This is a genomic window from Micromonospora sp. DT4, assembly GCF_049841675.1.
Classification (GTDB): domain Bacteria; phylum Actinomycetota; class Actinomycetes; order Mycobacteriales; family Micromonosporaceae; genus Micromonospora.
The window spans coordinates 1-57,671 of record NZ_JBNCKT010000003.1; the positions used below are offsets into that span (position 1 = coordinate 1).

53 protein-coding genes and 2 tRNA genes (1 of these 55 running past the window's edge) are annotated in these 57,671 nt (G+C 70.4%); 30 read left to right on the top strand and 25 right to left on the bottom strand.

Annotated elements, in window-relative coordinates:
• Positions 1-611, top strand: a 611-nt coding sequence (locus ACLQ24_RS01890) for an IS630 family transposase (protein ID WP_425888665.1), incomplete at its 5' end; no start/stop codon positions are given.
• Positions 612-762: 151 nt separating this feature from the next.
• Here the strand turns inward: ACLQ24_RS01890 and ACLQ24_RS01895 are convergent.
• Positions 763-2,223, bottom strand: coding sequence for a CCA tRNA nucleotidyltransferase (locus ACLQ24_RS01895; RefSeq protein WP_425888666.1), 1,461 nt, complete (start codon positions 2,221-2,223; stop codon positions 763-765).
• A 127-nt stretch (positions 2,224-2,350) separates the two neighbouring features.
• Here ACLQ24_RS01895 and murJ point away from each other — a divergent pair, with 127 nt between their 5' ends.
• The 7 genes from murJ (at position 2,351) to ACLQ24_RS01930 (ending at position 10,669) form a co-directional block, all read left to right on the top strand.
• Positions 2,351-4,108, top strand: coding sequence for a murein biosynthesis integral membrane protein MurJ (gene murJ / locus ACLQ24_RS01900; RefSeq protein ID WP_425888782.1), 1,758 nt, complete (start codon positions 2,351-2,353; stop codon positions 4,106-4,108).
• A 445-nt stretch (positions 4,109-4,553) separates the two neighbouring features.
• Positions 4,554-6,161 (top strand): protein kinase family protein, encoded by a 1,608-nt coding sequence (locus ACLQ24_RS01905; protein ID WP_425888667.1) that lies wholly within the window; start codon positions 4,554-4,556, stop codon positions 6,159-6,161.
• A 43-nt stretch (positions 6,162-6,204) separates the two neighbouring features.
• Positions 6,205-6,909: an RNA polymerase sigma factor SigM gene (sigM, locus tag ACLQ24_RS01910; RefSeq protein WP_425888668.1), complete on the top strand. Its 705-nt coding sequence runs from the start codon at positions 6,205-6,207 to the stop codon at positions 6,907-6,909.
• Positions 6,906-7,877, top strand: a complete 972-nt coding sequence (locus tag ACLQ24_RS01915; protein WP_425888669.1) for a hypothetical protein — start codon at positions 6,906-6,908, stop codon at positions 7,875-7,877. The genes sigM and ACLQ24_RS01915 overlap by 4 nt, the downstream gene beginning before the upstream one ends.
• A 173-nt stretch (positions 7,878-8,050) precedes the next feature.
• Entirely contained in the window at positions 8,051-9,001 is a 951-nt protein-coding gene (gene trxB / locus ACLQ24_RS01920) for a thioredoxin-disulfide reductase (RefSeq protein ID WP_425888670.1), read from the top strand.
• A 31-nt stretch (positions 9,002-9,032) separates the two neighbouring features.
• Positions 9,033-9,356 (top strand): thioredoxin, encoded by a 324-nt coding sequence (gene trxA, locus ACLQ24_RS01925; RefSeq protein WP_425888671.1) that lies wholly within the window; start codon positions 9,033-9,035, stop codon positions 9,354-9,356.
• Between the two features lie 149 nt (positions 9,357-9,505).
• Complete coding sequence (locus tag ACLQ24_RS01930) at positions 9,506-10,669, top strand: N-acetylmuramoyl-L-alanine amidase (RefSeq protein ID WP_425888672.1); 1,164 nt, start codon at positions 9,506-9,508, stop codon at positions 10,667-10,669.
• 6 nt (positions 10,670-10,675) lie between these two features.
• Here the strand turns inward: ACLQ24_RS01930 and ACLQ24_RS01935 are convergent, their stop codons facing one another.
• Positions 10,676-11,341, bottom strand: a complete 666-nt coding sequence (locus ACLQ24_RS01935) for a GNAT family N-acetyltransferase (RefSeq protein WP_074315552.1) — start codon at positions 11,339-11,341, stop codon at positions 10,676-10,678.
• A gap of 284 nt (positions 11,342-11,625) precedes the next feature.
• Between ACLQ24_RS01935 and ACLQ24_RS01940 the strand changes: the two genes are divergently transcribed.
• Both ACLQ24_RS01940 and ACLQ24_RS01945 read left to right on the top strand, forming a co-directional pair.
• Positions 11,626-12,939, top strand: a complete 1,314-nt coding sequence (locus tag ACLQ24_RS01940) for a PLP-dependent aminotransferase family protein (RefSeq protein ID WP_425888673.1) — start codon at positions 11,626-11,628, stop codon at positions 12,937-12,939.
• A gap of 7 nt (positions 12,940-12,946) precedes the next feature.
• Positions 12,947-13,948: a D-alanine--D-alanine ligase family protein gene (locus ACLQ24_RS01945; RefSeq protein ID WP_425888674.1), complete on the top strand. Its 1,002-nt coding sequence runs from the start codon at positions 12,947-12,949 to the stop codon at positions 13,946-13,948.
• 132 nt (positions 13,949-14,080) lie between these two features.
• On the opposite strand, the gene ACLQ24_RS01950 is transcribed toward ACLQ24_RS01945, so the two are convergent.
• From ACLQ24_RS01950 to rpmH, 9 genes are all read right to left on the bottom strand, one after another.
• Positions 14,081-15,115, bottom strand: a complete 1,035-nt coding sequence (locus tag ACLQ24_RS01950) for a hypothetical protein (RefSeq protein ID WP_425888675.1) — start codon at positions 15,113-15,115, stop codon at positions 14,081-14,083.
• A gap of 790 nt (positions 15,116-15,905) precedes the next feature.
• On the bottom strand, positions 15,906-16,928 hold the full coding sequence (locus ACLQ24_RS01955) for a ParB/RepB/Spo0J family partition protein (RefSeq protein ID WP_425888676.1): 1,023 nt from the start codon (positions 16,926-16,928) through the stop codon (positions 15,906-15,908).
• Positions 16,929-16,955: 27 nt separating this feature from the next.
• The gene (locus ACLQ24_RS01960; RefSeq protein ID WP_425888677.1) at positions 16,956-18,263 is read right to left on the bottom strand and encodes an AAA family ATPase; all 1,308 of its coding nucleotides are present in this window, start codon (positions 18,261-18,263) and stop codon (positions 16,956-16,958) included.
• 256 nt (positions 18,264-18,519) lie between these two features.
• Positions 18,520-19,275 (bottom strand): 16S rRNA (guanine(527)-N(7))-methyltransferase RsmG, encoded by a 756-nt coding sequence (rsmG, locus tag ACLQ24_RS01965; RefSeq protein ID WP_425888678.1) that lies wholly within the window; start codon positions 19,273-19,275, stop codon positions 18,520-18,522.
• 128 nt (positions 19,276-19,403) lie between these two features.
• On the bottom strand, positions 19,404-19,961 hold the full coding sequence (locus ACLQ24_RS01970; RefSeq protein ID WP_425888783.1) for a protein jag: 558 nt from the start codon (positions 19,959-19,961) through the stop codon (positions 19,404-19,406).
• Between the two features lie 278 nt (positions 19,962-20,239).
• On the bottom strand, positions 20,240-21,232 hold the full coding sequence (yidC, locus tag ACLQ24_RS01975) for a membrane protein insertase YidC (protein WP_425888784.1): 993 nt from the start codon (positions 21,230-21,232) through the stop codon (positions 20,240-20,242).
• Between the two features lie 2 nt (positions 21,233-21,234).
• Positions 21,235-21,528: a membrane protein insertion efficiency factor YidD gene (gene yidD / locus ACLQ24_RS01980; RefSeq protein ID WP_425888679.1), complete on the bottom strand. Its 294-nt coding sequence runs from the start codon at positions 21,526-21,528 to the stop codon at positions 21,235-21,237.
• Positions 21,525-21,941: a ribonuclease P protein component gene (gene rnpA / locus ACLQ24_RS01985; RefSeq protein ID WP_425888680.1), complete on the bottom strand. Its 417-nt coding sequence runs from the start codon at positions 21,939-21,941 to the stop codon at positions 21,525-21,527. The genes yidD and rnpA overlap by 4 nt, the downstream gene beginning before the upstream one ends.
• Positions 21,942-21,975: 34 nt before the next feature.
• Positions 21,976-22,113, bottom strand: a complete 138-nt coding sequence (gene rpmH, locus ACLQ24_RS01990; protein ID WP_425888681.1) for a 50S ribosomal protein L34 — start codon at positions 22,111-22,113, stop codon at positions 21,976-21,978.
• A 537-nt stretch (positions 22,114-22,650) separates the two neighbouring features.
• On the opposite strand from rpmH, the gene dnaA reads away from it, so the two are divergent.
• From dnaA to ACLQ24_RS02015, 5 genes are all read left to right on the top strand, one after another.
• Entirely contained in the window at positions 22,651-24,567 is a 1,917-nt protein-coding gene (gene dnaA / locus ACLQ24_RS01995) for a chromosomal replication initiator protein DnaA (protein WP_425888682.1), read from the top strand.
• 840 nt (positions 24,568-25,407) lie between these two features.
• Complete coding sequence (gene dnaN / locus ACLQ24_RS02000) at positions 25,408-26,541, top strand: DNA polymerase III subunit beta (RefSeq protein WP_425888683.1); 1,134 nt, start codon at positions 25,408-25,410, stop codon at positions 26,539-26,541.
• Between the two features lie 38 nt (positions 26,542-26,579).
• Entirely contained in the window at positions 26,580-27,452 is an 873-nt protein-coding gene (gene gnd / locus ACLQ24_RS02005; RefSeq protein WP_425888684.1) for a phosphogluconate dehydrogenase (NAD(+)-dependent, decarboxylating), read from the top strand.
• Between the two features lie 16 nt (positions 27,453-27,468).
• Positions 27,469-28,602, top strand: coding sequence for a DNA replication/repair protein RecF (recF, locus tag ACLQ24_RS02010; RefSeq protein WP_425888685.1), 1,134 nt, complete (start codon positions 27,469-27,471; stop codon positions 28,600-28,602).
• Positions 28,592-29,230 (top strand): DUF721 domain-containing protein, encoded by a 639-nt coding sequence (locus tag ACLQ24_RS02015; RefSeq protein WP_425888686.1) that lies wholly within the window; start codon positions 28,592-28,594, stop codon positions 29,228-29,230. The genes recF and ACLQ24_RS02015 overlap by 11 nt, the downstream gene beginning before the upstream one ends.
• A 9-nt stretch (positions 29,231-29,239) precedes the next feature.
• Here ACLQ24_RS02015 and ACLQ24_RS02020 read toward each other — a convergent pair whose 3' ends face one another.
• Both ACLQ24_RS02020 and ACLQ24_RS02025 read right to left on the bottom strand, forming a co-directional pair.
• Positions 29,240-29,362 (bottom strand): hypothetical protein, encoded by a 123-nt coding sequence (locus tag ACLQ24_RS02020; protein WP_425888687.1) that lies wholly within the window; start codon positions 29,360-29,362, stop codon positions 29,240-29,242.
• Positions 29,363-29,428: 66 nt separating this feature from the next.
• Positions 29,429-29,983, bottom strand: a complete 555-nt coding sequence (locus ACLQ24_RS02025; protein WP_425888688.1) for a hypothetical protein — start codon at positions 29,981-29,983, stop codon at positions 29,429-29,431.
• Positions 29,984-30,512: 529 nt separating this feature from the next.
• On the opposite strand from ACLQ24_RS02025, the gene gyrB reads away from it, so the two are divergent.
• From gyrB to ACLQ24_RS02055, 6 genes are all read left to right on the top strand, one after another.
• Positions 30,513-32,459 (top strand): DNA topoisomerase (ATP-hydrolyzing) subunit B, encoded by a 1,947-nt coding sequence (gene gyrB, locus ACLQ24_RS02030; protein WP_425888689.1) that lies wholly within the window; start codon positions 30,513-30,515, stop codon positions 32,457-32,459.
• Positions 32,460-32,589: 130 nt separating this feature from the next.
• Positions 32,590-36,372 (top strand): intein-containing DNA gyrase subunit A, encoded by a 3,783-nt coding sequence (gyrA, locus tag ACLQ24_RS02035; RefSeq protein WP_425888690.1) that lies wholly within the window; start codon positions 32,590-32,592, stop codon positions 36,370-36,372.
• Positions 36,373-36,376: 4 nt separating this feature from the next.
• Entirely contained in the window at positions 36,377-37,282 is a 906-nt protein-coding gene (locus ACLQ24_RS02040; RefSeq protein WP_425888691.1) for a DUF3566 domain-containing protein, read from the top strand.
• A 152-nt stretch (positions 37,283-37,434) separates the two neighbouring features.
• Positions 37,435-37,508: transfer RNA gene (locus ACLQ24_RS02045), tRNA-Ile, on the top strand.
• Positions 37,509-37,550: 42 nt separating this feature from the next.
• Positions 37,551-37,679 (top strand): DLW-39 family protein, encoded by a 129-nt coding sequence (locus tag ACLQ24_RS02050; protein WP_007453934.1) that lies wholly within the window; start codon positions 37,551-37,553, stop codon positions 37,677-37,679.
• A 39-nt stretch (positions 37,680-37,718) separates the two neighbouring features.
• A tRNA-Ala gene (locus ACLQ24_RS02055) sits at positions 37,719-37,791 on the top strand.
• 17 nt (positions 37,792-37,808) lie between these two features.
• On the opposite strand, the gene ACLQ24_RS02060 is transcribed toward ACLQ24_RS02055, so the two are convergent.
• The 5 genes from ACLQ24_RS02060 to ACLQ24_RS02080 form a co-directional block, all read right to left on the bottom strand.
• On the bottom strand, positions 37,809-39,092 hold the full coding sequence (locus tag ACLQ24_RS02060) for a tyrosine-type recombinase/integrase (protein WP_425888692.1): 1,284 nt from the start codon (positions 39,090-39,092) through the stop codon (positions 37,809-37,811).
• A 693-nt stretch (positions 39,093-39,785) separates the two neighbouring features.
• Complete coding sequence (locus ACLQ24_RS02065; RefSeq protein WP_425888693.1) at positions 39,786-40,124, bottom strand: helix-turn-helix domain-containing protein; 339 nt, start codon at positions 40,122-40,124, stop codon at positions 39,786-39,788.
• Between the two features lie 882 nt (positions 40,125-41,006).
• Positions 41,007-42,290, bottom strand: a complete 1,284-nt coding sequence (locus ACLQ24_RS02070) for an AAA family ATPase (protein WP_425888694.1) — start codon at positions 42,288-42,290, stop codon at positions 41,007-41,009.
• A gap of 311 nt (positions 42,291-42,601) precedes the next feature.
• Positions 42,602-42,961, bottom strand: coding sequence for an HNH endonuclease (locus ACLQ24_RS02075; RefSeq protein ID WP_425888695.1), 360 nt, complete (start codon positions 42,959-42,961; stop codon positions 42,602-42,604).
• Complete coding sequence (locus ACLQ24_RS02080) at positions 42,961-43,287, bottom strand: hypothetical protein (protein WP_425888696.1); 327 nt, start codon at positions 43,285-43,287, stop codon at positions 42,961-42,963. The genes ACLQ24_RS02075 and ACLQ24_RS02080 overlap by 1 nt, the downstream gene beginning before the upstream one ends.
• Positions 43,288-43,440: 153 nt before the next feature.
• On the opposite strand from ACLQ24_RS02080, the gene ACLQ24_RS02085 reads away from it, so the two are divergent.
• Positions 43,441-43,638 carry a hypothetical protein gene (locus ACLQ24_RS02085; RefSeq protein WP_425888697.1) on the top strand — a complete coding sequence of 66 codons (198 nt, stop codon included), beginning with the start codon at positions 43,441-43,443 and terminating at the stop codon, positions 43,636-43,638.
• A 148-nt stretch (positions 43,639-43,786) separates the two neighbouring features.
• Positions 43,787-45,148, top strand: a complete 1,362-nt coding sequence (locus tag ACLQ24_RS02090; RefSeq protein ID WP_425888698.1) for a hypothetical protein — start codon at positions 43,787-43,789, stop codon at positions 45,146-45,148.
• A gap of 271 nt (positions 45,149-45,419) precedes the next feature.
• On the opposite strand, the gene ACLQ24_RS02095 is transcribed toward ACLQ24_RS02090, so the two are convergent.
• From ACLQ24_RS02095 to ACLQ24_RS02105, 3 genes are all read right to left on the bottom strand, one after another.
• On the bottom strand, positions 45,420-45,776 hold the full coding sequence (locus ACLQ24_RS02095) for an SRPBCC family protein (RefSeq protein WP_425888699.1): 357 nt from the start codon (positions 45,774-45,776) through the stop codon (positions 45,420-45,422).
• Positions 45,777-45,969: 193 nt separating this feature from the next.
• Positions 45,970-46,080, bottom strand: coding sequence for an LPXTG cell wall anchor domain-containing protein (locus ACLQ24_RS02100; RefSeq protein WP_425888700.1), 111 nt, complete (start codon positions 46,078-46,080; stop codon positions 45,970-45,972).
• Between the two features lie 16 nt (positions 46,081-46,096).
• A complete protein-coding gene (locus ACLQ24_RS02105) occupies positions 46,097-46,333 on the bottom strand; it encodes a hypothetical protein (protein ID WP_425888701.1) in 237 nt (78 codons plus the stop codon).
• A 299-nt stretch (positions 46,334-46,632) separates the two neighbouring features.
• On the opposite strand from ACLQ24_RS02105, the gene ACLQ24_RS02110 reads away from it, so the two are divergent.
• On the top strand, positions 46,633-46,773 hold the full coding sequence (locus ACLQ24_RS02110; RefSeq protein ID WP_425888702.1) for a zinc finger domain-containing protein: 141 nt from the start codon (positions 46,633-46,635) through the stop codon (positions 46,771-46,773).
• Between the two features lie 223 nt (positions 46,774-46,996).
• Here the strand turns inward: ACLQ24_RS02110 and ACLQ24_RS02115 are convergent, their stop codons facing one another.
• The gene (locus ACLQ24_RS02115; RefSeq protein WP_425888785.1) at positions 46,997-51,448 is read right to left on the bottom strand and encodes an HAD-IC family P-type ATPase; all 4,452 of its coding nucleotides are present in this window, start codon (positions 51,446-51,448) and stop codon (positions 46,997-46,999) included.
• A 219-nt stretch (positions 51,449-51,667) separates the two neighbouring features.
• Between ACLQ24_RS02115 and ACLQ24_RS02120 the strand changes: the two genes are divergently transcribed.
• The 5 genes from ACLQ24_RS02120 to ACLQ24_RS02140 all read left to right on the top strand — a co-directional run bounded on the left by ACLQ24_RS02120 (position 51,668) and on the right by ACLQ24_RS02140 (position 53,788).
• Entirely contained in the window at positions 51,668-51,928 is a 261-nt protein-coding gene (locus ACLQ24_RS02120) for a hypothetical protein (protein WP_425888703.1), read from the top strand.
• A gap of 59 nt (positions 51,929-51,987) precedes the next feature.
• A complete protein-coding gene (locus tag ACLQ24_RS02125) occupies positions 51,988-52,227 on the top strand; it encodes a hypothetical protein (protein ID WP_425888704.1) in 240 nt (79 codons plus the stop codon).
• Positions 52,224-52,877, top strand: coding sequence for a GAP family protein (locus ACLQ24_RS02130; protein ID WP_425888705.1), 654 nt, complete (start codon positions 52,224-52,226; stop codon positions 52,875-52,877). Before ACLQ24_RS02125 ends, ACLQ24_RS02130 begins: the two co-directional genes overlap by 4 nt.
• An 84-nt stretch (positions 52,878-52,961) precedes the next feature.
• The gene (locus tag ACLQ24_RS02135; protein WP_425888706.1) at positions 52,962-53,156 is read left to right on the top strand and encodes a hypothetical protein; all 195 of its coding nucleotides are present in this window, start codon (positions 52,962-52,964) and stop codon (positions 53,154-53,156) included.
• A gap of 83 nt (positions 53,157-53,239) precedes the next feature.
• Complete coding sequence (locus ACLQ24_RS02140) at positions 53,240-53,788, top strand: YbaK/EbsC family protein (RefSeq protein WP_425888786.1); 549 nt, start codon at positions 53,240-53,242, stop codon at positions 53,786-53,788.
• Between the two features lie 199 nt (positions 53,789-53,987).
• On the opposite strand, the gene ACLQ24_RS02145 is transcribed toward ACLQ24_RS02140, so the two are convergent.
• Genes ACLQ24_RS02145 through ACLQ24_RS02155 form a run of 3 tightly spaced genes read right to left on the bottom strand, consistent with a single transcriptional unit; the run spans position 53,988 to position 56,721 of the window.
• Positions 53,988-54,416, bottom strand: coding sequence for a SufE family protein (locus ACLQ24_RS02145; RefSeq protein WP_425888707.1), 429 nt, complete (start codon positions 54,414-54,416; stop codon positions 53,988-53,990).
• Between the two features lie 53 nt (positions 54,417-54,469).
• On the bottom strand, positions 54,470-54,895 hold the full coding sequence (locus tag ACLQ24_RS02150; RefSeq protein ID WP_425888708.1) for a CBS domain-containing protein: 426 nt from the start codon (positions 54,893-54,895) through the stop codon (positions 54,470-54,472).
• 56 nt (positions 54,896-54,951) lie between these two features.
• A complete protein-coding gene (locus tag ACLQ24_RS02155; protein ID WP_425888709.1) occupies positions 54,952-56,721 on the bottom strand; it encodes a proline--tRNA ligase in 1,770 nt (589 codons plus the stop codon).
• A gap of 421 nt (positions 56,722-57,142) precedes the next feature.
• Between ACLQ24_RS02155 and ACLQ24_RS02160 the strand changes: the two genes are divergently transcribed.
• On the top strand, positions 57,143-57,671 hold the 5' portion of the coding sequence (locus ACLQ24_RS02160; RefSeq protein WP_425888787.1) for an SGNH/GDSL hydrolase family protein. Its footprint extends 239 nt past the window's final position; 529 of the gene's 768 nt are visible here — the first part of the coding sequence; its start codon is at positions 57,143-57,145; its stop codon lies off the right edge, out of view.

The following is a 57,671-nucleotide window of genomic DNA, read 5'->3' on the forward strand; positions in this document are numbered from 1 at the left end:
CCCGCCGCCCCGACCCCGCCTTCTTCACCAAGGCCGCCCAGGTCTGCGACCTGTACCTCAACCAGCCCGCCGATTCCGTGGTGGTCTGCATCGACGAGAAGACAGCCATCGCCGCCCGTAGCCGCAAGCATCCCGACCAGCCGGCCCGGCCCGGCCGCGCGGCTCGACGCGAGTTCGAGTACGTCCGCCACGGCACCGTCTCCATCGTCGCGGCCCTGCACGTGCACACCGGCGAAATCCTTACTGAACAGATCACCCGAAACGACTCGGCCACCTTCATCGCCTTCCTGACCATGCTCGATGCCCACATCGACCCGAAGCTGACTGTTCACCTCGTGCTCGACAACGGCTCGTCGCACACCTCGAAGGCGACCAAGAAGTGGCTACGCGAACACCCCCGCTTCCAGCCGCACTACACCCCCGCCCACGCGTCCTGGCTTGACCAGGCCGAACTGTTCTTCTCGATCCTGACCAGACGACTGCTACGCCGTGGCGAGTTCACCTCACGGCAGGACCTCGCCGACAAGATCGAAAACTTCGTCATCGTCTACAACCGAACCGCCAAGCCCTTCCGATGGACATACGACGGACGACCCCTCAAAGCGGCATGAACCACTCAAGGATTAACGCGGTGCTGCACTAGTCAGTTACCCGCCCCGCCCCGTCGATCTTGCACTTACTGTCGCGACAAAAGAGGGCAGACCCCTCATATCGACGACCCAAAGGCAAGATCGGCGGGGTATGGGGTGGGAACGAACAGAGTTAGGAGATCAGGCCTTCGGATCGGGCCCAGCGGAGCAGCTCGGCCTCGGCGGCGTCGCGGTCCAGGGGCCCGTGCTCCAGGCGCTGTTCCTTGAGGTGCTTCCAGGCCCGCCCCACGACCGGCCCCGGCGGTACGCCCAGCAACTCCATGATCGCGTTGCCGTCCAGGTCGGGGCGTACCCGGGCCAGGTCCTCCTCGGCGGCTAGCCGAGCGATTCGCTCCTCCAGCGCATCGTAGTCGGCGGCGAGCTGGGCCGCTTTACGACGGTTGCGGGTGGTGCAGTCCGAGCGGGTCAGCTTGTGCAGGCGGGGCAGCAGGTCACCGGCGTCGGCGACGTAGCGACGCACCGCCGAGTCGGTCCACTCGCCCCGGCCGTACCCGTAGAAGCGCAGGTGGAGCGCGACCAGCGCGGTCACCTTCGCGGTGAGCTCCTTCGGGTACCGCATCGCCTTCATCCGGGCCTTGGTCAGCCGGGCGCCGACCACCTCGTGGTGGTGGAAGCTGACCCGACCGTCGGACCCGACAGCCTTCGTCGCCGGCTTGCCCGCGTCGTGCATGAGGGCGGCCATCCGCAGGACGAAGTCGCAGCCCTCATCCTCGTACGAGACCGCGTTCTCGACCACCGTCAGCGTGTGCTCGTAGACGTCCTTGTGCTGGGCGTGCTCGTCGATCTCCAGCTTCAGCCCGGTCAGCTCGGGAAGGAACCGCTCGGCCAGGCCGGTGTCGACCAGCAGACGCAGCCCGGTGATGGGGTCTGCGCCGCAGAGCAGCTTGGTGAACTCGTCCCTGATCCGTTCGGCGGTGATCCGGTCCAGGTCGGCGGCCATCTCGGTCATCGCGACGTGCACATCCGGGTGGACGGCGAAGCGCAGTTGGGCGGCGAACCGGGCGGCCCGCAGCATGCGCAGCGGGTCGTCACCGAAGGACTCACGCGGGGTACTGGGCGTACGGATGACCTGCGCGGAGAGGTCGGCCAGCCCACCGTGCGGGTCGGTGAAGCGGTGGTCCGGCAGGCTGACGGCCATCGCGTTGATGGTGAAGTCGCGCCGCTTCAGGTCCTCGTCGAGGCTGGTGCCGTACACCACCACCGGGTTACGGCTGACCTGGTCGTACGACTCGGCACGGAAGGTGGTGATCTCCAGCCGGAGACCGTCGCGCTGCGCGCCGATGGTGCCGAACTCGCGGCCGGTCTCCCAGATCGACTCGGCCCAGCCCTTGATGATCCGCAACGTCTCGTCGGGGTGGGCGTCGGTGCAGAAGTCCAGGTCGTCGCCGAGCCGGCCGAGCAGCGCGTCCCGCACCGAACCGCCCACCAGGTGCAGCTCGTGACCGGCACGGACGAAACGGCGGCCCAACTCGTCGGCGACCGGGGAAACCCGGAGCAGTTCGGCGACGGCGTTGCGCTGCGCGGCGGTGAGGTCGCGGCGGTCGGCGGCGTGGGGAGCGGAGGCTTCGGACATGGGATCGCCAGCCTATCGGGCCCGATCGGCATCGCGTCCGCCGGGCGCGGGTAACGGGTGTGGGGTGGCTAAGGTTTGTGACGTGCGGGTCGGTGCCCGGCTCGACGTACCCCCTGGGAGGCTGGAGATGAGCGGCGGGCTCTACCGCAGCGCGAACGCCACGCGGGACGGCGGTGCGGGAGCCGACGTCCGCCCCTCCGACGGTGCCACCTTCATCTCCGCCGAGCCGCTGAACCAGCCGGCCATGGAGTCGACCGCCCCGCCGCAGGAACAGGTCGGCGAGGCGAGCGCGGCGGCCAACAGCGCGGTGATGGCGATCGGCAGCCTGGTCAGCCGGGGTACGGGCTTCCTGCGCAACCTGGTCATCGCGGCGGCGCTCGGCGGCGCGCTGGTCGGTGACGCGTACACCACCGCGCAGATCCTGCCCGGAATGGTCTACGAGTTCCTGCTCGGCGGCGTGCTCACCAGCGTGCTGATCCCCGTGCTGGTCCGCCGCCGCAAGACCGACACCGACGGCGGCCAGGCGTACGCCCAGCGGCTACTCACCCTGGCGGTGCTGGCGCTGGGCGCTGCCGCCCTCGTCGCGGTCCTGTTCGCCTCGACGCTGACCTGGCTGTACGGCAGCGGTGATGCGGCCGGTGACTATTCACAACTCGTCACGGGGCTGGCCCGGCTGATGCTGCCGATGATCTTCTTCTCCGGGCTCAGCGCACTGATCAGCGCGGTGCTCAACACCCGGGGGCACTTCGCCGCCCCGATGTGGGCGCCGATCCTGAACAACCTGGTCGTGATCGGCACCGCCGGCCTCTACATCGCCGTGTTCGGCGCGAAGATCGTCAAGCCGGGTGAGATGACCACCGGGCGGATCCTGCTCATCGGCGGCGGCACCCTGCTCGGCGTCGCGATCCAGGCGGCAGGGCTGCTGCCGGCGCTGCGCAAGGTCGGCTTCCGCTGGAAGCTGCGCTTCGACTTCCGCGCGCTCGGCCTGCGCGAGCTGGGCCGGCTCGGGGCGTGGATGATCTGCTACGTCGCCGTGAGCCAGGTCGGCCTCATCGTGCTGTTCAACCTGCTGAACCGGGCCGGCAAGAAGAACGCCGCCGGCCCGCTGATCTACAACAACGTCTTCCTCCTGCTGATGACCGCACACGGGATCATCGCGGTCTCGATCATCACCGCGCTGATGCCCCGGATGAGCGCCGCCGCCGCCGACGGCCGGCTCGCCGACGTCGCCGCCGACCTGTCGCGCGGAACCCGTACGGTCACGGCTGTCCTCGCCCCGATCGCGGTCTGCTACGCCGTCCTCGCCACTCCGATCGCGTTCACGCTGTTCCGGTTCGGCGCGTTCAACGAGGACAACGCGACCGCCACCTCCGTCGTGCTCCTGGCCGCCGCGCTGGCGCTGGTCCCGTTCGCGGTGAGCCAGCTCTTCACCTTCGCCTTCTACGCCCTGCCGGACACCCGCACCCCCGCGCTGATCAACATCCCCGTGGTGGCGCTGCGGATCGGCGTGCAGGTGGTGCTCTTCGTGGCCTTCTCCGCCAGCTTCGCCGGCGCCGGAATGATGATCGGTAACGCGGTCTCCTACCTGGCCGCAGCGATCGGCTCCGCCTGGCTGCTCCGCCCCCGGGTCGGCCGCATCGGCCTCGGGGAGATCATGCGTACCGGCGGTCGGGTCCTGGTCGCGGCACTCGGTGCGGCACTGGTCGGCCTGCTGGTGGTCAAGCTGCTGCCCGGCGACGACACGCCGACACGCCTGGAGGCCATCATCCAGCTCGTGATCGGCGGTGCCGTGATCGGTGGGACGTACCTCGGGTTGGCCATGGTGCTGCGAATCGGGGAGATCACCGAAGTCGTCGGCATGGTTCGCCGGCGCCTCGGTCGCTGACGGCGAGATTTCAAGAACCAATCGCCACCGCCACACGGAACGTGACCATGGATCACCAGGCTGGGGATGCACCTGTGGATAACTCCGCGATTCACCGGTCAGCCACCGGATCGGCCTGTGGATAACCAACCGTACGGCTGAGCGTGGCCCCCCGATCGGCGGGAACTGGCTGTGGAACGAGGGCACCACGCCCGACCCGGCCCCGACGTCGGTCACTTGCGGTGAAGCCGTAGATTAGCTAGTACATGTGCCAGCAACGTGGCTGACAACGGTCGTAACCGGACGACTTCTCCGATCCCCGGCACCCCGCCGGGTACGGCCAGAAGATGACATGTCGGGGAGACGGGCAACCCGGGTAAGGTCGCTCTCGACGGGTACGGCGGGCGCCGACGCTGGGCGTCGACACCGGCTGGCCGGTTCCTTCGACGGCAGAGCGGGAAGCCACATGCCCAGCAGTTCGGGTCCATCGATCGACACGATCACCGAGGGAGGACGGGTGACCCAGGTCGGCGAGGGTCAGGAGGCGGACGAGAGCGCTCCGCCTGTCATGACCTTCGGTGCTCCCACGGCCGGTGAGATCCTCGCCGAGCGTTACGAGCTGGTCGAGCACATCAACAACGACAGCGCGGGTCGGCTGGTGTGGCGCGGGGTCGACGTCATCCTGCGCCGCCCTGTCGCGGTGGTGCTGCGCTACCCGGGTGGCGACTCCGCCACCGAGATGCTTCAGGCAGCCGTCGCGGCCAGCCGGGTCATCCACCCCAACCTGGTCGGCGTCTACGACGCCATCGACGAGGCCGAGCGGGCGTACGTGGTCCGTGAGTGGGTGGACGGGCAGTCGCTGCGCGACCTTGCCGCCGAGGGTCCGCTGGACCCGGCCCGGGCCACCGCGATCGGCAACGCCGTCGCCAGCGCTCTGGCCGCGGTGCACGCCACCGGTATGGTGCACGGCAACGTCCACCCCGGCACAGTCATGATCAGCGACGATGGTCGCGTCGTCCTGGCCGACGCCCGTACCGACGGCGACGACAGCCAGGAGAGCGACATCCGGGCGGTCGGCGGCGTCCTCTACTTCGCGCTGACCGGTCATTGGCCGCACACCGAGGCGCCGCTGCGCGGAGCCACCGCGGGCCACGGGCGGGCCGCCATCCCGGACGCGGTCCGGGACGCCAGCGGCGTCCTCGCGGCGCCCCGCCAGATCCGGGCCGGTGTGCCCGCGTACCTGGACGACCTGACCATGGACCTGCTCGACGCCGACATCGCGCCGCCGTCGTCCGACGTGCTGGCGGCCGAGTTGGCCCGGTTGGACGTGCCCGCCGAGGAGGAGCACTACCTCGACCACGGCGGGCCGCTGCGGTTCGCCGCCGACACCGAGGAAGAGCCGTCGCCGCTGGCCGCCGCCGGCGGTCGTAAGGTTGCCATCGGCATCGCCGGTCTGCTGGCGGTCGCCCTGGTCGGTCTGCTCATCGGGATCAGCGCCCTCGGCGGCGACGACAAGAACCCGCAGGACACCGCCGGGGCCACGCCCAGCGCCAGCGCTCCGGCCGGGGAGGCCACCCCGGCCGCCGCCGCGGTTCGCAATCTCAAGGTGCAGGACATCAAGATCATTGACCCGGACAGCGCCCCCCGGGACGAGCTCGACGGCGCCAAGAAGATGATCGACGGTGACAACGACAAGGGTTGGGAGACCGACCGCTACCCGAACGCCACGTACGGGAACCTCAAGTCCGGCATGGGTGTCTGGCTCGACCTGGGTTCCCCGCACACGGTGAAGTCGGTGCAGGCTGTGCTCTCCGGTCGAGGCGCCACCGCGAAGCTGCTCGCCGGCACGAACCCCTACCCGTCGACCTCAAACGGCGACAAGTCGATGGTGGCGAACTACAAGACGGAGATCGGTGTCCTCAAGGAGCACGACGGCACCACGATGACCTTCAACGGGTTCAACGCCGACCAGAAGTACCGCTACCTGCTGCTCTGGTTCACCGAGTTGCCGCCCAACGGCGACGACGACGGCTTCAAGCTCGGAGTGCAGGAGATCACGGTCCAGGGTTCGTGAGTCGGGCAGCACGCCCCGGGCACCACATCAGCCGGACGTGGTGATGGACGGGCGCGACGCGGCAACGGACCTTGAGCTGCTGCGCGCCCACGTCGCCGGCGATCGGAACGCCTTCGCCGCGCTGTTCCACCGGCACCGCGACCGGCTCTGGGCGGTGGCCCTGCGGACGCTCGGCGACCGCGAGGAGGCCGCCGACGCGCTACAGGACGCCCTGTTGTCGGCACACCGGGCGGCGGGCCGCTTCCGTGGTGACTCCGCCGTCACCACGTGGATGCACCGCATCGTCGTGAACGCCTGCCTGGACCGCATCCGACGCCGGCAGGCGCACCCCACAGTGCCGTTGCCCGACGGCAACCGGTCCGGCGACGGGTCGGGCACCGGCGGTGTCGAGCCGGCCGCGCCCATCCAGGACCACGACACGGTGCTCGTCGTCCGCGCGGCACTCGCCGCGCTACCGGTCGAGCAGCGGGCCGCCCTGGTGCTGGTGGACGTGCAGGGCTATCCGGTGGCCGAGGTGGCCCGCATCCTCGGTGTCGCCGAGGGAACGGTGAAGAGTCGGTGCGCCCGGGGCCGGGCCCGGCTGGCGGTGCTGCTCGGACATCTCCGTCCGGCGGCGTCGGCGCGCCCTGGAGGGGTCGGCACCGACTCGGACGTGCCCGGCGTCACGCCGGGGAACCCACGCCCGGCCGAGGGCGTCGGATCGGGGTCGGTTCGCTTCCGGCTGGACGCCAATCAGGGGGACACGTGACCACCGAGGAGTTCAGGGAGGTCGACGCCGACCTGCTCGCTGACTACCTCGGCGGCGCGTTGGACGGCACGCCGCAGCAGGCCCAGGTCGCCCGGCTGGTGGCCGCGGACCCGGCCTGGGCCGAGGCGTACGCGCTGCTGGCACCCGCGGTGACGCAGGTCCGCACCGACCTGGCCCGCTGGGCCGAGCCTGCCCCGGGGCTGCCGTCCGCCGTCGCCGAACGAATCGCCGCCGCGCTGGCGGCAGCGGACAGCCCGGCGGACGACGCCATCGGGTCGCCCGAGGTGGCCGCCGCCACGCCGGTGACCGTGCCGGCACAGGGTGGACGTCGACCCACCAGCCCGTCCCCTGCCGAGTCGGGGCGCGGCGGCTCCACCGGCCCGGGTCGCCGGCAGCGCCGCTGGGTCCGCAACGCCGCCCCGGTGACCGTCGCGGCCGCCGCCGTCGTCGTCGTCGCACTCGGCTTGGGGCTCAACCGCCTGTCGATCGACACCGCGGACACCGGTGCCATGGACCGTCCGGCCAGCGCGCCGGAAGGCATCGCGGCCGGCGGGACGGTCCGCACGTCCGGCCCGACGCTGCACAGCCGTACCGACTACACCCCGCAGAACCTCGGCGGTACGCCGAGTCCGCCGTCTCCGATGCTGGGCGCGAGCAGCAGCGGCCCCGGCGAGCAGCCCGGGGTGGACGCCGGAGGCGACCGACGGCCCGCCCCCAACGGGTCGAACCAGCTCGCCCGGCTCACCGACGAGGCCGCGTTGACCGCCTGCCTGGCGTCCGTGGCGGCGGAGCACGGCTCGGGCCCGCTGGTCGTCGAAGTGATCGACTACGCGCGGTTCCAGGGTGAGCAGGCGCTCGTCATCCGGTTCACCGACGCCGCCGGAGCGCGCTGGGCCTGGGTGAGCGGCGCCGAGTGTGGCGTACCCGGGTCCGGCTCGGACAGCCGGTATTCGGCGCGGGTAGGGTGAATCCGCAGCACGATGAGGGTCCACGTGACCTGACCCACCGGTTGCCCGGTTCGGGAATCCCCGCTTCGTACGATGACATTCTGGAAGTCAGCTGCCGGCACCCCCCAGGCGTCGGCACTCGGATCAGCATCGGTGCGCGCGCCGACGCCGAACACACAACTCGGGAGACGGCAGTGGACGAGGTCCGCAACCTGATCATCATCGGCTCCGGCCCGGCCGGTTACACGGCGGCGGTCTACGCGGCGCGCGCCAACCTGAAGCCGCTGATCATCGAGGGTGTCCAGTCCGGCGGCGCGCTGATGACCACGACCGAGGTGGAGAACTTCCCCGGCTTCGCCGACGGCATCCTCGGCCCGGAGCTGATGGACAACATGCGCAAGCAGGCCGAGCGGTTCGGCGCCGAGTTCCTGACCGACGACGTGACGCGGGTCGAGCTGGTCGACACCGGCGACTCCGGCTCGGGCGCGGTGAGCACCGTGTGGGTCGGCGAGACCGCCTACCGGGCCCGCGCCGTGATCCTCTCCACCGGTTCGGCCTGGCGTCCGCTGGGCGTGCCGGGCGAGCAGGAGTACCTGGGGCACGGTGTCTCCTCGTGCGCCACCTGTGACGGCTTCTTCTTCCGCAACCAGCACATCGTCGTCGTCGGCGGTGGCGACTCGGCGATGGAGGAGGCCAGCTTCCTCACCCGCTTCGCCGACTCGGTGACGATCGTCCACCGGCGCGACTCGTTCCGGGCCAGCAAGATCATGGCCGACCGGGCGCTGAGCAACGGGAAGATCAAGGTCGAGTGGAACAGCACCGTCGAAGAGGTCCTGGGCGCTGCCGGCAAGGTCACCGGTGTACGGGTCCGCAACGTGCACACCGGCGACTCCAAGGTGCTGGACGCGACCGGCGTGTTCGTGGCCATCGGTCACGACCCCCGCAGTGAGCTGTTTCAGGGCCAGGTCGAACTGGACGACGAGGGCTACGTGAAGGTCCAGGCGCCCAGCACCCGCACGAGCGTGCCCGGCGTCTTCGCCGCCGGCGACGTGGTCGACCACACCTACCGCCAGGCGATCACCGCGGCCGGCACCGGCTGTGCCGCCGCGCTCGACGCCGAGCGGTTCATCGCGACGCTCAGCTGAAACAGGAAACACATCCCGGAGGAGGGCAATAGTGGGAAATACCAAGGCGGTCACGGACGCGAGCTTCGTCGCTGACGTGCTGCAGGCCGACAAACCGGTACTGGTGGACTTCTGGGCCGAGTGGTGCGGGCCGTGCCGCAAGGTGTCGCCGCTGCTCGAGGAGATCGCGGGCGAGATGGGCGACCAGGTCACCATCGTCAAGATCAACATCGACGAGAACCCGGAGACCGCCCGGGCCTACCGGGTCATGTCGGTGCCGACCCTCACCGTCTTCAAGAACGGCCAGCCGGTCCAGTCGATCGCTGGCGCCAAGCCGAAGGGCGAGCTGGTCCGGCTCATCGAATCGGCCCTCTGACCAGCGCAGACACCACCGAACCCCGTACCCGCTCGTCGGGTGCGGGGTTCGCTGTTTTTCCCGGCCCGAGCCCGTCACCGGCCCGGAACGCATAGCCTCAACCCAGGGCCGCCGCCCGGCCAGCCAGACTCGTGCAGAGGGGGTCGTGCGTGCGTCCGATCCGACCCGGAGACCGGGGACCAGCGGTCACGGAGATCCGTACCATCCTCACCAACCTCGACCTACTCGCCGCCGCCGGCCCGCACAGCGACGAGTTCGACCTGGACACCGAACGCGCGGTCCGCGCCTTCCAGCAGTCCCGCGGGCTCAGCGTGGACGGCCGGGTCGGCTCGGAGACCTGGGGCGCGCTGGACGCCGCACGCTGGCGACTCGGTGCCCGCACCCTCTACCACGCGATCCCCGAGCCGCTCACCGGCGAGGATGTCCGGTCACTCCAGGAACGGCTGTTGGAGATGGGGTACGACGTCGGCCGCGCCGACGCCATCTACGGCATCCGGACCTCCCGGGCCGTGGCGCAGTTCCAGCGCGAGGTCGGGCTGACACCCGACGGCTCCTGCGGCCCGCACACGATGGACGCGCTGCGCCGGATCGGTCGCAAGGTCGTCGGCGGTCGCCCCCAGTGGCTGCGCGAGTCCGACGCGATCCGCCAGTCCGGGCCTGCCCTGGTCGGTAAGACTGTGGTCATCGACCCCGGCCACGGCGGCACCGACCCCGGCATGGTGGTGCCGGACGGCCCGCTGCGCTGGACGGAGGCCGACCTCGTACACGACCTGGCAAGCCGGTTGGAGGGGCGGCTCGCCGCGTCCGGGGTCCGGGTTCAGCTCACCCGAGGTCCCGCGTCCGACGCCTGCCTGCCGGACACCGACCGGGCGCTGCTGGCGAATTCACTCGGCGCCGACGTGTTCATCTCGCTGCACCTGGACGGGCACGCCAACCCGGAGGCGGACGGGGTGGCGACCTACCACTACGGCACCGACAACGGGGTGACCTCGGCGACCGGGGAGCGGCTGGCCGGTCTGGTGCAGCGGGAGATCGTGGCGCGGACCGGGCTGCGGGACTGCCGTACGCACGCGAAGGCGTGGGACCTGCTGCGGCTGACGAGGATGCCGGCGGTCCGGGTCGAGGTCGGCTACCTCACCTCGCCCGTGGACCGCGCCCGGCTCGTCGACCCCCGGTTCCGTGACCGGGTGGTGGAGGCGATCGTGGCCGCGGTGCAGCGGATGTACTACCCGATCGAGCGGGACGTGCCGACCGGCTCGCTCGACGTCAGCGAGCTGCGTGCGGTCGTGGCCGCCGGCACCGTCGTCGACTGACCCCGCTCAGCCGCCCGTCGAGCGGGTGGCCGGCGCGGGCCGGACCGGCCGGAGCAGCGTCTCCGGGCTCATCGAGCCGAGCAGCTTCTCCAGCGCGTACTCGACGTCGGACTTCCAGCTCAGCGCCGTACGCAGTTCGAGGCGAAGACGGGGGAACCGGGGATGCGGACGCACCGTCTTGAAGCCGACGGAGAGGAAGAAGTCGGCAGGTGCCACACACCCGCCGGCCGGGTCGTCCGCGTCACCGAACTTGGCGTCGCCGAACGCCTCGATCGCCTTGATCCCCCGCTTCGTCAGGTCGCGTGCGACGCCCTGCACCAACATCCGGCCCAATCCGCCACCGGCGAACGCGGCGACCACGTTGGCGGTCATCAACAGCGCGGCGTCGGCGGAGACCGGCGACGTCGGGAAGGCCATCGAGCGGGGCACGTAGGCGGGCGGCGCGTACATCACGAAGCCCGCCGGCATGCCGTCGACGTACGCGAGTTTGCCGCAGGAACCCCACTCCAGCAGGGTCTGGGAGACCCACGCCTCCTTCTCCAGGCCCGGGTCACCGGCAGCGCAGGCCCGGTCGGCGGAGACCGGATCCAACTCCCAGTAGACGCACTGACGGCAGGGGCGCGGAAGATCCTCCAGCGTGTCGAGGGTCAGGCTGACCAGACGTCGCGACATTTGGCGCATCCCCACAGTTAGGCTCGGTGGGAGACCGGCATGCAACGACAGCGCCGCCTTCCTGCCCCCGACGAGCGATCGTACGCCGCAGATCGACCGTACGGGAGGGGACGCGCAAATCCCCACCCCCGCAGGGAGGGTCCGCCATGTGGTCGATCCGTCCCGGCAGGGCGGCAAATAGGTCGAGGCCGACTAGGATCGACAATCGGTATCCCGCCGCCATGGTCACGAGCGGGCGGGGTACCCGGGGCGGGAGCCACCCGAGCAGCGATCGAGGTGAGGTCATGACCGGCACGACACTCGACGACTACACCGACCGGTACGCCCGGCGTGTGCGCGGGATGACCGCCTCCGAGATCCGAGCACTCTTCGCGGTGGCCAGTCGGCCCGAGGTCGTCTCCCTCGCCGGTGGCGCCCCGTACATCGCCGCGCTGCCGCTCGACGCGGTCGGCGAGATGCTCGGTCGGCTCGGCTCCGAGCACGGTGTGACGACCCTGCAGTACGGCATCGGGCAGGGCACGCTGGAGCTGCGCGAGCGGATCTGCGAGGTCATGGCGCTCTCCGGTATCGACGCCGCGTGCGGCGCCTCACCCGAGGACGTGGTGGTCACGGTCGGCGGGCAGCAGGCGCTCGACCTGGTGGCCCGGCTCTTCCTCGACCCCGGTGACGTGGTGCTCGCCGAGGGCCCGACGTACGTGGGCGCGCTCGGGGTGTTCCAGGCCGCCCAGGCGCAGGTGGTGCACGTGCCGATGGACGCCGACGGGCTGATCCCCGAGGCGTTGGAGACGGCCATCGCCGACCTCGCCCGGGCCGGCCGGCGGGTCAAGTTCCTCTACACCATCCCCACCTACCAGAACCCGGCCGGCGTGACGCTCAGCGAGGAGCGCCGTGAGCGCGTACTCGACATCTGCGAGCGCGCCGGCCTGCTCGTGATCGAGGACGACCCGTACGGCCAGTTGGGTTTCGAGGGTGAGGCCCCCGCGCCGCTGCGGGCCCGGCGGCGCGACGGTGTCTTCTACCTCAGCACCTTCTCCAAGACGTTCGCCCCCGGCCTGCGGGTGGGATGGATCCTGGCGCCGCACGCGGTCCGCGACAAGCTGGTCATCGCCAGCGAGGCGCAGATCCTCTGCCCCAGCGTCTACGCCCAGGCCGCCGTCTCCACCTACCTCGGCACGATGCCGTGGCGGCAGCAGCTCAAGGTCTACCGCGAGGTCTACCGCGAACGCCGCGACGCCCTGCTCGACGCGCTGGCCGATCTGATGCCCGAGGGCACCAGCTGGACCACCCCGGCCGGTGGGCTCTTCGTCTGGGCCACCCTGCCGGACGGCCTCGACTCCAAGGCCATGATGCCGCGCGCCATCGCCGCCCGGGTCGCCTACGTGCCCGGCACCGGCTTCTACGCCGACGGCACGGGCACCGGCGCGATGCGGCTGAACTTCAGCTTCCCGCCCCCTGAGCGCATCCGCGAGGGCGTACGCCGGCTCGCGGGCGTCATGGAGCAGGAGCTCGCGACTCGGCGTGTCTTCGGCGCCGTCGGCGGTGCCGCCGGCCGTCGCGGCCGGCCCGGCTCCGACGTGCCGGGTCCCGACTTGGCATGATGCCGGCATGGGTACGACCGCTGCCGAGCGTTTCTCCGTGACCGATTCCGCCGTCGCGGCCGACCTGCGAGTGCTGGTTCTCGCCGGCGGACTCTCCTACGAGCGGGACGTGTCGCTGCGCTCCGGTCGACGGGTACTCGACGCCCTGCGTGCAGTCGGCGTCGACGCCGAAATGCGAGACGCCGACGTGGCCCTCCTGCCGTCCCTCACGGCTGATCCGCCGGACGCCGTCGTGATCGCCCTGCACGGCGCGACCGGCGAGGACGGCTCGCTGCGCGGAGTGCTGGACCTGTGCGGCATCCCGTACGTCGGCTGTGACGCCCGGTCCTCCCGGCTGGCCTGGGACAAGCCCTCGGCTAAGGCGGTGCTGCGCGAGGCCGGCATCCCCACCCCCGACTGGGTGGCCCTGCCGCACGACCGCTTCTCCGAACTCGGCGCGGTCGCCGTGCTGGACCGCATCGCCGACCGGCTCGGCCTGCCGCTGATGGTCAAGCCGGCGCAGGGCGGCTCCGGACTGGGCGCCGCCGTGGTCCGGGACGCCGCGTCACTCCCGGCCGCGATGGTCGGTTGCTTCGCGTACGACCCGACGGCCCTCGTCGAGCGGTATGTGCCCGGGATCGATGTGGCGGTCTCCGTGGTCGAGCTGGGAGACGGTCCGCAGGCGCTGCCGCCGGTGGAGATCGTGCCGCGCAACGGCGTGTACGACTACGCCGCCCGCTACACCGCCGGCCGCACCACGTGGCACGCTCCCGCCCGATTGGAGCCGGAGGTGGCCGCCGCAGTGGCCGATGTGGCGCTCGCCGCCCACACCGCGCTCGGCCTACGGGACCTGTCGCGGGTCGACGTGATCGTGGACGCCGACGGCCATCCGCACGTGCTGGAGGTCAACGTCTCGCCCGGCATGACGGAGACGTCGCTGCTGCCGTTGGCCGTCCAGGCGGCCGGTCTGGACTTCGGCCGCCTGGTCGGCTCGCTTGTCACCCGGGCCGCCACCCGCCAGGCGTCCTGACCCCGGCCCTCGTACCGGCTTCCGTTTTCGCTACTCGATGCGTTACCGGTGGGAGCACGGGCGTGGGCCGGGGTTGGCGAGCGGTGCCCGCCCCGCCGACCCCACTCGCAATCGGTGATCAGCGCGTGGGGCTCACGTCGGGCGGGTGATCCCGCCCTCGCGGGCGTCGTCGTCGGTGGGGGTCCTGCGCGGCGCCGGGACGATCGGATTCCGGGGGGCCGGACTCGCGACGTCGCTCACCGGGCCGGAGGCCGTCGGAGTGTCGGCGACAGGCTCGACCGCCGGGTCGACGAGCGCCGGGTCGACGATCGGGGCAGAGGGCTTCGGCTCGGTCGTCGGTGCCGGGGCGTCGCCGTCGCCGTCGCCGTCGAAGGCGGTTGCCGGGGCGGTGTCCGCGACGCAGGGCTCCCCCTGAGCCTCCGATTCGGAGAGGAGGTCGCCGTCACGGCTGTCGCCGTCGAGAACGCCGACCGCCTCGACTGCCGGCTCCGGGATCTCCTCGGCCGCCTCGATGACCGACACGGCTTCCTCCTGGGCGGCTGCGGCGTGCGCCGCCGCGGCGGACTGAGCCAGCAGGCTCGACGGGGCCTGCCACTGGATGCGGGGCGGCTCTGCCAACGGCCGGCCACCGAACTCGGCGAGCCAGGCGGCGACGAGCGCCAGATTCTCCCGCCACTGCTCCTCGGAGATCGGCGGCAGGATGGAGTCCCACAGGGACAGGAAGGTCCCCCGTAGCTGAAGCCGACCGTACGGCCGGGCGAGAAACCACATGTGCAGGTGGGCGGAGCCGTCGCCCCATCGGTTCACATGCACCCGCGCCACGCCGTCCAACGACCGGATGGCCCGCTCCAGGCGTACCGTCATCACCCCCAACTCGGCGGCGAGCAGGTTCGGCAGGTCACCCAGATCGAGGTGGGTCCGCGATTCGAGGATGAGGACCATCGGCAGGCCGGTCGGCCGGTCCATGGCGCGGACCCGCCACCGCTCTCCCACCCAGATGTAGGCGTCGTCGGGTGCGTTGCAGGCGGTGCATTCCCGGAGGTCCTCGCCCTTGCGGGGCGGTTCGACCGGGACGGGGTCGTCGAGCTGCTTCACCCGCAGGTCACCCTCGAAGGGGAACGAGGGCCACTGAGTGAAGTCCGGGACTGAGGGAGGGGTGTCGTGCACGACGCTGACCCTAACCGAGTCCGGCACTGCTGTCCCTACCTGTTCGACCGGTTCCGACCGCCCCGATCAGTGCCCGTCGTCGATCGCTGCGACCGCTAACGCCGACCGCCCGAGTGATATCCACAGGCTGCCGAGGGCGCGAGTACACCCCGTCATCCACAGGCCGACACCCGCTTTCACGCGGCGTTTCACGTGAAACGGGGGGTGCCTGTGGACAACTGGTGTGGATAACTTTTCGGCCCTTCGGTCGTTGGGCGGACCTCTCGTCGAGTTGGCGTTCGAGCCGCCCGCTGCCGGCACACTCGCACACCCGGCGAGACGTCCAACGGAGTCTGTTTCACGTGAAACGGCTCGACTGCCGGAGCAGCGCTGCCGCATCGGTTGTTCAGGCCCGACGAGCAGTCACCTCGCCCGCCCCCTGAGGGGGTCGCTGCCGCCTTCGAGGCGGCCAGGGGTGCCTCGGGTCGACCAAGCCGTGTCGGGGCAACCTCAGGGGCCGTGAAGGTCGAATACGACTCCGCACCACAACTCCTCGGTTGTCGCTGCGCACCAGTGCGCAGCGCCAGTTGTCATGGGCACCAGTGCGCAGCGCCGCCCCTCTGGTGCCCGGTGCCGCCACCTGACATCCGCGCCCGGCGAACATCCCTCGGCGATACCAAGTCGGGATGCGCTCGGGTGACATCTGGTTGGCGAGCCGCCTCCAGCGTCCCCGTTTCACGTGAAACGGGGACGTACACAGAAAGGCCGCGCCTCCCGAAGAGAGACGCGGCCCTTGGTGGAGGCCGGACGGTCAGTCCTGCGTCCCCTCCTCCTGCACGCCGATGATGCCGACGATGCGTTCCAGATCGTCCACCGTGGCGAACTCGATGGTGATCTTGCCCTTGCTCCGGCCGATGTCGACCTTTACCCGGGTATCGAAGCGATCCGAAAGGCGGTCGGCGAGATCCGTCAGGGCGGGTGCGTGAGGCTTCGTCCGCCGCTTGGCGGCCTGGCTCTTCGCCGAGCCGTCGTTCAGCGCCAGGGCCACGATCTCCTCGGTAGCCCGCACCGACAGCCCTTCGGCGACGATCCGCAGCGCCAACTGCTCCTGCGCCTCCGACTCGTCGAGGCTCAGCAGCGCGCGGGCGTGCCCGGCGGACAGGATGCCTGCGGCGACCCGGCGCTGCACCTGGGCCGGCAGGTTGAGGAGCCGGATCGTGTTGGAGATCTGTGGCCGGCTGCGGCCGATCCGGCGGGCCAGCTCCTCGTGGGTGGCGCCGAACTCCTCCAGCAACTGCTGGTACGCGGCGGCCTCCTCCAGCGGGTTCAGATTTGCCCGGTGGATGTTCTCGAGCAGCGCGTCGCGGAGCATAGCGTCGTCGCGGGTGTCCCGGACGATCGCCGGAATGTTGTCCCGCCCCACCGCCTGGGCGGCACGCCAACGGCGCTCGCCCATCACCAGCTCGTACTTCTCGTCGTCGAGCTGGCGCACGACGATCGGCTGTAGGAAGCCGACCTCCCGGATCGAGGTCTTCAGCTCCTCCAGCGCCTCCTCGTCGAAGACCTGGCGGGGCTGCTTCGGGTTCGGCACGATCGCGTCGACTGGGATCTCCGCGAACCGGGCACCCGGCACGGGACTGAGCACGGGCTCCGACTGGTGGGCGGCGGCGCTCACCGGTGCCGTCAGGACGGCAGCAGCCGACGTGCCCTCGTCGACGTCACCATGCTCGTTCTCCGGCTCGGCCGTCACGGTGCCGTCGGCACCCGGCACCGGCCCGGTCGGGATGAGGGCTCCCAGGCCCCGTCCCAGACCGCCCCGAGGACGGTTCTTCATGCCACGCCTCCCAGTGACTTGTCCCCACTACGCATTCCGGCCCACCGGCTCCTTGACGCCCCGCTCGGCGATCTCCTGGGCGGCCTCGAAGTAGCTCGTGGCGCCCCGCGAACCGGGATCGTAGGTCATCACCGACTGGCCGTAGCTGGGTGCCTCGGACACCCGCACGTTGCGGGGGATGACCGCCTGGAGAACCTTGTCGCCGAAGTGGTTCCGTACGTCCTGCTCGACCGCGTCTGCGAGGCGGGTACGGCGGTCGTACATGGTGAGCAGGATGGTGGAGACGTCGAGCTTCGGGTTGAGGTGTTGCCGCACCAGGTTGATGTTGTTGATCAGCTGGTTAAGCCCCTCCAGCGCGTAGTACTCGCACTGGATCGGGATCAGCACCTCCTGCGCGGCGACCAGGGCGTTGACCGTGAGCAGACCGAGCGAGGGCGGGCAGTCGATGAAGACGTAGTCGAACTGGCCCGGGTACGCGGCGATCGCGCGGTCGAGACGCGACTCGCGGGCCACCACCGACACCAGCTCGATCTCCGCGCCGGCGAGGTCGATCGTGGCCGGTACGCACCACAGGTTGGGGATTCCCTCGACCCCCTGCGCCACCTCGGCCAGCGGGACGCTGTTGATCAGGCAGTCGTAGACGTCTGGGATGCCGGTGTGGTGGGGCACGTTGAGGCCGGTCGACGCGTTGCCCTGCGGGTCCAGATCGACCACGAGCACCCGGTTGCCGTGCAGGGCGAGTGCCACCGCGAGGTTGACCGTGGTCGTGGTCTTACCCACGCCGCCCTTCTGGTTGGCAACGCACATGACCCGGGTCCGGTCCGGTCGAGGCATGGTCACCTCGCCACTGGGATTCAGGATCTGCACGGCACGCATCGCCTCCATAGCCAACGGTGGGTCATCCTCTTCGCGCGTCGGGGTTTCACGTGAAACGTACGTGGGATCGGCCGCGACCGCCGCCAGCGACTCGGCCGACGCGACCGGTACGTCTGGAACCACCGGCCCGGCTTCGCGTGCCGCCGCAGCGGTGGGCTGGTGCGGTACCGCAGGCTCGAAGCGAACCGCTGCGGCAGCGTTCCGTCGACCGGGCGTCTGCCGTACGTCGGCGGCCTTGACCGGTCGACTCGGGCCGTCGGCCGCCCGGCGACCAGCCGTCGGCTCCGGCCCGGCGGTCGGGACCGCTGCCTCGTTCTGCGAGACGAGCGGACCGGCGGCCGCCGGAATGGGCGCTCCGGCAGCACCGGGCGACCAGTTCGGGTAGTCGGTTTCACGTGAAACAGGGTCGCCGGTTGACCCGGTCACGCGTGGATCGTCGTACCTGCCGTCGTCATGCACCTGTCATCCCTGCCCGCTTCGGATGGTCGGTCCGCGCCCCGGTCAACTTGGCCACACCCGCGCTCGCACCCCGGAGCGTACGGCCCCTCGGGAGCGGTCGGAGTCCGCGACGTCCGTCGGCCGCTCCACATTATCGACGCGCGGTCAGCCTACGGCGGACGGGCGCGGCCGGTCCACGTCGGGTTCTCATTCCCTCGTCCATCCGTACCGATACAACGAGGCAACCCGTCGGCCGGGACGCCCGATGGCGCAGTCCTCAGCGGCGCCGTGCGCGCCCACTGCGGGATCGCTTGGTCGCCGCCGACCGAGCCGGGCCGACCATCCGCTCCCGGACGATCTCCACCACCGTCGTGGGCGGGTCGATCACACCGACACCGCAGAGGTGCACGGCCGTATCCCCGCCGCCAAGCCGCGCCACGGTGTCGGCGTGCTCCTCGATCTCGGCGGCGGCGGACGATCCCTTGAGAGCCAGTAGTCGCCCACCGCGTACCGCGAGGGGCAGGCACCAAGTCGCCAGCCGGTCCAGCGGTGCGACCGCGCGGGCGGTCACCACGTCACCGCTGATCGGTTCCCGGCCACTCGATCCGCTGGCAGCCTCGTCGGCCCGACCACGGAACACCCGTACCGATCGGGTCAGACCGAGCCGCTCCACGACCTCGATGAGGAACGACGTCCGTCGAGCGAGCGGCTCGATCAGCGTGACCGTCAGGTCGGGGCGCGCGATGGCCAGCACGAGACCGGGTAGACCGGCGCCGGAGCCCACGTCGAGCACGCTCGCGCCGCTCGGAATGCGCTCGACCACCGCAGCGCAGTTGAGGAGGTGACGGTCCCAGATCCGGGGTGCCTCGCGCGGGCCGATCAGACCTCGGACCACCCCGTCGGTGGCCAGCAGTTCGGCGTACGCGGCGGCCACGTCGAGCCGATCACCGAAGAGGGTCAGCGCGGCCGGCGCCAGCTCGGGCGGCAGCGCGACATCGGGCGGCGACGGCGTGCCGTTGGTCGAGGTACCCACGGTTGGAGGGCTGCCGTTGGCCGCCTCGTGCCCCGCCGGGTCGTCACGCCGGACAGGGGACGGCCCGGACGGCGTACCGCCCGGGCCGGTAACGGCATCAGCCGTGGTGTCGTCGTGGGTCAACGGAGTCAGTCCGCCGGCCGTACGACGATGCGACGGTTCGGCTCGACGCCCTCCGACTCGCTCGCCACGCCGGCCATGGCGTTGACCACGTCGTGGACGCACTTACGCTCGAACGCGTTCATCGCCTCCAGGCGCACGGGCTCGCCGTACTCCTTCACCTTCTCGACGGCGTTCTTGGCGAGGGCGGCGAGTTCCTTGCGGCGGTTCGCCCGGTAGCCACCGACGTCGAGCAGCAGGCGACTCGGCGTACCGGTCTGCCGGAAGACGGCGAGCCGGGTCAGCTCCTGGAGCGCCTCCAGGGTGGCACCGCGCTGGCCCACGAGGTCCTGGAGGCTGGCACCGACCACCTCGACGACGGGGCGTCCACCGGCCACGAGCTCGTCGATGTCCCCGTCGTAGTCGAGGATGTCGAGCAGTCCCTCGACGTAGTCGGCCGCGATCTCGCTCTGCCGGAACAGGTCGCTCTCGCCCGCGCTCTTCTTCTCACGACCACCGGCCATGGCCTCGGTGTCGTCGCCGTCGGCCTCGGTGTCGTCGTCGGTCTCGGTGTCGTCGTCGTCCACCGCGAGCGTCGCGGTCTCCTCCTCGTCCAGGGACTGCTCGGCGCGCGGGATGCTGGTCTCGGTCACGGTCTCATCTCCGTACTCGCTCGGCCGGACCGTCGGGTCCGCTGGTTTCGCGGGGCCGGCGGGAGGTCGCCGGTGCCCACGGGCACGTCTGTACGGGCAGTGTCGCCCGTGACCGCGCCGCACGCGGTCGGTTCCGCCCGGCGCCGGCCGTACGGCGGCTGCTCGGTGCGGGGTTGGGCCGTCGCCGGTTGTCCGACGACGGCCGCCGGGGGTCAGCCCTGCCGCTTGGCCGGGCGGCTCTTCTTCGGGTTGGCGGGCTTGGCGCCCGGCTTCGGGCCGGCCACCTTCGGCGCGGCCGCCTTGACCGGGGCCGCCGGGGCGGCCTTGCCGCGACCGAACAGGCCGCCCGACTTGGCGGGCTGCACCGGGCTGCGAGTGGCGGCGGGGGCGGCGGCCTTCTTGGCGGTCACCGGCGGCGGGAACTTGCGCAGCACCCACTGCTGCTGCCCGAGGGTGAAGAGGTTGTTCGTGACCCAGTAGATGATCACACCGATCGGGAAGATCGCGCCGGAGATCAGCAGCGAGGCCGGGATGCCGTAGAGCATCAGCCGCTGGATCATCCGCTGCTGCGGGTCCTCCGCCCAGCCGGTCTTGAGGATCATCTGACGGCTGGTCAAATACGTGGTGGCGATCATCACCAGGACCAGGACACCAGCAATGATCTTCGTGGTGTTGCCGTTGGCGTTGAGCCGCGCCAGTTCGTCGGCGGTGGAGCCGAACTTGCCGGCGAGCGGGGCCGTGAAGAGCTTCGCGTGAGAGGCGCTGTTGAACTGGTCGACGGTCCAGCCGTAGATCGTCTTCTTGCCCTCGGGCTTGAACGGGTCAAGCCGGCGCAGCACGTGGAAGAGGCCGAGAAAGACAGGAATCTGGAGGAACATCGGAAGGCAGCCCATGAGCGGGTTGGCCTTTTCCTTCCGATAGAGCTCCATCATCTCCTTCTGGAGCGTCTCCCGGTCACCCTTGTGCTTCTCCTGCAGCTCCTTGACCTTGGGCTGCAACGCCTGCATAGCCCGCTGCGACTTGATCTGCTTGACGAAGACCGGGAACAGGATCACCCGGACGGTGACCACCAGGAAGATGATGGACAGGATCCAGGCGAAGTTCGTGCCGATCACCGCGCCGACCGGCACCCCGATGGCGTCCCAGGCAGAGTGCCAGGTCAGCAGGATCCACGAAATCGCGTAGTAGATCCAGTCGAGACTCAGACTCAATTCGGGGCTCCAGTCACATCGACACGACGGCGAACGCCCGGCTCCGGAACCGGGTCATGTCCACCAGGGTGAAAGGGGTGGCAGCGCAGCAACCGGCGAACCGCCAGCGCGGCTCCCCGGAGCGCGCCGTGCCGCACGAGGGCCTCCTGGGCGTACGCACTGCACGACGGGTAGAACCGACAGCGGGCCGGCAGTGCCGGACTTATCCACCGACGGTACGCGATGATGGGCGCGATCAGCACCCTGGCAGCGGTTGACGTCGGACGCGTGGCGGTCGGGTCGGTGCTCACCGGGCCCGCCTCTCCCGTGGGGACCAGGCAACCGCGATGGCGGCGTCCAGGTCGGTGGTGAGCCGGGCGTACGACGCCTCGGCCGCGGCGGGCAGTGCCCGGACGACAAGGGTGCTGCCGACCGGCAGCGCGTCCAGCCGCTCCCGGACCAGCGCCCGCAGTCGACGCCGGACCTTGTTGCGGACCACCGCGTTGCCGACGGCCTTGGATACGACGAAGCCGGCGCGGGCCGGGGCGGAGGGCTGCTCCGCGCCGGACTCCCGCGCCGGCTTCGGCGAGATCGTCGTGCTGGGGTCGGTGGTCGACGGCACGGTCAGGTGGACCACGACGGCGCCTCGGCCGACGCGGCGGCCACCGCGAACCGCTGCGGCGAAGTCAGTGCTGCGCCGCAGTCGCTGTGCGGCGGCCAGCACGACTGCCCACGTCCCCCGGACCGGCCCGGTCGGCTCAGGCCGACAGGGTGGCGCGACCCTTGGCGCGGCGGTTCGAGAGGATGGCACGGCCGGCACGGGTGCGCATGCGCAGCCGGAAGCCGTGGGTCTTCGCGCGCCGGCGGTTGTTCGGCTGGTAGGTGCGCTTGCTCACGTCAGGCTCTCCGTTTTCGTACGCGCCCCGCGCGACGGGATCGCCGGGGTCGTGGGGTGGTCCAGGCCACCTCGACGATGGCCACCGTTCGGTGCTGCCCTGCGGAGCGGGACCGGCGATGCGGGGACACGACCGCGGGCAGCAAGCACCCATCACCCTAGCAGAGGGCGAGAGAGCAGCCGCTCCAGCCTACGCAGGGGTGCAATGACCGTCAAACACCCACAGCGAGGGGAGATCGGGACGCGCCCGAGACCGAAGGGGCGGTTTTCGCTGATGCCGACAAGGTCGCTGCCGCCTCGCCGGTTGATGGGGCAGGGACAACGCTGTTACCGTGCCCGATTGCGGTGAGCGTCGGATGCTCCGGTCGTCGCGCGCAGGCAAGACCGGACACGCTGGTGAATCGTTCGGCACGGTGAACCCGCTTCAACGGCCGTCCAGGCAGGGGCAGGTCCCGCGCCCGGCGGGCGGCCACAATCGGTCGGTGCACAGGCTGTGGATAACCTGTGGACGAGCGCTGGTCAGTTGTCCGGGTGGGTGATGTTCCACCCGTGTACGCGGCGGGCCCGGGACGGCCGGCTGGCAGACAGCGGCGGCCGGGAGCAAAGGCGAGGGGGTGGCACGACGGTGGCCGGTACGACCGACCTTGCCGCGGTGTGGTTGGCGGCGACCGACGAGCTCGCCGACGAGATCATCTCCGCCCAGCAACGCGCCTACCTCCGACTGACCCGGCTGCGGGCGATCGTCGAGGACACCGCACTGCTCTCGGTACCGGACGCCTTCACCCGGGATGTGATCGAGTCGCGGCTCCGCCCGGCGATCACCGAGGCGCTGACCCGCCGGCTCGGCCGGCCGATCCAGGTGGCCGTGACAGTGCGGGTGGCCGAGGACGCCACCGGCCGTCCGTCCGGCACCGTCTACCGCAGCACCCCGGAGCCCGGACCGCTCGACGTCGCGGGACCGCCGTCGGGTCCGCACGGGGACGAGTACGCCAGACGAGCCGTGGCCGACGAGTCCATCGGTGAGCAGCAGCTGGCGCACCGCCTGCCCGAGACCGCCGTACCGTCGGCGCCGACGGGTCCACCCCCTATGCCGGGCGTCGACGCGCACGCCTCCGGGCTGATCCCGGCCAGCCGGGACGGCCAGGAGGCACTGTTCAGCGCGGCCTTCGTCGAGCCGATGCGATCGACTCGGCCGGCATCCGAGCGGCGCGGGTACGACGAGCAGGCGGCCCGCCTCGACCCCTCCGGCCCCGACACCCGGCCCTACGAGCCCCGCTACCGCGAGGACGCCACGTCGCCCCGGGACCAGCACGTGATCCGCCCGCTTCCCCGGGACGGAGCGACGGACAACGGCCCGGGTCGCAGCGGGATGGAGCACCGCCCCGGCGGGCGTGACGAGCGCCGGCTGCCCGGCGCCGACACCGGCGGCAACCGGCTGAACCCGAAGTACATGTTCGAGACGTTCGTCATCGGCTCGTCCAACCGGTTCGCCCACGCGGCGAGCGTGGCGGTGGCCGAGTCACCGGCGAAGGCGTACAACCCGCTGTTCATCTACGGCAGCTCCGGGTTGGGCAAGACGCACCTGCTGCACGCCATCGGGCACTACGCCACGACGCTCGGCAATGCGCGGTCGGTGCGGTACGTCTCGACCGAGGAGTTCACCAACGACTTCATCAACTCACTCCGGGACGACAAGACCAGCGCGTTCCAGCGGCGCTACCGCGACGTCGACATCCTGCTGATCGACGACATCCAGTTCCTGGAGAACCGCGAGCGTACGCAGGAGGAGTTCTTCCACACCTTCAACACCCTGCACAACGCCAACAAGCAGATCGTGATCACCTCCGACCGGTCGCCGAAGCAGTTGGCCACGCTGGAGGACCGGCTGCGGACGCGTTTCGAGTGGGGTCTGCTGGCCGACATCCAGCCGCCGGACCTGGAGACGCGGATCGCGATCCTGCAGAAGAAGGCGGCGCAGGAGCGCCTCTACGCCCCACCGGACGTGCTGGAGTTCATCGCCTCCCGGGTGTCGAACTCGATCCGGGAGTTGGAGGGCGCGCTGATCCGGGTGACCGCGTTCGCGAGCCTGACGCGGTCGACCGTGGAGCTGTCGCTCGCCGAGGAGGTGCTGCGGGACTTCATCCCGGACGGCGCCGGTCCGGAGATCACGGCGGATCAGATCATGGTCTCCACGGCCGACTACTTCGGCGTGAGCCTGGAGGACCTGCGCGGCCAGTCCCGCTCGCGCGTGCTGGTCAACGCCCGCCAGGTGGCCATGTACCTGTGCCGGGAGCTGACCGAGTTGTCGCTGCCACGCATCGGGCAGGCCTTCGGCGGTCGGGACCACACCACGGTGATGCACGCGGACCGCAAGATCCGCCAGCAGATGGCCGAGCGGCGCTCGCTGTACAACCAGATCGCCGAGCTGACCAACCGGATCAAGCAGAACACCTGAGGGGTACGTCACCACGCGACCCTGGACACGCCCGGCCGGTTCTCGGCCGGGCGTTCTTTTGTGGGGCCCCGCGACGCGTCACCCCGACGCCGATGGCGCTCACCCCGACGCCGAGGGCACCCGATTTCGTCGCCCGGCGAGGGCTTCGACTTGACCCTCGACATGGTGTAGGCCACAGGATCGTTGCCGTGTCCACCTCGATACTCACTCGTTGTCCACAACTTGTTATCCACCGTCGGTGGATAACAACGGTCCGTCCCGCGTCGGTTACCCACAGCCTGTGGAGAAACCCTGTGTACGACGCTGTGGACGACTGGGGACAACGGTCAGGTTATCCACCGACGATCACCAGCCTGTGTACGAGCTGTTGAAGGTTCTGGGGACAACAGCAATGGTGATCTTCTCGGCTGTCCACAGCCTTGGGGAGAAAGTCGGTGGATTACCGGTGGACAACCGGTGGACAACGGTGGACAACCGGCGATCGTCGGGGGGCTGTGGACACACCAGCGGGTTTCACACCCGGTTATCCACAGCCAACTCACCGGTGGATAACCTGTCTGAGCTGCGCAGATCCGAGTTATCCACAGTTTGCACAGGTGCGATGAAGACGATGGGTTATCTCTTCTAAGAGAACAAAAACCAATCATCACCGTTGGGCTTTCTGTGGATCGGGCCGAGCGCTGCCGGACAGGCCGGTCAGCACCGACACGATCCATGGGGTCGGGCGCACAGCCGATGTCCCCGCGCCCTAAGGTGCGATGGACACCCGCACGGTCGGGCGGGACGGTAGGCAGCGGTCGGCATGAGAGAGTTGTCGCTGACGTCGACGCGGAGGCATTGATGAAGTTCCGAGTGGAGCGCGACGCGCTCGCCGAGGCCGTTGCGTGGACCGCAAAGAGCCTGCCGAACCGGCCGTCCGTACCGGTGCTCGCCGGGGTGATGCTCCGCGTCACCGACGGCAACCTGCGGGTCTCCGGTTTCGACTACGAGGTCTCCAGTCAGGTGACCGTCGAGGTGCAGGGTGACGCCGACGGCGCCGCGCTGGTCTCCGGCCGCCTGCTCGCCGAGATCACCAAGGCGCTGCCGGCCAAGCCGGTCGACATCGCCGCGGTCGGCGCCCACCTCGAGTTGGTCTGCGGCAGCGCGCGGTTCACCCTGCCCACCATGCCGGTGGAGGATTACCCCGCCCTGCCCGAGATGCCACAGAGCGCCGGCACCGTCGACGCCGCGTCCTTCGCCACCGCGGTCGCCCAGGTGGCCATCGCCGCCGGCCGGGACGAGACGCTGCCGATGATGACCGGTGTCCGCGTCGAGCTCTCCGGCAACACGCTGTCGATGCTCGCCACCGACCGGTACCGGCTGGCGCTGCGTGAGATCCAGTGGCAGCCCGACGACCCCGAGGTCAGCATCAACGCCCTGGTGCCCGCCCGCACCCTGAACGACACCGCCAAGGCGCTCGGCCCGCTGGGCGGCGAGGTCACCCTCGCGCTCGCCCAGGGCGCGGCGGGCGAGGGCATGGTCGGCCTCGCCGGTGGCACCCGCCGCACCACGAGCCGGTTGCTCGACGGCGCCAACTACCCGCCGGTGCGCTCGCTCTTCCCGGCCACCCACAACGCCGAGGCACGGGTGCCGGTCAGCACGCTGACCGAGGTGGTCAAGCGGGTCGCCCTGGTGGCCGAGCGCACCACCCCGGTACTGCTCAGCTTCAGCGCCGACGGGCTGGTGGTCGAGGCCGGAGGCTCCGAGGAGGCACGGGCGAGCGAGGCGATGGAGGCCACCTTCACCGGTGACCCGCTCACCATCGGCTTCAACCCGCAATACCTCATCGATGGCCTGGCAAACCTGGGTTCGCAGACCGCCGTACTCTCGTTCGTCGACGCTTTCAAGCCCGCAGTGATCTCGCCCGCTGGCGAGGATGGTGAGGTCATTCCGGGGTATCGGTACCTCATCATGCCGATCCGCGTTTCTCGCTGATCGGCCCAGCAACACCAGATCCACGGAGGTAGGAACAGATGCAGCTCGGCCTGGTAGGACTCGGCCGGATGGGCGGCAACATGCGCGAGCGGTTGCGTGCTGCCGGCCACGAAGTGGTCGGATTCGATCACAATCCGCAGCTGAGCGACGCGGCTAACCTCGCCGAGCTGGCACAGAAGCTCGAGTCGCCCCGCGCCGTATGGGTCATGGTGCCCGCCGGCGTCACCGATGCCACCATCGACGAGCTCGCCGAGGTGCTCGGGGACGGCGACATCATCATCGACGGGGGCAACTCCCGCTTCAGCGACGACGCGCCCCGCGCCGAGCGGCTGAACGAGCGCGGTATCGGCTACGTGGACGTCGGCGTCTCCGGGGGCGTCTGGGGCCGGCAGAACGGCTACGGGCTGATGGTCGGCGGCGCCCAGGAGCACGTCGACCGGCTCATGCCGATCTTCCAGGCGCTCAAGCCGGAGGGTGAGTTCGGCTTTGTGCACGCGGGCCCCGTCGGCGCCGGGCACTACTCGAAGATGGTGCACAACGGCATCGAGTACGGCCTCATGCACGCCTACGCCGAGGGCTACGAGCTGCTGACCGCCTCCGAGCTGGTGACCAACGTCCCCGGCGTGTTCAAGTCCTGGCGTGAGGGCACCGTCGTCCGCTCCTGGCTGCTCGACCTGCTGGACCGGGCTCTCGACGAGGACCCGGAGCTGGCCGAGCTGAGCGGCTACACCGAGGACACCGGCGAGGGGCGCTGGACGGTCGACGAGGCGGTCCGGCTCGGCGTACCGCTGAACGTCATCACCGCCTCCCTGTTCGCCCGGTTCGCCTCCCGACAGGACGACTCGCCCGCCATGAAGGCCGTCTCCGCGCTGCGCCAGCAGTTCGGCGGCCACGCCGTCCACAAGCGCTGAGCGGCATCCACGCCCTGTGTACGTTCACCGGCTGGAACTGGTCGACTTCCGCTCGTACGAGCGGGTCGCCGTCGACCTCCAGCCGGGGGCGAACGTCCTGATCGGCGCCAACGGCGTCGGCAAGACCAACCTCGTCGAGGCGCTGGGTTACGTGGCGACCCTGGACTCGCACCGGGTCGCCACGGACGCGCCGCTGGTCCGGATGGGCGCCTCCTCGGCGGTGATCCGCTGCGCGGTCGTGCACGACGGGCGGGAACTCCTCGTCGAGTTGGAGATCGTGCCGGGTCGGGCCAACCGCGCCCGGCTGGGCCGTTCCCCCGCCCGACGGGCGCGGGACGTGCTCGGCGCGCTGCGGTTGGTGCTGTTCGCTCCGGAGGACCTGGAACTGGTCCGCGGTGACCCGGCCGAACGTCGCCGCTACCTCGACGACCTCCTGGTCAACCGACAGCCCCGCTACGCGGGTGTACGCGCCGACTACGAACGGGTGGTCAAGCAGCGCAATGCCCTGCTGCGCACCGCGTACTTCGCCCGCAAGACCGGCGGCTCCCGCGGTGGTGATCTCGGCACCCTCGCCGTCTGGGACACCCACCTGGCCCAGCACGGCGCGGAACTGCTCGCCGGCCGGCTGGAGTTGGTCGCCGCGCTCACCCCGCACGTCGAGAAGGCGTACGACGCGGTGGCCGCCGGCCGGGGCGCGGCCGGTATCGTCTACCGGCCGTCGGTCGACCTGCCCGAGCCGACCACCGACCGGGCCACGCTGGTCGAGGCACTGACGACCGGGCTCGCCGCCTCCCGCTCCGCCGAGATCGAGCGGGGCACCACCCTCGTCGGCCCGCACCGCGACGAGCTGGCCCTGTCGCTCGGGCCGCTGCCCGCCAAGGGGTACGCGAGCCATGGCGAATCCTGGTCGTTCGCGCTGGCGCTGCGGTTGGCCGGGTACGACCTGCTGCGCGCCGACGGCATCGAACCCGTCCTGGTGCTCGACGACGTCTTCGCCGAGCTGGACACCGGGCGTCGGGAACGGCTGGCGGAACTGGTCGGTGGGGCGAGTCAACTGCTGGTCACCTGCGCAGTGGACGACGACGTCCCGGCCGCGCTGCGGGGCACCCGCTACCAGGTCGGCGAGGGGACGGTACGCCGTGTCGGATGAGCCAACCGGGCGGAGCGCAGGCGCCAACACGACCGGTAGCGGCCGGCAGGCCGGTGACGCCGCTGCTGCGCGTACTCCACCGGCCGGGGCGACCGGCGAGCAGCCGGAGGCCCCCAGCGGACCGGAGCTGGCCCGGGCGGTGCTCGACGCCGCGCTGTCCCGCCGGCAGACGGCAGCGCGCACCCGGCGTACCCCGGGCGGTGGCCCTGGGACCGACGGTGCCGGTGGCTCGGGACGGCGGCTGCGTGGCTACTCCGGCCCCGGGCCCGACCCGCGCGACCCGCAGCCCCTCGGAGCGGTGCTGAACCGTCTGGTGAAGGCGCGGGGCTGGCAGCAGCCCGCCGCCGAGGCCACCGTGTTCGGCGCGTGGGAGCGGGTGGTCGGCGCGGAGGTCGCCCAGCACAGCCGTCCGGTCAAGCTCGAGGACGGCGAGCTGACCGTGGAGGCGCGCTCGACGGCCTGGGCCACCCAGCTACGGCTGCTCGCCGGCTCGCTGCTCAAGCAGATCGCCCAGGAGGTCGGCCACAACGTGGTGCGCAAGCTGCACATCCACGGCCCGGCCGCGCCGTCCTGGCAGAAGGGCCCACGCCGGGTACGCGGTCGGGGGCCGCGCGACACCTACGGCTGAGCCGGCTCCTCAGCGCCGCCGGTCGGCCTCCCGGGCCGCCCGCTTGCGCTCGCGCTGCTCCTGCGTGTAGCGCTTGCGCTCTGCCAGGTCGCGTTTCCACGCCTCACGGGCAGCCGTCGAACCGCCCTGCACCGCGCCCTGGACGCCGTCGGCCTCCGGGGTCGGCGGACCTGGGGTCTCAGCGGACGGCCCGGGGGCTCAGGCGTCGGCGTAGACGGCGAACCCGCGCTCGGCGCAGCGCCGGTAGAACGCCGCCAGCACGCCCAGCTCCGCACAGGTGAAGTTCCACTGTGGCGGATCGCCGCTCTCGTCGCGCAGTGCGTCGAGGCGGGTGTCCAGCCAGCGCAGCTGCTGCTCCGCGAGCCGGCCGTCGCCCAGCAGCGCCCGCAGCACCGTGCTCACCGAGTCGAAGGTGACCGTCTCGCCGTACTCCCGGTGGCCGGCCACGAACCGCTCGATGCCGCCGGCGATCCAGGCACAGCCGTCCGGGTCGATCACCGGGTCCTCGTCCTCGGCTGCGGCGTCTGTGGCGTACAACACACCTTCGAGGCCGAGCAGGAGATCCACCAGCTCGGTGTACGCGGTCGCCCGGACGGTGCCGGTCTTCGCGATCAGCTCGGCCAGCGCCGCCGTCGGCGCGGAGATCCGCGGCAGGTCGACGATCTCGCCGAAGTCGACGAACTCGGCCGGCGCCACCGGATCGTAGAAGCGGCCGGTCCGCGGCCAGTGCACCGCGACGTTGTCCAGCCCCATCTGTCACCTCTTAAAGAGCACTTGTCGGGTCGATCAAGTCGATCGTCCCGGTTCCGGCCGGTAAAGATCAAGGCCGCTTCCGGGGCGCCGCAAACGTACGGCACGGACGATCCGACCGCGACCCCCGACCCGCCCGAGCGCGGGTCAACCCGTCCGGGGGCGGCGCGTCCGAACAGGGCCTGGCGTGTGGGGGGAGTCGCGGGTGACGGGGTTCTGCCGGCTACGGACATCTCAGCCGCCTCGTTGAGGGCGCCGAGTGGTGGTTCTGTCCTCCGCGCACAGTAGGATTGACAGCGAGACGAAGACCCGGTGCGGGGCGAGGGACGGGGCCGGTGGCCCCAGGTCATTCTCCACTCCGGGTCGAGCCGATCGCGATCCGCGGGCCAACCGCGGCGACCGGCGCGTTCGACCCGTTGTCCGGAGGTCTCGGTCTCCGGCACCGGTCCGCGCGCCGACGTCGCGTCCTGTCCCGCCGAACCCGCGCCCGACGCGCCCCACCGGTGCCGACGACGCGAGAAAGTGGCCGAGGGTGGCAGCGCAGGACAAGCAGGAGTACGGCGCAGAGTCGATCACCGTTCTTGAGGGGCTGGAGGCGGTCCGCAAGCGGCCCGGTATGTACATCGGGTCCACCGGCGAGCGTGGTCTTCACCACCTCGTCTGGGAGGTCGTCGACAACGCGGTGGACGAGGCGCTGGCCGGATACTGCGACACCATCGACGTGGTGCTGCTCGCCGACGGCGGCGTCCGGGTCACCGACAACGGCCGGGGTTTCCCCGTCGACCTGCACCCCAAGCTCAAGAAGCCGGGTGTCGAGGTCGCACTGACCGTGCTGCACGCGGGTGGCAAGTTCGACGGCAAGGCGTACGCGGTCTCCGGCGGTCTGCACGGCGTCGGCGTCTCCGTCGTCAACGCCCTCTCCACCCGGATGGCGGTGGAGATCCACAAGTCCGGCTCCGTGTGGCGGCAGCAGTACACGAACTCCAAGCCTGGCCCGCTGGAGAAGGGCGAGACCACCGAAAGCACCGGCTCGGCGGTCTCCTTCTGGCCCGACCCCGACGTCTTCGAGACCGTCGACTTCGACTTCCAGACCATCTACCGGCGCCTCCAGGAGATGGCCTTCCTCAACCGCGCGCTGCGGATCCACCTGCTCGACGAGCGCGTGTCCGAGGAGGAGGACGGCCGGCAGCGTGAGGTGACCTTCTTCTACGAGGGCGGCATCTCCGACTTCGTCCGGCACCTCAACGCGTCGAAGAACCCGATCCACAAGACCGTGGTCGAGTTCGGCGCCGAGGAGGAGGGCATGTCGGTCGAGATCGCCATGCAGTGGAACGAGTCGTACGGCGAGTCGGTCTACACCTTCGCCAACACGATCAACACGCACGAGGGCGGCACCCACGAGGAGGGCTTCCGGTCCGCGCTGACCAGCGTGGTGAACCGGTACGGCACCGACAAGAAGCTGCTCAAGGGCGACGAGAAGCTCTCCGGTGAGGACATCCGGGAAGGGCTCGCCGCGATCATCTCGGTCAAGCTGGCCAACCCGCAGTTCGAGGGCCAGACCAAGACCAAGCTCGGCAACACCCCGGTGAAGAGCTTCGTGCAGCGGGTCTGCAACGAGTGGCTGGTCGACTGGTTCGACCGCAACCCGGCCGAGGCCAAGATGATCATCACGAAGGCGTCCCAGGCGGCCCGTGCCCGGATCGCCGCGCAGCAGGCGCGCAAGTTGGCCCGGCGCAAGTCGCTGCTGGAGTCCGGCTCGATGCCGGGCAAGCTGGCCGACTGCCAGTCCACCGACCCGCGTGAGTCCGAGGTGTTCATCGTCGAGGGTGACTCGGCGGGCGGCTCGGCCAAGCAGGGCCGCGACCCGCGGACCCAGGCGATCCTGCCGATCCGCGGCAAGATCCTCAACGTGGAGAAGGCCCGGATCGACCGGGTCCTCAAGAACAACGAGGTTCAGGCGCTGATCACCGCGCTGGGCACCGGCATCCACGACGACTTCGACATCGAGAAGCTGCGGTACCACAAGATCGTGCTCATGGCCGACGCGGACGTCGACGGCCAGCACATCCAGACGCTGCTGCTCACCCTGCTGTTCCGCTTCATGCGTCCGCTGGTCGAGCTGGGGCACGTCTACCTGGCCGCCCCTCCGCTCTACAAGATCAAGTGGAACAAGAAGGGCGACGACGCGCAGTACGCCTACTCCGACCGCGAGCGGGACGGGCTGATCGCCCTGCGCCAGCAGAAGAAGGCCAACGCCAAGCCGGACGACATCCAGCGGTTCAAGGGCCTCGGCGAGATGAACTATCCCGAGCTGTGGGAGACCACGATGAACCCGGCGACCCGCACCCTGCGTCAGGTCACGCTCGACGACGCTGCAACCGCAGATGAGTTGTTCAGCGTCCTGATGGGTGAGGACGTAGAGGCGCGCCGGTCGTTCATTCAGCGCAACGCCAAGGACGTGCGGTTCCTGGACATCTGACGGACGTCGGCGGGCCAGCCGGGCAGGACCCGGCTGGCCCGCCGGTCCACAGGGTTATCCACAGCTTGGCCGGTATCCACAGCCGTTATCCACAGCACGAAAACGACTCTGACTCTGATAAGGGTATACAGTGACCGATTCCCCCGAGTCCACACCGAACGAGCCCGAGGTCCCCGCCGAGGCCGTCGCCGCGGTGGTCGCGCACGACCGGATCGAACCGGTCGGGCTCGAGGTGGAGATGCAGCGCTCCTACCTCGACTACGCGATGAGCGTCATCGTCGGGCGCGCGCTGCCGGACGTCCGGGACGGGCTCAAGCCGGTCCACCGCAAGATCCTCTACGCCATGTTCGACTCCGGCTACCGCCCGGACCGTGGCTACGTGAAGTGCTCCCGCGTCGTCGGTGACGTGATGGGTCAGTTCCACCCGCACGGCGACTCGGCGATCTACGACGCACTCGTCCGGATGGCGCAGCCCTGGTCGCTGCGCTACCCGCTGGTCGACGGCAACGGCAACTTCGGCTCGCCCGGTAACGATCCGGCTGCGGCCATGAGGTACTGTGTTACGGCAAATGTCCGGATTCGCACCGCCGAGGGCAGCGTGCGGATCGCGGATGTGGTGGCCGACGCCGCGCCGTCCAGCGAGACCGACATCGACCTCAAGGTCCGCGACCGCAACGGCGACCTGGTCCGCGCCTCGAAGTTCTTCCACTCCGGCGAGCACCCGACGCTGCGGCTGCGCACCCGCGAGGGGTACGAGCTGACCGGCACCCACAACCACCCGGTGCTCTGCCTGGTGGACGTGGCCGGCGTGCCGACCCTGCTGTGGAAGCTGCTCGCCGAGATCTCCTCCGGCGACCGGGTCGTTCTCCAGCGCAGCGTGCCGGACGAGATCGGCTACCCGATGCTGGAGCACATCGAGGCCGCCGTTCTCGCCGGTGCCTTCGTCAGCGAGGGGTGGGTCTCTCCGGGCCGGGCCGGGTTCAACAACGTCGACCGGGATTTCTTCGTCCGCGTCCTCGCGGCCTACGACCTCGCCGTGGGTGGGCCTCGCTACGTCAGCGAGCGGGTCATCGCCTCCGGGAGCACGCTGCACGAACTCGACGTGCAGGACCTCTCCGCACTGCGGACGAGCCTCCTCGGCGACCTGATGGGCGCGCGCAGCGCTGAGAAGTTCGTTCCCGAGTTCGTGTGGCAGGGGCCGGCTGCGGTCAAGCGGGCGTTCCTCCAAGCGCTGTACGAGGGTGACGGCTCGTCGTCGCTGCTGCCGCGCGACACCATGCAGATCTCGTACTCGACCCGCAGCGAGCGGCTGGCGGCCGAGGTCCAGCAGTTGCTGCTGGAGTTCGGCGTGATCAGCCGGCAGGCCCGCTACGACAACGGCGAAATCAAGGTCGTGGTGACCAACCGGCGCGACGCCCGGATCTTCGCCGCGCACGTCGGCTTCCTCGGCCGTAAGCAGGCCAAGTTGGAGGCCGAGCTGGCCCAGGTGCCGGTGAGCAGCACGGCGCTCTCCAGCGACCAGGTTCCGCTGGTCGGCGACTTCATCCGCGAGCACGGCGCAACGCGCTGGACGGAGCGGGACTGGCTGCGCCGGCACAATGTGGACCGCGTCGAGCGGTGGGAGCGGGACCGCGACGAGATCGCGGCCCGGATCACCAACGCCGAGGTGCTCGACGTGGTCGAGCCGTTGGTCGACGGGCGTTTCTACTACGCCGAGGTGGCGCAGATCACGGACGCCGGTGTGCAGCCGGTCTACAGCGTCCGGGTCGACACCGACGACCACTCGTTCGTCTCGGACGGGTTCGTCAGCCACAACACCGAGTGCAAGCTCGACCCGCTGGCGATGGAGATGCTGCGGGACATCGACGAGGACACCGTCGACCTCCAGGACAACTACGACGGCCGGGCCAAGGAGCCCACGATCCTGCCGTCGCGGATCCCCAACCTGCTGGTGAACGGCTCCGAGGGCATCGCGGTCGGCATGGCCACCAAGATCCCCCCGCACAACCTGCGGGAGATCGGCGCGGCGGTGCAGTGGTGCCTGGAGCACCCGGAGGAGGACGAGGAGACCACCCTCGAGGCCCTGCTCGGCATCGTCAAGGGCCCGGACTTCCCGACCTACGGTCTGATCGTCGGTACGACGGCGATCCAGGACGCGTACCGCACGGGTCGTGGTTCGATCCGGATGCGGGCCGTGGTGGAGGTCGAGGAGGACAAGCGGGGTCGTCCCTGCCTGGTCGTCAGCGAGCTTCCCTACCAGGTCAACCCGGACAACCTCGCCGAGCGGATCGCCGAGCTGATCAAGGAGGGCAAGCTCGCCGGGATCGCCGACATCCGTGACGAGTCCTCCGGCCGTACCGGTATGCGGATCGTGCTGGTGCTCAAGCGCGACGCGGTCGCCAAGGTGGTGCTCAACAACCTCTACAAGCACACCCAGCTCCAGGAGACGTTCGGCGCCAACATGCTGGCCCTGGTCGACGGGGTGCCGCGCACGCTCAACCTGGCGCAGTTCATCCGCTACTACGTCGAGCACCAGATCGACGTGATCCGCCGGCGGACCGCGTTCCGGCTGCGCAAGGCCGAGGAGCGGGCGCACATCCTGCGCGGTCTGGGCAAGGCACTGGACGCGCTGGACGAGGTCATCGCGCTGATCCGGCGTTCACCAACGGTGGACGACGCCCGGCAGGGCCTGATCCGGCTATTGGAGATCGACGAGATCCAGGCGACCGCGATCCTCGACATGCAGCTGCGCCGTCTCGCCGCGTTGGAGCGGCAGCGGATCGTGGACGACCTGGCCAAACTCGAGCTCGAGATCGCCGACCTCAAGGACATCCTCGCCAAGCCGGAGCGGCAGCGGAAGATCGTCTCGGAGGAGCTGGGTGAGATCATCGCCAAGTGGGGCGACGACCGGCGGACGCAGATCATTCCGTTCGACGGCGAGGTCTCCATGGAGGACCTCATCGCCCGGGAGGACGTGGTCGTCACGATCACCCGGACGGGGTACGCCAAGCGGACCAAGGTCGACCTGTACCGGTCGCAGCGGCGGGGCGGTAAGGGCGTCAGTGGCGCCACGCTGCGGCAGGACGACATCGTCAGCCACTTCTTCGTATGCTCGACCCACGACTGGATCCTGTTCTTCACGAACAAGGGCCGGGTGTACCGGGCCAAGGCGTACGAGTTGCCGGAAGCCAGTAGGGTAGCCAAGGGCCAACACGTGGCCAATCTGCTCGCCTTCCAACCGGACGAGCAGATCGCGCAGATCATTGAAATCCCGGACTACCAGGTAGCCCCCTATCTGGTACTGGCCACGAAGAACGGCCTGGTGAAGAAGACGCGGCTCGAGGAGTTCGACTCCAACCGTTCCGGCGGCATCATCGCGATCAACCTGCGCGATGAGGACGAGCTGGTCGGTGCTGCTCTGGTGGCGCCGGAGAACGACCTGCTGCTGGTCTCGAAGAAGGCGCAGGCGATCCGGTTCAACGCCTCGGACGAGGCGCTGCGCCCGATGGGCCGTGCCACCTCGGGCGTGATCGGCATGCGCTTCACGGACGACGACGTCCTGCTCGCCATGGAGGTCGTTCGGGAGGGTCTGGACGTCCTGGTGGCCACGAACGGCGGATACGCGAAACGTACCCCGATCGAGGAATACCCGGTGCAGGGCCGGGGAGGTAAGGGCGTGCTGACTGCGAAGATCACCGAACGGCGCGGTGGTCTAGTTGGTGCGGTGGTGATCGACCCAGACGACGAGTTGTTCGCGATCACCAGCAACGGTGGTGTCATCCGGACTCCGGTGAAGCCTGTACGCCGTACGCGTGACCGGAACACAATGGGGGTCAAGCTGATGGACCTCCCGGACGGCGTGACTATCGTGGCGATTGCTCGCAATGCCGACGAGCCTGACGAACAGGACTAGTTGAATGACGGAGACACAGGCGAAGTCGGGGAACACGGGGACCTCGGCCAACCCGGTCGACGAGGAGGCCGCCAAGGGCGGCACACCAGCGACCGGCCGCGCGGCCGTGGGCCGGGCCACGGTTCCCGCCGACGCGCCTGCCCCGAAATTCACCCGGGCTCCCGGCATGACACCCCCGCCGGAGCAGTCCGGCGAGGACGCGGGACCGGGTGACAGCAAGGCCGAGAAGTCGGCCGGGGAGGCGCCGACGTCCACCGGGGCAGCCCCCACGGCGGCCGCCCCGAACCCGGCGCGGCCGACGACCACGCAGCCGATCAGCACCCGACCCGGTCAGGCGACATCGACCGGGACCACGGGCACGCAGCCCCGGATCACACCGGGCATGACCCAGCCGGACGCGGGGCGTACGGGCGCCGGCGGTCGCCCCGCGAGCGGTGGCGGTCTGCCGCCGGGGATCGGCAACGCGTCCGCCGTCGGGGCCGCCCGCGTCGGTGAGGCGGTACGCGCCGCGCGTACCTCGGTCAGCTCGGCGGCGTCCCGTGGGCCGCGCCGGGCCCGGCTGAACCTCAAGCGGATCGACCCCTGGTCCGTGATGAAGTTCGCGTTCGCGGTCTCGGTGGTGCTGTTCATCGTCGTGGTGGTCGCCACGTCGGTGCTCTACCTGGCGCTGGACGCGATGGGTGTGTTCCAGAGCGTGAACGACAGCCTCAGCGACCTGGTCAACGCGGGCGGGGGGCAGAGCACCAACGGGTTCCAGATCACCGCCAAGGGTGTGATCCTCAGCTCGGCGCTGATCGGCCTGGTCAACGTGGTGCTGTTCACCGCGCTGGCCACGCTGGGAGCGTTCGTCTACAACGTCTGCGCCGACCTGGTCGGCGGGGTCGAGTTGACGCTCGCCGAGCGGGACTGAGTGTGACCGGGGCGTCGGAGCACCGCGGAATGCGGTCGCTCCGGCGCCCCGTACTCGGGTAGGTTTTGCAGGCGGCGACGGCCCGGCTCGCGCACTCGGACCCCGATTTGGGGCCGGCGCAGCGGATGGGTTAATCTTGCTCGTCGCTACGCGGGGCTATAGCTCAGTCGGTTAGAGCGCAGAGCTGATAACTCTGAGGTCGATGGTTCGATTCCATCTAGCCCCACCGCACATCGTCCGACGGTAGTCGAGCGCAAGGGGTAGCCCCATGTTCAAGAAGCTGCTGATCCTGGCCGGCGTTGTCGGCGTGGCTGCCGTCGTCTTCAACAAGGTCAAGGCCGCCAACGACGAGCGTGCCCTGTGGCACGAGGCGACCACCGCGCCCGATCTGCGCTGACGTCGGGCCGGCGGTGAGCCGGTCGCCGTCGCCTTTCACGGGGCCCTAGCTCAACTGGCAGAGCACTGCCTTTGCAAGGCAGGGGTTACGGGTTCGAGTCCCGTGGGCTCCACCTAGCTCCGGTGCAGGTCACCGGGCATCTTTCCCTCCTGATCCCGGGTCATCTGATCGACGCTCGCCTTTTTTCGTCAGCGGATCGTCAGCGGGGTCCGCGAAAGCACCTCGGATGAGTCGGTGGAAGTCGGCTGGTGTGTGCGTGTAGCGATTGAGCGTCGTGGATGCCTGTTCGTGGCCCATGACTGCCTGTACGACGTTGACCGGCACCCCGCTTGAGATCAGGTACGTGGCGTATCCGTGCCGCAGGTCGTGAAAACGCAGCCCACCTGCCGCCCTGACTGCGACGTGCACCGCCGCCTCCCGCTGCGTGGTGAACTCCGCCGACCACTCGACGCTCTCCCGGTCGCGCCAGGTGGCCCGGAAGCGGTGCGGGCCGGTCTTCGTAACCTCGCCGAGCAGTCCTGCCCGTACCAGCGACGGTCGCCAGACCTGGCGCCGAAAGTTGCTGCGGAGCATCGGGTCGCCTGCCTGGTTGGTGAACACCCGGTCTGCCTCGCCGGGGTCCGTCCGTTCCCGGTGCCGCACCAGCTCGGCCCGCAGGAACGGCGGCACCGGGACGACGCGCCGGCTCTGCGCCGTTTTCGGGTACGGCTTGTCCGCCGCGTGTCCGTTGACCTCGATCACTACTCGCCGCACGGTCAGCGTCGCGTCCTGGTTGTCGTCGTTCGGCAGGTCGATATCGGCCCACCGCAGCCCGAGGCACTCACCCCATCGCAGGCCAGCGCCAGCAGCCGCCGCGACCACCGGCCGGTGCCAGTCCGGGACGCTCGGCAACAGCAGTTCCGTTACCTGGTCGAGCGTGAGCGGGACAAGCCCTCCCGCGCGCTTGCGCTGTGCTGGTAGCCGCACTCCCTCGCACGGGTTGAACGCGATCAGCCTGCCGCGTACCGCTGACGCGAGGATGGACGACAGTAGCGAGTGGCACGAGGCGACGGTTGCCGGCGACAGCTCCCGGCCTATCCGCGTTACCCACTCCTGAACGGCCAGGTGATTGATCCGTCCGACCGGCCAGGTGCCCCACTGTGGCAGCAGTCGTGCCCGGAGACGCGAGGTCCAGCCGGCGAGCGTTGTCGTCTCCACCGACCGCGACGCCAACCACCGCTCTGCGTACGTACTGAACCGGACCTTCCCCGCTGCGGGATCGACGTAGGTGCCCTGACTGACGGTCGTCTCGGTGGCCGCGAGGTACGCGGCGGCCTCCTTGCGCGTGCGGAAGGTCTTCGCGCGCTGATTGCCGGATGGGTCGCGCCAGTTGGCGCGGAACGTGCCGGCGGGTGTCTTGATGATGTGTCCCACGGTTGTGGATCTCCTTGTGTCGGTGACGGTGGGTTACCTGTGGCGCGGCCGGTGGTCGGCCGTGCTAGCAGGGCTTGCGGGGGTGGTGTTTCGCGTTCTGGCGGGGTTTCGGGTGTCGGTGCTGGTGGGCTGCTATCTGCTATCGCGCTGGTGGTGTTGGCGATCGGCTGCTAGCAGAGCTGCTATCGCTAGCAGGGCGGGGTGCTATCGATTGCAGCTCTGCTAGGTCGGGTGTCGCTGCCCGGTTGGTGACGGAGCGTGTGCCTGGCCGGGCGGTCGGGCGGGTGGCCTAGCGCTGCTGAACCCACATCGTGGAGCCGCTGCGGAGGGGTTCAGCGGTTCTGGCCGATGGTGCCGCTAGGCGCTAGGTGCCTGGTCGTGCCGAGGATTTGCCGCTAGCGGTGCCGCTAGGTCTAGCGGGTGGTGGTGCTAGACCTAGCAGCACGTTGGCGGTTACGCGCCGTTGCGGTGGTGCTGCTCGCGTTGCTCCCGACGCTCCATCGCGGCCATCTCTGGCCCCTGGTCGAAGGTGCCGCTGGGGCGGTTTTCGGGGGTTGGGGCGGTGGGTGCCGCGAGGCCGCTAGGTGCCAGCTCAGGGGGGCGAGGGCGGGGCATCGCGGACCCGCGATGCATCGCGGTCCTGCCCGCGATGCATCGCGGTCCTGCCCGCGATGCATCGCGGCCCGTTGGCGGTTACGCGCCGTTGCGGTGGCGCTGCTCGCGTTGCTCCCGACGCTCGATCGCGGCTAGCTCCTTCTCGACGTCTTCGACGCTGGCGGTGGGCAGTTCGTCGAGCCAGCGGTGGAGCCGACCGCGCGGGATGACCCACCGTCCGCCGAGCTTGAGCGCGGGGATCTCGCCGGAGCGAACGAGGGCGTAGGTGGAGCCGAGCGAGAGCCGCAGGATCTCGGCGGTTTCGGCGACGGTGTAGACGGCGCTGACGACGGGCGCGGTGCGGCCGGTGGAGGTGCCCCCCGCATCGGCGTGGGTGGTCGGATTCGGTCGCTGCGGGAAGGGGATGACGGTGTTCACGTCGGTGTCCTCCGGGGTAGCGGTAGCGGCTGCTGGGGGTCGGTGAAGGGCTCTACGGCGGGTTTTCGGGGTTGAGGAGTGGGTGCCGCTACCCGCTACCTTTTGCTGTCTGTGCTGCTCAGACCGGTAGAGGCAGAGGTAGCGTTGCCGCTACCTGGTAGAGGCTGGCCGCTACATCGCGGCGGGGTCGTGGTGGGTGGTCGGTGGTGGTCGTTTTCGGTCACGGCGGGGTGGTAGCGGTTCGGGTAGAGCGCGCTCTACCTCGGTGCGGGTTGCTACCGGTCGCGGTTGCGGCCGGGCCGCCCGGTGGGTGCCGTTGGTGGCCGGTTTTTGGGTTGCGGTGGTGGTGGCCGCGACCCGCGACCTCGGGGTGTTGGTGCTGGCTGGGCCGGTCGCGGGGTGGGTCGCGTCGGCGCGACCGGTCGCGGGTGGGCCGCGACCCGGCGGCGAGCATGCCGGACAGAACTGTCAGAACTGACAGAACCTCGCGGCGATGGTGGTTGTGGCGGTTGTGTCAGTTCTGTCGGCGGGGTTGCGTCACGTCCGCTGTGCGGCCCGGTGCCGGCCGGTTTCGGCCCGTCCGTCCCTAGTAGATGGGCGTTAAGGCAGTTCGGCAGAAGGGCGTAGGGCGGGCCGCTGAGAGGGCCGTAGGCGCGCGATCCGGGCCGGGTCGGGCTTAGGCCATGGGTGGATGTGTCTGTGTGGCTCTGAGCGGGCCGATTTCCGGTGACCTGGCCGCCGAGGGCGGTCGGCGGGGGTGGTGGTGGCGCTGACACGTTGACACTCCCTCGTGATCGGTGGTGTTTGTGCTGGTCGGGGCCGGTGTGGCGCTGTCAGCGCCGGGTGTTGACAGGCGTTGACAGCGCTGACACCTGGCCGCGACTAGTGGGGTGACGGTCCGTGATCGGGGATCGGCAGTGACGCCACTTCGGGGCCAGTCGCGCCAGTCGCGCCACGTTCCGGAAGCTGGCGCGACTGGCGCGACTGTGGCGCGACTGGCGTCACTGGTGACGTTCCGTGGCCGGGGTTGAGGCACCACACGGTGGTCGAGGGGAAGCCGTGCCGCTCGACGGTGACCCCGGCGCGGGTGCGGGCGCGTTGGATGGTTCGCTCGGCGATGCCCTCGGCGCGGGCCGCTTTGCGCACGTCGGCCCATGCCGCCTCGCCGCCCTGGGCGATCAGGAAGTCTTTGAGCCACGCTGCGGCCCCGTCGCGCTCGCTGCGGGTGTCTCCGTCGCCGGCCCCGTCGCCGAGAATGTCTGCGACCGACCGGTCGGACTCGCCGGTGATGGTCAGCTTCCCGACGTAGGCCGGTCCCTCGTCGGTGGGGATCTCCACCGACTCCACGACGTAGCGCAGGGACGGCAGGTCCAGCGGGCCGAGGTTGTTCTTCGCTTGGCTCATGACGCACGAGCCGTCTCCGGCGTCGTCGTCGCGGGCGATGGCGATCACGGCCCGGGCGACAGCGGAGAATGCCCGTGACCCGGTGATCAGGTTCAGGGCGTCCGGGCTGGCTGACTTGTTGAAGTGCGCCAGGCCAACTACCGCGCAGCCGGTGCGGTCGGCCATGTTGACCAGCGGTTCAAGGGCGGTGCGTAGGTCGCGGTCGCGGTGGGTGTCGATCCCGGCGTGGATCAGCGACAGCAGCGGATCGGCGGCCAGCAGTGCCACACCGAGACGGGTGATCTCCCGACCGAGCGCGGTGCAGTCGCGGGGCAGGGTGAGGGAGTCGAAGCCGCCGTCGTGCTGTACGTCGACCCGGTACACCATGTTCATGTCCGCGCCGGCCGCGTACAGGCGGGGGCCGATGGTCTGCGACCACGAATCCTCCGTGGCCGCGTAGATGACCGGGCGCGGCGTGCCGTGGTGCCGGCCCGGCAGAACACCTCGGGTGACCTGCGCGGTGAGCCACGCCAGGGTGAGGGACTTGCCGATGCCCTCCCGGCCGGGAATGACGGTCAGCGCGCCGGAGGGAATGCGGTTGGTCCACGTCCACGCCACGGGGCGCATCCGGATCTGCGAGGCCGGGGTCAGCAGGATCGTGCGGCCGTGCTCGGCGTTCCCGCCGGGCTCAACCTGACCCGTGCTGGCCGGTTCGTGGTCCGGTTCACCATCCGGGGCGTGACCGGCGGGGATGCCGTCCAGACCCGCTGAGGCGGGGGGCATCTCTGGGTCAGTTCGGCTGAAACACTGCGCAGCGGGATCAGGTCCGTCCGTGACGCCGCTGCGGGGTGTTTCAGCCGGTTGTGGTGGCCGTAGACCTGGGTCCGAAGATCGGCCCGGCCGGGTTGGTGGTGGTGGAGAGTCCGGCGTCAGCCGGTCCATTGGGCTCTTGTTCGTGGCGGTCACAGGGTGACTCCGTTCCGGTGAAGTCTGAGGTGGGTTGGTGCTGGTCGGACCCGGGTTCGTGACGTCAGATCCGGCGCGGTCTGCTTGCCGGTTTGATCTGCGTGACGGAACCCGCCTGGCGGCATTCGTCACCGACTGGTGGCGGCAACCGGGGTTGTCGTCGGGCGCAGCTCGACGCGCGTCAGGCGGCCCGTCAGCGCGGCAACGGTGGTGACGAAGCGGCCCGCCGGTCGCAGCTGCGGCACCTGGCCGGCGTGGCGCAGGAACACCTGCGGGAGCTGCCCGGACTTGCGCTGGTTGCACGGCCGGCAGGCAAGGACGAGGTTCATCAGCGCCCAGCCCGGTAGAAGGCTCTGCGGGATCAGGTGATCAACCGTCGCGGTGATCAGCGCCGGGAACGGGTGGCCGCAGTAGAAGCACCCCGCGCCGTCGCGGTCGGCCAACGCCCGCTTGATCGCCCGCATTCGGGTCGAGTTCGGCCGGGCCATCACGCGGCCACCGCGAACGCCGCCGACTGCTCCGGGGTGGCCGGCAGCACCCGATCGGCCAACTCGATCAGCCCGGCCCGGTCGACCTCCACCACACCGTTGAGGCAGTTCTCGCACCGCCCGAAGCTGAACCCGTCGCACTGCGGGCACGGAGCCCACAACGACTTGGCGTGCACCGCGACGCACCGCGCCTCCTGGCACCACCGCGTCTCGCAGTACAGGCACACACCCGCACCGTTCAACCGCGAGGGCCGGAACTGCACCGCCAAAGCCGTGAACGCGCGACTGTCCATCGTCCGAGGTGCCGGGATACCCTTGACCTGCATCTTCGTACTCCTTCGCTGGGAGAGCGGTTGATGTACTGGCCCCGGCGGGGTTGCCTCCCCGCCGGGGCCGCTTCCATGGGCCATACGCTAGCCGGCTAGCCGGTAGCTGTCTAGTCGTATCTTCGGTAGCCGTCTAGCCGCTACACTCCCCGCATGACCGCTCTTGAGGATCTTCAGAAGCTCGCTGACCGCGTTCGCAAAGCCACCCAAGCGCTCGACGCCTTGCGGCAAGAGCGAGATGAACTCATTCGCGACGTGCGCCGCTCCACTGACCACACCGTTCCCGAGATTGCCGATGCAGCCGGCGTGTCGCAGGCGACCGTGAAGACGGTCATTCGCGGTGTTCGTTGATCTCGCTGCCATGCAACGAGGAAACCTCGCTTTGGCAGTGGTCAGCACCATGTGAAACCCCATGTGAAGTGCGCTGACCCATGTGGGCGTATCCCGGCGTACCGCTCAGCCGGTACCGTCCGAGGTAGGCCCATGGGGAGGCGGACACGTGAACGAACCGAATGACGCTCTCGCGGCGCTCGTTGTCGAGGCAGGCATTTCGTGGGCCGGGCTGGCGAGGCGAGTCAACGATCTCGGCGCAGTCGAGGGGCTGGCTCTGCGGTACGACTACACCGCCGTCAACCGCTGGGTAAAGCGCGGAGAGACGCCACGCTCGCCGGTTCCAATGCTGCTCGCACGGGCACTAACGGAGCGCGTCGGTCGGCGGATTAGCCCATCTGACATCGGCATGACTGAGGAAGAAACCCTGGCCGCGCGAGGGTTGGAGTACGGAGACGATCCACACGCAACAGTGGATACAATCATCGATCTCGGGAGAGCTGACGTGAAGCGCCGCGACATCGTGAAAGCGCCATTCGTGCTGGCCGCGCTGGGTGCACCTAGCCGAGACTGGCTCCTGGCCACGCTTGACGAGACGACAACCGAGCGCGGGCCGCGCCAGGTGGGCATGCGCCAAGTGGCCGGCATTCGGGAGATGTTCGCGCTCTTTCAGGACATGGACGTGATGCGCGGTGGTGGACACGCCCGGACCGCCCTGGTTGAGTACATGCAGAGCTACGTTCTGCCCTTGATCAAGCGGGAACACGAACCGGCCGTTCAGCGTGCGCTCTATGAAGCCGCAGCGGAGCAGTCGTACCTGGTGGGCTGGATGGCGTACGACGATGGCGAGCACGGGCTAGCGCAGCGGTACCTGATCCAGGCGCTACGCCTGGCGCAGGCGGCCGACAGCGCTGCTCTCGGGGCGCACGTACTCGCCGGCATGTCCGATCAGGCAAACCTACTCGGCCACCCCCGCGAGGCGCTGATGCTGGCTCGCGCTGGCCGCCACGGTCTGGCCGAAGGTGACTCACCTGCCTGCCTCGCTGATCTTCACATCCTTGAGGGGCGTGCGCTCGCAGCTCTCGGAGAGTCGGTCACCGCGGCTGCGTCGGTAGTCAGGGCAGAGCAGGTGTTTGGGCGGGTGGTCCACGACGACGAACCGGCCTGGGCGAAGTTCATCGACGCGCCGTACATCTTCGGCGAGGCAGCGCACTGCTTTCGCGACCTGGGCCAGCCCGACGAGCTTGAGCGCTTCGCCAACGAGTCTGCCGCTGGGGCTCGACGGCAGGGGCGCGCTCGTCGAGGGGCGCTTAGCGAGGCGGCGCTCTCGGTCGCTGACCTTGACAGGGCCAACGTCGAGGCTGCCGCGTCGCGAGCGGCGCGGGTCGTGGACCTGGCCGCGTCCGTCAACTCGTCGCGGGCGATCGAGACCGTGCGCGACCTGCAACGCCGCTTGAAGCCGTTTGGCAACCTGCACGAAGTACAGCAGTTCAACACGCGGGCCGGTGCTCTGCTTGGCCTGGCCGCCTAGAACCAGGGCGTCAGCAGAAAGTCAGCGAAAGCGCTGACAACGGTTGTGATTCCCCACCAACAGACGACAGGCGTTGGACGAAGAACGGCAAGCAACGTGACTCGCCGATAGCGTCCAACGCCTGTCATCCGCCTTTGCAAGGCAGGGGTTAGGGGTTCGAGTCCCCTGGGCTCCACCGAATACCGCCTCTGATTAGGCAATACCGCGTTGCAAGATCAACGGGCACGGGCTGGGCACAAGTCAGCCATGATCTTGCTGCCGGATGATCGCCTTATTGGCGCGTTCCGCCGCTGAGTTCAGAACCGAGCCAATGACGCCGCTGGGCCGGATCAGAGGTGAGGACGTGTTCGTGACGCCAGCGACGAAACGGTCCACTGACCTGCTCGTCGACGAATCGGTGCGGCGACTCGTACTCGGTGATCTGCACGGTCATCCGCCACTGGACGCCGAAGTATCGCGCCTGCCAGGTCACCGTCTGGCCGGGGCCAAGGCGTCCACTGGTGATTCCGGCAACGGCCCGCTCGCCGCTGGCACCCATGGAGAGGGTGTGCGCGTCGACGTCGAGGCAGGCCGCGAACACGGAAGCCGGGCTGGCGGGGACCACCGTGACCAGTTCGAAGCGGGGCACGGCAGGAGCCTAGTCGGCGCCATGCGGCCCGGTCGGCCGGCGGCAAGGTGAATGAGCCGGTCACCGACCAGTAACCGTCGGGCGGGGGCGAATGCCAGCGGGCCGCACTCGGACCCCTCAAGGGTCGGTCACGCCGGTCAAACGCCGACGCGCCCGGCCCGACGGAGTGTCGAGTCGGGCGCGTCAGATCGAGCTACGCCACGAAGCGGGAACGGCGTCGCCGCGCGATCACGAAGCTCGCGCCACCGACGAGCAGGAGCGCACCGCCGATGCCGGCGACGGTCGCGGTATCGGTACCGGTCACGGGCAGTCCGCCGCCGTCACCGCCGGCAGCGACCGGGCTCGTGGAGGTGGCCGCGGTCGGCGCGACGGTCGACGTGGCGCTCGGCGTCGGGGTGGGCTGCGGCGTCGGCGTCGGCGTCGGGGTGGGCTGGGACTTGCAGTCCAGCGCCCGCGTCGTACAGGCCCTCGTTCAGGTAGGCCAGGTAAGGGTCGACGGCTTCGGAGTCGAGCGTCTTCTGTGCGGCCTCCTTCACGTTCGGGCCAGCGCCGGTCATCGTCTGCCCCACCTTGATCCGCAGAGCGATCGCCCAGACGGTCTGCGCGTCCTTCTTGAGCCAGGCGCGCAGGTCATCCGAGGTGCCGCCCAGCCGCTCCTGGATGACGTCGGGCAGGGTGGGCAGGGCTTCCTTGTCTGCGGCAGACAGGATCCGGTGTGTCAGCAGCCGTAGCTGGCTGACACTGGCGGTGTCCAGGTCGAAGGTGAACAGCTCGCGGATGTCCTTGAACGTCGTGCGCTCGACCGACTGGCAGTTCTGGTCGAGCCCGGGCGCTGCCGCGGTTTCTCCACTGTCCGGTGTGTAGCGCCCGGTCCGGCCAACGCTGTATCAACGCGCCGGGTCGTCTATTGGGCGACGACCGACTTCATCCGGAGCGCGTCGAGTTGGCCGGAAAGACGATACGAGGGGAGCTGGCGCTCCCCGGGCCACTTCGGTGATGTGCCGGGCGGAGCAGCGGACTCTCCTTGCGCCGAAGAACGGTGACGGACGGCGTCAGGAGCGGGAGTGCCGTCGACGGGCGAGCCGCTGGAAGCGCGGACCTGCCCAGAGCCACAGGAGTGACATTGCCAATCCGATGGCTCCCATGGCGACGATCACACCTCCCCATCTCCTCGGACTCCGGTACCCCGGCCGGTGGTGCCCAAGCGGGCGAGCTGGTGGTCAGTCGCCGTCGACGGGCTGGGCGAGGTCGGGTCGGGCCGACGGGAGATGCGCGACGAGCCTGGTGAGCGCGCCGTTGGCGACGGTGGCGCCGAGCGCCGATCCGGCGCCGATGGTCCAGCCGACCGGGCCGAGTGGTGTGCAGCCGAAGAACTGGCTCAGCCCCGGCGTCTGCACCACCACGACAAGCACTCCCAGCGACGCCGCCGTGGACGCCAGCACCGCCGGGCTGGTGCCTCCGGCCAGGATGGTCTGTCCGAGCTGGGTGCTGACCAGCGAGACGAGGGCGACCGTGCCGGCCCGCCGCTGTCGGCCGGTGTACCGGGCCAACGTCCAGCCGACGGTCGCGCCCAGCGTGGTGGACGCCGCGCGCAGCCCGATCTCCCTGCTGAGGGTCTCGCCGAGCGACGCGTCGGGGCCTTCCCGGAGCAGCCCGTCGGTGCGGTCCGACGCGGGTGGCCGGACCGCGATGGCGAGCGCCGGTGCCAGGTCGGTGAGCAGGTTGACCAGCAGCAGTTGCCGGCCGGTGAGGGCGGAGCGGCCGGTCGCCGCGGCGGTGAGCACGCTGAACGCGATCTCGCCCAGGTTGCCACCGACGAGGATGCTCAGCGCGTGCCGGACCGACGACCACATGGCGCGGCCCTCGACCAGGGTGGCGATGATGGTCTCCAACCGGTCGTCGGTGACGACCAGGTCGGCGGCCGCCCGGGCCGCCGGCGTGCCACGTTGGCCGAGGGCGATGCCGACGTCGGCCAGCCGGATCGCCGGAGCGTCGTTGGCGCCGTCGCCGGTCATCGCCACGGTCCGCCCGCACCTCTGCAACGCCTGGATGATCCGCACCTTGTGTGTCGGGGTGCAGCGGGCCACGACGTCGGTGGCGGACAGTCGCTCGGCGAGCGCCTCGTCGTCGAGCTTGTCGAGTTCGCTGGCGGTGACCACCCGCTGCTCGTCGTGCTCGCTGATGGTGGCCGCGATCGCCTCGGCGGTGGCCGGGTGGTCACCAGTGATCATGATGGTGTGCACGCCCGCCTGCCGGATGCGGCGTACCGCCGGTGCGGCGCTCTCCCGGACCCCGTCCGCGAGTGCCAGGAACCCCACGAAGGTCAGCCCTCGGACGACGGAGTCGGTGATCTGCGCGGTGTCCACGTGGCACTCGGCGACGGCGAGGATCCGGTGCCCGGCTCCCGCCCGGTCGGCCAGCAGGCGGTGCAGTTCCGCGCGGCCGGCATCGTCCAACGGCTCCTGCCGGCCGTCGGTACGCCGGCTCGCGCACCGCGGCAGCACCGTCTCGGGGGCGCCCTTGACGTTCAACAGCAGGCGACCGTCGGTCTCGCCGATGCTGGCGTGGTAGCCGCGGGACGGCTCGAACGGCAGACCACCGGCGGCACGCCAGCCCGGCGCGCCGCTCTGCTCCACGACCTGAGCCGTGGCGGCGCCCCGCCGGACCGCCCGGTCGGTCTGCAACGCCAACTCCTCCGGATCGGCCGCCGCGGGGGTGGCCCGCAGCGCCGTGGCGAGGGTCAACCGGAGCCGGTCGTCCAGGCGGTCCACCGGCGCGTACCGGTCGCCGACACCGTCGCCGACCCCGGCGAGCAGCAACTTGCCCTCGGTGAGGGTGCCGGTCTTGTCGAAGCAGAGCACGTCCACCCGACCCAACGCCTCGATGGTGCGCGGATTCCGGACCAACGCGCCGTGCTCGGCGAGGCGCCGGGCGGCGGCCAGCTGCGCCGCGCTGACCAGGAACGGCAGCCCTTCCGGCACCGAGGCGACGGCCAGGTTCGCGGCGGTCGCCGCCGTTTCGGCCAGGGGTACGCCCCGAAGCAGTCCCGCCCCGGCCACGGCGATTGCCGAGCCGGCGGCCAACGGGATGGCGGCGCTGGTCAACGAGCCGAGTCGAGCCTCCACCCCACTGGTCGGGGGCGCCTGACGGACCAGCGCCAGGCTACGGCCGGACTCGGTGTCGGCGCCGGTCGCCACCACCACGGCGGTGCCGTGACCGGCGGCGACGGTGGTGCCCTCGTACAGCATCGAGTGCCGGTCGGCGATTGCCGCGGCGACGACCGCCCGACTGCTCTTGGTGACCGGCAGCGACTCGCCGGTCAGCGACGACTCGTCCGCCTCCAACCCCACCGATTCAAGTACCCGGCAGTCGGCCGGCACCGAGTCACCCGGTTCGAGGGCGATGACGTCCCCGAGGACGAGGTCCTCGGCCGCGACGACCTGCTCTGCCCCGTCCCGGCGCACCCGGGCGGTGACCGCCGAACGCGACAGCAGCTCCGCCAGCGAACGTTCCGTGTTGCGCTCGTGCACCGCCCCGATCAGGGCCGACCCGCCGACGACGCTGCCGACCAGCGCCGCGTCGACGAGCGAGCCGAACGACGCGGACAGCACCGCCCCGGCCGCCAGGACGGGAGTGAGCGGGTTCGACAGCTCGTCCAGGAACGCCCGTAGCAGTCCACCACCGCCGGCGGGGTTGTCGCCACCGCCGGTGCCGTGGCCGTCGTATCGGCGCTGCGCCTCCGCGTTGGTCAACCCGTCGGGCGTGGTGTCCAGGCGGTCGAGCACGGTCCGGACCGGCATCAGGTGCCAGGCCGTCGCCACCGGCGCCGGGGTGTCCGACCGGTCGGGTAGCCGGCTGGCCCGCCAGACCCCATTCGCGAAGGCCAACCCGGCCGCGCCGTTGACCGCCACGAGCGAGCGGTCCGGCAGCTGGGTCGGCGGGGCGGTGAACGCGCCGAGCGCCCCGAGCCCGGTGCCCGCCATGGCGAGACGAATGTTCTGCTGTGTCATCCGCCGGGCCGCCCCGGTCGCCTCGATCACCAGGGCCACCACCCGCAGGTCGGTGCCGACCAGCAGGTGCGCTCCCCACGGGGGCAGCTCCTCGGCAGCGGACATCCCCAGGCCGCAGTCGGACGCGCCGAGCGCCGCCCGGTCACCGGAGACCAGCATCACCACCGCGCCGTCGTGCTGGAGCCCGCGTACGGAGTCGGCCAGCCGGTCGCCGCCCGGCAGCAGCGCGTCGGCGAAGTCGTACCGCTGCTCGTCACCACCGGCCACGACCAGTCTCAGTCCGGCGTGACGCGCGACGGCCGGTAGACCGTCGACCCCGGGCGCGGGCTCCGGTTCGACCCGCAGCAGCGCCGCCAAGCGTCCCCCGTTGGTCAGCCCCAGCATCTGTCCACCGGCCGTACGCAGCCGCTCGCCGTCCGGCACGTCCCCGTGATCGCCTGCGGGCAGCCGGTCCAGGGGTGCGAGCCGCCAGCCGTCGGACTCCCGCGAACCGGTCGGGTCGGCGGGGTCGAAGAGTGTGAACGCCCGCTCCGCCACCTCGTCAACGTCCACCCCGGCCGCCGGAGCGAGATCGGCGAGTACGCCCCGCTCCGACCCGAGCACCGCGGCGTCCAGCACCAGCGTGTCGATCCGGTCCAGCTCCCGCAGCACGCTGCGGTCCATCGCGATCACGCCGCGGCGGGCGAGGACCCGGCCGAGCTGCGCCGCGTACCCCTCCCGTCCGCTGCCCGGGGCCTTCGGCAGCGCGGACAGGCCCAGCGCGGCGGCTCGCTTGGGCCCGGCGAACGGCGTCGCCGCCGCTGCCGCCGCCGCACCGGCGGCCAGCATCCGGTTGATGTAGCGCTCGACCGGGCCGTCCGGCTTCGGGCAGGGCCGGTCGACCGCCGGCCACCGGGCGGTGGCGCGTTCCGGGTCGCCGGTCAGCCGCGGCTCGGCCTTCTCCCACGCGGCGAGTTGGGCCCGCGCCTCGCCCCACTGCACCATCCGTTGGGCGCCGTCCAGCACTATCCCCGTCCACCTGCCGGTCAGACCCTGCACGACCGCCTCGGCCAGCGGGAAGATGACGTCGGCGCGGGGGTCGGAGCGCAGCCGTCTGCCGACGAAGGCGTGCAGCTTCGGTTGTAGGTCCGCGGCGGCCAACAGGCCGGCGACCTCACCGGGCAACGGTGTGAACGGCAGAATCCGGGTGGCCGCCGAGAGGGTCAGGCCCAGCGCGTCCGAGGCGAGCGCGCCGAGGGTGCGCGGCGTACGCGGCCCCTCCTCCGGCGGCTGCGGGGGCGGGATCTCCGGGTCCGGATCGTGGTCGCAGGTCCGTTCGATTCGGCTGATCGTGGCGATGAGGTCGCGCAGCCGCGGCTCGGGGGCCTGCACGGCCACCACGACCCGGCCGGACGGGGCGTTCACCCGGGCCCAGACGACACCGGGCAGCCGTTCCAGCGCGGCCTCCACCTGCCGGGCCAACCGGTCGCCGCCGTCCTGGCAGACGCCGTGCACCTCGATGTGGTGGCGGCCGGGGCGCGACCAGATCCGGCGTCGGGACAGGCCGGCCGTCCGGGCGAGCCGGTTCGCGGCCGACCCGACGGTCCGGGACGCCGCACCGACGAGGTGCGGCACGCCGATGGACGGCAGGAGGCGGCCGGCGGCGCGACCCGCCGCCGTCATCGAGGCGTACGGCCGGACGGACGACGACCCGACTCCCCGCTGCCGCTTGTTGTGCCGTCGGTCATCTCGTCCTCCCGCCACCCTCGCATCCGGCGGCCTGGCTTCCCGACCTGACGTCCGTTATGCCCCTCGGACCGCCGGAACTTTGCGCCGCCGACGGTGCATGGACGGCGTGGTCGGTGGAATCCGACGCCCAGCACCGGACACGGGGAGGCCGGAATGAGCACCTTGACGCGACATCTCAACGGTTCACGCGAGAACGTCCAGATGTACAGCCGGCGGGTCGCGCTGCCCATGCTGGGTGACGTGGCCGTACCGCCGCCGGACAAGGTCGCCTACTACGCCGGGCTCGGTGTCCTGGCCGCGTTGCAGGTGATCGAGTGGCCGCTCGCCCTGGTGATCACCGCCGGGCATCTCCTGGCGGACCAGCACTTCTCGGGACTGGTACGCGGTGTCGGGGAGGCGCTCGAGGAAAGTTGACGAGGACCGGGTCACCCCCTGGTTGACATGAGTCCGGGTCGAGGTCGCAGGCTCGGTGCATGTCGAGTCGAACCGCCACCCTCGCCCCAGCGCCCGTTGGGCTGTTCGCACCTCGGCTTCGGGCGATGACGGTGGGCAGTGTCGCGCTGGTGTCGCTGCTCGCGTTCGAGGCGTTGGCGGTGGGCACGGCCATGCCGACCGTCGCGCGGTCGTGGTGCCGGGGGTACGCGGCCGGGCGGGTGATCCGCCGGCGATTCGACGTGTCCGCACGGGACGGGCGTGAGGATGGCAGGCGATGAGCTTCCTGACCGTCCTGCCGCTGGCCGTGGTGATGGTCGCCGGGACCCAACTGGTCGTGGCGGTCTTCCTCGCCTCGTCCGACCGACCCCGGGCTGCGTCGTCGGGCTTTCTCGCCGGCGCCGGGCTGGTGGTCGCCGCCGGTGTGACGGCGAGCTGGTTGCTGACCCGGGTGCTGGGTGGACTGGCGACCGATGCCAGCACCGCCGCGCGCAGGATCGACCGTGGTCCGGCCATCGACCTGGTGGTGCTCGCCCTGCTGGTGGTCCTGGCCGTGGTGATCTGGCTGCGCCGTAGCCGGTCCGGGCCGCCACGGTGGCTGGGCAGCGTCAGCCACGCCGATCCGCGTTGGGCGGCGCGGACGGGCGCGCTGCTCTTCGTGGTGACGCCCACCGACGACCTCACGATGGCGACGGTGGGCGCGACCGTGGCCCGGCACGACCTTCCGTGGTGGCACCTGGTGCCGTTCGTGCTGCTCACCGTGCTCCTGCTCGCCGTGCCGCTGCTGGCGTTGGTGCTGCTCGGGCAGAAGGCCGCGCGGGTGCTCGCCCGGATGCGGGAGTGGGCTGAGGGGCACGCCTGGATCGTCAACGAGATCGTGATCGCGTTCTTCGCGCTGCTGACCGTGCTGGACCTGCTCCGGTCGAGCTGAGGCCCCCGGGCGTCCTGGACACGTACGGGGGAACCGCGCGGAGATGAGAAGGATGCCGGTTCACGTTCGTCTTACGGTGACGCCATGTTCGTTGTCGTCACCACGGTGATCCTCTACGTCTTCGGTTTCGTCTTCCTCTACGGCGTGATCCGGCTGGGCATCCGGCACGCGCTGGAGGACCTGGAGCTTCAGCGGGCCCGGGCCCGCCGTGAAGAAGAGCTGGCGGCCGCCCGCGATCGTTCCTTCATGCGCGACAACGCGTTTCTCGCGGGCAGTTGAACCGCGACGCGGAGGTGGTGTCGCGGGACGCCGCGGGAGTCGGCGGGCGGGCCGGCGGCACGGGTGCGAGGATCGCACCCGTGATGGGAACGCTGAAGACCGAACCCGCCCGTGTGCGCCTCGATCTGCTCGCCGCGCCGGTGGCGGAGGCCATCGCCCAGTGGCCGGCCGACGCGCCGGTGGATGTCGACGACGTGCTGGTCGCGCCGATCGACGCCGATCTTGCCGACACAGCGGCGTTCTGCGAGGCGTACGAGGTGGGGCTGGACGTGTCGGCCAACTGCGTCGTGGTGGCCGGCAAGCATGAGGGTGTGGTCCGTTACGCGGCCTGCATCGTGCTGGCGACCACACGGGTCGACGTGAACGGGGTGACCCGCAAGGCGCTGGACGTGCCCAAGGCGAGCTTCGCCCCGCTGGCCGACGCCGTCGAGTTGACCGGGATGGAGTACGGCGGCATCACCCCGATCGGGCTGCCGGCCCAGTGGCCGATCCTGGTCGACGCGCGGGTGATCGCCGCCCCGCACGTGATCATCGGGTCCGGCGTACGGCACAGCAAGATCGCCCTGCCGGGGCCGGCGTTGGGCGCGCTGCCCGGCGCGCAGGTGGTGGAGGGCCTGGCCAGGCCGGCCTGACCAGGCACCGACATCGATACCGTTGCACGTGAAACATCACGCCTGTCAATTCCTGGCCGGCGGCGGCCTCCCGCTGCTCGACCTCGGTCAGCGCGGCGAGGAGCGTGGACGTCTCCTGGGCGCCACTGACCGCGTAAGCACCACGGGCAGACGACGTCCGCGTAGATCTCGATCTCCACGATCGGTGGCAACTGCCCGGTCAGTCGAGTCGTTCCCTGACCTGCCGCTTGAGTCGGCCCAGGATCGCGGTGCCGCCCCGCACCCGCAGCGGGCTGATCGCCTGAGCCAGGCCCATCCGCTGGTAGAGATCGTCCGGAACGGCCAGCACCTCCTCGGCGCTCGCGCCGGCCAGCCCCTCGGCGAGGATCCCGGCGAACGCCCGGGTGGTCGGCGCCTCCGGCGGGCAGTCGAAGAGCGTCTCGACCAGCCCGTCCGGCGTCACCGTGGCGCGTAGGAAGAACGCGGTCTGGCACTCGGGCACCTGCTCCATGCCCTCGTGCCCGGCGGCGTCGGCGGGCAGCGGCGGGATGACGTCCGCGTACTCCAGCAGCATCTCGAGCACCAGGTCGCGCGGCGCGGCGGCGAACTCGTCGACGATCTCGGCCAGTCGGGCCGGCATGTCAGCCATGAGTCGAGGCTACCGCCGACGCCGACGCCGACGCCGACGCCGACGCCGACGGCTCACGTGGTCGGCGACTGTTCGCTGATCTCGCTCAACACGCTGGTCGGGTCGAGCTGCATGGCCAGGTCACCGAGCGAGACGATCCCCACCAGTTTGCGGTCGCTGTCGCAGACCAGCACCCGGCGGAGTCCCCGGTCCCGCATGAGCGCCGCGGCCTCACCGGCCGTGCAGTGCTGCTCGATCATGACCACTTCGCGGGTGACGATCGAGCCGATGGTGGTGGCCGCCGGTGAGGCGTTCTCGGCGACCGCCCGGACCACGATGTCCCGGTCGGTGAGCATGCCGGCGAGGGTGGCGCCGTCGGTGACCACGACGTCGCCGATGTCCGCCTCCTTCATCACCCTGGCCGCCTCGTCCAGAGTTGTCTCCGCCGACAGGTACACGACCTGCTTGGTCATCACGTCGCTGACCCGGTAACCGGTCATGAGAGCCTCCGAAGACGTATCACCCGATCCGACTGCACTACCCCGTGACGCGGCGGCTACACCAGGTTCGCACGCTCCCGGTCGACCTCGTCGACGATCCGTTCCACCACACCGTCCAACGGCAGTTCCGCCCGCCCGTCGCCGGCCCGCCCGCGCAGCTCGACGTACCCGTCGGCGAGTCGGCGGCCGACCACGACGGCGCGCGGGATGCCGATCAGCTCGGCGTCGGTGAACTTCACCCCGGCCGAGACGTGCGTCCGGTCGTCGACCAGCACCCGCAGGCCGGCGGCGGCCAGACGCCCGCCGAGGTCCAGCGCCGCGTCGAGCTGCGGGCCCTTGCCGGCGACCACCAGGTGTACGTCACAGGGCGCGACCGCAGTCGGCCAGCGGAGCCCCCGCTCGTCGTGGTGCTGTTCGGCGATGGCCGCGACCGCCCGGGAGATCCCGATGCCGTAGCAGCCCATGGTGGGCCGGACCGGCTTGCCAGCCGGCCCGAGCACGTCGACGGCGAACGCGTCGGTGTACCGGCGACCGAGCTGGAAGATGTGCCCGATCTCGATACCCCGCCGGATGGTCAGCTCGCCATCGCCGCACTCGGGGCAGGGGCCACCGGCGCGTACCTCGGCCGCCTCGATCGTGCCGTCGGGCGTGAAGTCCCGCCCGCAGACCACGTCGGTGGCGTGCCGACCCGGCTCGTTCGCCCCGGTCAGCCACGCGGAGCCGGTCACCACCCGGGGATCGACCAGATAACGGATGCCCAGCTTGCCGAGCACCTGCGGACCGATGTACCCGCGTACCAGCTCCGGATGTTCGGCCCACTCGTCGAAGACGGCCACCTGGGCCGGCTCCAGCGCGGCCGCGAGCCGCTTCAGGTCGACCTCGCGGTCACCGGGCAACCCGACCACCAGGGGTTCGGCCCGCTCGGCGCCGGGCTGACGGATCGTCAACACGACGTTCTTCAGGGTGTCGGCGGCGGTCCAGTCGTCCCGGTCCCCGAGCCGGCGGCTGTTCGCCAGCTCGACCAGGCTGACGATCGTCGGGGTCTCGGGGGTGTCGTGCACCTGGGTCGCGGGCTGGGCGGCGGGGTCGCCCGCGGCGGGCGCCCGGGTGAGGACGGCCTCGGTGTTCGCCGCGTAGTCGCAGGCGGTGCAGCCGACGAACGTGTCCTCGCCGACCGGCGTCGCGGCCAGGAACTCCTCCGACGCCGAGCCGCCCATCGCGCCGGACATCGCGTGCACCACCGTGTGGTCCAGGCCCAGCCGGTCGAAGATCCGCTGGTACGCCGACCGGTGTCGGGCGTACGCGTCCCGCAGTCCCGCCTCGTCCAGGTCGAAGGAGTACGCGTCCTTCATCAGGAACTCCCGGCCGCGCAGCAGACCGGCCCGGGGCCGCGCCTCGTCGCGGAACTTCGTCTGCACCTGGTACAGCGTCACCGGGAAATCCCGGTAAGACGTGAACAGGTCCTTGACCAGCAGCGCCGCCATCTCCTCGTGGGTGGGCGCCAACAGGTGCTCGGCCCCGCGCCGGTCGGCGAGGGTGAAGATGTCGTCGCCGTACTCCGTCCACCGGCCGCTCGTCCGGTACGGCTCGGCGGGCAGCAGCGCCGGGAAGTGCACCTCCTGGTCGCCGATCGCATTCAGCTCGGCGCGCACCACATCGGTGATCCGGTCGAGCACCAGCTTGCCCAGCGGCAGCCAGGTGTAGCCGCCCGGTGCGGCGCGACGAATGTAACCGGCGCGCAGCAGCAGCCGGTGGCTCGGCACCTCCGCGTCGGCCGGATCCTCCCGCAGGGTCCGCAGCAACAGGGTCGACATGCGTAGCAGCATTCGCGCAGCCTAATGACCGTGTTCCGGGTACGGCGATCCAATTCGGGCCCGCTAGGCCCTCCCCGCTGCGTGGCCCGGTGACCGGCTCTCCATTGTGGGGCCTGGTGGGCGAGCCACGACACTCCGCCATCAGCCGGATTTGTGACTGTGTCCGGGCGGGCTAGTCGGTCGTCCGATTGCCGGCGTGGCGGTACGCCGTCACGTGCTCCCGGGTCCATGTCGGCGCTCCGCACGTTCCAACCCGGCCGTGACATCGCTCGCAGGACCCCAGGATCCGGTGCCGCCGGATGATCTGTCGATCAAGTCCGTCGATCAAGGCGGTCGCATGACGTCCGCCACGTCGGCCGGTCGGGGCATCGGGCGTGGTGCCCGCGGTGACAGACTGGTCGCCGCAGGCAACGGGTGGCGTGAGGGGGCGCGGGTGCGCTGGCGCAGTTTTGTCGCGGTCGGGGACAGCTTCACCGAGGGTATGGACGACGCGTACCCGGATGGCACCTACCGGGGGTGGGCGGACCTGGTGGCGACCCGACTCGCCGTCGAGGCAGGCCCCGACTTCCGGTACGCGAACCTGGCCATCCGGGGCCGGCTCTTTCCCAGCGTGGTCGCCGAGCAGGTGCCCTCCGCGGTGGCGATGAAGCCCGACCTGATCAGCTTCGCGGCCGGCGGCAACGACGTCCTGCGTCGGAGCTTCGACCCGCAGGCGCTGGTCTCCCGCTTCGATGATGTCGTCCGGCAGCTCCGTTCGGGCGGCGCGGACGTGCTGCTCTTCCGATTCGCGGACGTGATGGCGCGGCTTCCCGGTCAGCGCCTCGTCGCTCCCCGGGTGGAACTGCTCAACCAGGCGGTCGGTGAGACCGCCGCGCGGCACGGCGCGATCCTGGTCGACCTGTACGCCGACGACACGTTCCTCCACCCGATGCTGTGGAGCACCGACCGGCTGCACCTCTCCC

Coding starts and splice junctions, on each gene's coding strand:
- ACLQ24_RS02085 (WP_425888697.1), top strand. CDS start 43,441: ATGACCGCTCTTGAGGATCTTCAGAAGCTCGCTGACCGCGTTCGCAAA.
- ACLQ24_RS01905 (WP_425888667.1), top strand. CDS start 4,554: ATGCCCAGCAGTTCGGGTCCATCGATCGACACGATCACCGAGGGAGGA.
- ACLQ24_RS01940 (WP_425888673.1), top strand. CDS start 11,626: ATGACCGGCACGACACTCGACGACTACACCGACCGGTACGCCCGGCGT.
- ACLQ24_RS02075 (WP_425888695.1), bottom strand. CDS start 42,961: ATGGCCCGGCCGAACTCGACCCGAATGCGGGCGATCAAGCGGGCGTTG.
- ACLQ24_RS02120 (WP_425888703.1), top strand. CDS start 51,668: ATGAGCACCTTGACGCGACATCTCAACGGTTCACGCGAGAACGTCCAG.
- ACLQ24_RS02155 (WP_425888709.1), bottom strand. CDS start 56,721: ATGCTGCTACGCATGTCGACCCTGTTGCTGCGGACCCTGCGGGAGGAT.
- ACLQ24_RS02050 (WP_007453934.1), top strand. CDS start 37,551: ATGTTCAAGAAGCTGCTGATCCTGGCCGGCGTTGTCGGCGTGGCTGCC.
- ACLQ24_RS01955 (WP_425888676.1), bottom strand. CDS start 16,928: ATGAAGAACCGTCCTCGGGGCGGTCTGGGACGGGGCCTGGGAGCCCTC.
- murJ (WP_425888782.1), top strand. CDS start 2,351: ATGAGCGGCGGGCTCTACCGCAGCGCGAACGCCACGCGGGACGGCGGT.
- ACLQ24_RS02105 (WP_425888701.1), bottom strand. CDS start 46,333: ATGACCGGCGCTGGCCCGAACGTGAAGGAGGCCGCACAGAAGACGCTC.
- ACLQ24_RS02130 (WP_425888705.1), top strand. CDS start 52,224: ATGAGCTTCCTGACCGTCCTGCCGCTGGCCGTGGTGATGGTCGCCGGG.
- ACLQ24_RS02150 (WP_425888708.1), bottom strand. CDS start 54,895: ATGACCGGTTACCGGGTCAGCGACGTGATGACCAAGCAGGTCGTGTAC.
- ACLQ24_RS02135 (WP_425888706.1), top strand. CDS start 52,962: ATGTTCGTTGTCGTCACCACGGTGATCCTCTACGTCTTCGGTTTCGTC.
- sigM (WP_425888668.1), top strand. CDS start 6,205: ATGGACGGGCGCGACGCGGCAACGGACCTTGAGCTGCTGCGCGCCCAC.
- ACLQ24_RS02115 (WP_425888785.1), bottom strand. CDS start 51,448: ATGACGGCGGCGGGTCGCGCCGCCGGCCGCCTCCTGCCGTCCATCGGC.
- gnd (WP_425888684.1), top strand. CDS start 26,580: ATGCAGCTCGGCCTGGTAGGACTCGGCCGGATGGGCGGCAACATGCGC.
- ACLQ24_RS01895 (WP_425888666.1), bottom strand. CDS start 2,223: ATGTCCGAAGCCTCCGCTCCCCACGCCGCCGACCGCCGCGACCTCACC.
- ACLQ24_RS01945 (WP_425888674.1), top strand. CDS start 12,947: ATGGGTACGACCGCTGCCGAGCGTTTCTCCGTGACCGATTCCGCCGTC.
- ACLQ24_RS02080 (WP_425888696.1), bottom strand. CDS start 43,287: ATGCAGGTCAAGGGTATCCCGGCACCTCGGACGATGGACAGTCGCGCG.
- ACLQ24_RS01935 (WP_074315552.1), bottom strand. CDS start 11,341: ATGTCGCGACGTCTGGTCAGCCTGACCCTCGACACGCTGGAGGATCTT.
- ACLQ24_RS02140 (WP_425888786.1), top strand. CDS start 53,240: ATGGGAACGCTGAAGACCGAACCCGCCCGTGTGCGCCTCGATCTGCTC.
- ACLQ24_RS02070 (WP_425888694.1), bottom strand. CDS start 42,290: ATGCCCCCCGCCTCAGCGGGTCTGGACGGCATCCCCGCCGGTCACGCC.
- ACLQ24_RS02040 (WP_425888691.1), top strand. CDS start 36,377: ATGACGGAGACACAGGCGAAGTCGGGGAACACGGGGACCTCGGCCAAC.
- dnaN (WP_425888683.1), top strand. CDS start 25,408: ATGAAGTTCCGAGTGGAGCGCGACGCGCTCGCCGAGGCCGTTGCGTGG.
- dnaA (WP_425888682.1), top strand. CDS start 22,651: ATGTTCCACCCGTGTACGCGGCGGGCCCGGGACGGCCGGCTGGCAGAC.
- ACLQ24_RS02145 (WP_425888707.1), bottom strand. CDS start 54,416: ATGGCTGACATGCCGGCCCGACTGGCCGAGATCGTCGACGAGTTCGCC.
- ACLQ24_RS02025 (WP_425888688.1), bottom strand. CDS start 29,983: ATGGGGCTGGACAACGTCGCGGTGCACTGGCCGCGGACCGGCCGCTTC.
- ACLQ24_RS02125 (WP_425888704.1), top strand. CDS start 51,988: ATGTCGAGTCGAACCGCCACCCTCGCCCCAGCGCCCGTTGGGCTGTTC.